The organism is Segetibacter koreensis DSM 18137 (assembly GCF_000374045.1).
GTDB classification, from domain to species: Bacteria; Bacteroidota; Bacteroidia; order Chitinophagales; family Chitinophagaceae; genus Segetibacter; species Segetibacter koreensis.
Map to the genome: position 1 here is coordinate 346,029 of NZ_KB893337.1, position 48,890 is coordinate 394,918.

The following is a 48,890-nucleotide window of genomic DNA, read 5'->3' on the forward strand; positions in this document are numbered from 1 at the left end:
TATCTGGTCAAGATTTTTTACACTTTCATCCAAGATGCCCGTATATACCCTTCCCATGTATTCAATTTCTTCTTTTGTAAAATGTTTATCCTGTTTGAGAAGTCCCCACGCATGTTTATATTCAGCCACGAGTTGGACTTGTTTATCAGTTATTTCCCTTACCCTATTGTAGTAGGAAATAATAGCTTTTACTTTCCATAACTCGTCGTAGTAATCTTTGTATAACTGCCTTTGTTTTTCTACCCAATCTGTAATTTCATTTAGCTTTGTTTCTGACATTGTATTTTCTGTTACCTTTTGCGCATTCTGTAGCCAGATAGTTTTATTCTGTAGTCTTTGAACCTTTAAATCAACTGCCCTAATCACTTTTTTAATTCCGGCCTTTATAATGTCTGCAATAGGCTCTTGTGCAGATGCTTTACTACCAGTTGCCATCAATGAAAGCATCATTATACTTATAACCACTCCTAGCCTCTTCATGAGAATGTCATTTACTTAATTACTTAACAAGACTGTTTAAACTTTTGATCCTTTTATAAGTTGCACCACTCAATAACAAGAGTAAACGTTCCGGAAAAAAGGAACACTTTCTCTCGCCGCCACCCACTTCCTCGAGTTGCTTTGTCGAATTATCATAACAAGCTATCCACTTGTCAACTTTCTGTTTATGAAGCAAAGTATTATCAAAACAATTGCCCTTCCATGTTACCTGGATGATCTTATATATATCCCCCAGATCACTGATTTTTTTTATCATAACCTTCTCAATAATCCTGCAATTACCTTCATTCCAATTTCTTCGATATATACCAGGCATACACATTAGCATTGCTTTCTCTTGGAGCGCGTTCTTATATGACAGAAATAATGACAGTTTCAGTCTGCGCAGATTGTCTTTCCATTTCATGGCTGTAAATTTTGATGATGATTGAATTATGAAATTTCTTATATCACTCGTGTATTTACTTTAGCAGCGAGTGCTGCAATACCTTTTTGTATGCTTCCATATTTGTGTGAGTATTGTAGCACTTTAACTTTCTCGGTTTCTTCTGTTGTGTATGCTAAATATTCTTCCAGGCTAACTTCCGTCCTATACACTTTTGATAACATTCCACCTAAGCTGATGAACACTTCTTTATATTTTTTTGATGGGTCGTTTGCTCTATTAACCGATAATATCAGCGCCTTTTCCTTTTCAGTTAAACCTAGTAATTCCTGTATTTGCCCAAACTTGTTTTGATACTTACTTTGGTCGAGCAAAATTTTACAATCGCTGTTGTTGATAATTGCTTCCTTTACTACTTTAGACGATATAATGTCCTCAACTTCTTGCGTAACGACTATGGCTTCCCCAAAAAACTTTCGAACTGTTTTGAACAAATACTTGATGTATTCTGCCATCCCTTCCTTTGCAATCGCTTTCCATGCTTCCTCAATAAGTATCATCTTACGAACGCCCTTTAACTTGCGCATTTTCGAGACAAATACTTCCATAACTATGATAGTTACTACAGGAAATAGTATTGGATGATCTTTTATATTGTCGAGTTCAAACACAATAAACCTTTCTTGTAGCAACTCAAGATTTGTAGTTGCATTTAATAAGTAATCAAATTCCCCTCCTTGGTAAAAAGGTCGCAGGACATACAGGAAGTTATCTACATCGAAGTCTTTTTCTTTCACCCGATCCTCAGCCAGTATCAGAACAAAGTCGTGGTTCAGGAAATTATAAAAGCTATTAAAACATGGGAAAATATGTTTATTCTTGGCAAGCTTCTCATAATAAAGTTGCAATGCATTAGATAACGCCACATATTCTGACCGGTTGAAGCTTTCGTCGTCCTTTTTCCATAATGCAAGTAATAGTGTTTTCAGGCTTTCTTTCTTTTCCGTATCTAGACTATCTCCTTCTCCAATGTAGAAGGGGTTGAACTTTATAGGATTTGTTTCATCATAAGTAAAATAATATCCGTTAACCATGTCACACAAACCCTTATAACTATGTCCAACGTCTACCAGCAAAATATGCGTTCCTTGTTCATAATAGCTCCTAACCATATGATTGGTAAAGAAAGATTTTCCGCTACCACTAGGACCTAAAATAAACTTGTTTCTATTGGTGCATATTCCTTTTCTCAATGGTTCGTCACTTATATCAACATGCAGAGGCTTACCTGTCAACCTGTCTCCTAGACGTATGCCCGTCGGGCTAAGGGAAGATCTATAATTCGTTTCGAGGTTAAAAAAACATGTAGCTTGTTCAGCGAACGTATCGAATGTGTCATTCATGGGAAAATCAGCTTCATTGCCTGGTATACCAGCCCAAAAGATTTGAGGTGCACCGATTGTCTCTTGTTTAACAGATGCATCCATCTGTGCGAGAGCAGAAGTCACTTTATTCTTTATTTCCTTTACCTCATCTTTATTGTCTGTCCATACAAATAAATTGAAGTGAGCTTTAACAGGCAACCTTTGTTGGCTGACCGCCTCATTTAAAAAATCATTAGTAGCATCTCGAGCCAGCGTATTTTCACGGGAATAAGCAGAAAGAGATTGAAGTTTTAATCGTTTACTTTCAAATTTGCGAATGGCCTGTCGGTAGTTTTCTATAAAAATGTACTGATTATAAATGTGATTACATGGCAAGAGCTGTCCCAGGGCACATGCAAAACCAACACTAAATTTTGTTTGATCTGTTGAATACTTATCGTAATTTATTCTTGATCCACATAATGCCGGCAAATCGTCAGCGCTTGCCAAGGTGTAAAACTGCGCATACTGGTCGCCTATTTTAATACCATTCTTAAAATCAATATCCTTTGTATGCAACCGAATATCGTTGTCAGAAAGAAAACAGTACTTCTCAATAACACCTACTCTTTTCGCTTGACTAATCAAATGTTCATCTGTCAGTCTTCTCAATGTAACAAATCCGCTGTCTTCCATGATACGTTTAAACTGTCCTGCGACTGTTACAAAATCTTCCAGCATTTGAGCATTTAGAACTTGTGGTGGTACAATTGAAGGACGAAGCAAATTTGAAAAAAGGGATGTAGAGAGTTTTCTTCCGACTGGTTTTTTCGTTAAAAAAATATAACAAGTATGATTTAGAAAAGGTCTCTCATTAAAGAAACGATCACTGCTACCAGAAAGAAAGCTGGTATTGCACTTTAGAAAATCGGGGGCATATTTCTTATCAATAAACCAGTCCTGCTTATGAAAAACTGATAGTTTAGGTAAAACTTTAATGGCTTTAACCCATGCCTGGTGAAATGCTTCATACTCCTGATTCGATAAAGTAAAAATCTCAGGCAGTTCAACTTCAAATACAATAGTTATATCTCCTTGTTTTGATAGGATACAATCGTGTTCTACACCCATTATCGGCAGAAGTTCATCTAGATATCTTTCCATTGTGTAAGCTTAATTTCATAAAGGTTTTTCTTGAATTTGACCTGATAGCGTTAGGAATTGACTTATGTGCGAGTTTTTTCATCATCCCGTGTTCTCCATATTTGTTACTGGCTGCGTATACTTTAAGTATAAGAATGATCCCCAAAATCAAAATAGTTCCAACGCAAATGAAGGGATTAATACCAATTATATAAAGGATAGCAAATAGTATTAATAGCCCCACCAGGCCTGTCGCCAGGTACCATATGTACTGTGCCTTTAGTCCTTTAAATTCAATTGGCCTGTTGATGCCCTTGTTTATTTGGTATACACTATTGCTCATTTTCCTTTTTTAAAATCAACAGTACAATTTTCAATACGACTTGTTGCAACATTCTTCAAACCTTCGAACTACTATACTCCGAAGAAGACCTTAATTACTGTCGCTACGACGACTAGAAAAATGCATCCTCCGAACCATGCGGAGACGGATTTGTTTGTGTTTTCGTCGCCAGAAACCCACCTCTGAGTCGAGTAGGCAAAAGCATTTCAGCTTAAGCCTCTCACAGCACCGTACGTGAGCGTCTCCGCTCATACGGCTCTTCTTATTCAGTCATTACTGGTCGTCTTCTATTCTTCGGACTTGCAGTAGGCTTAACTCCCCATTTCCAATGTGCGAACAAATTAGGATTGGCTAATGCCATATCTCCCAGCCTGTACACTGCTTTGGTCTTGTGTTTCCTAAACCCTTTGAACTTATCACGAACCCAACGAGACAATTTCATGTTTACCGGGAATAATACTTCCTTCAAATCCCTCACGTTATGCTTGCCATAGTAGTTGATCCACCCTTGAATGATGGGGTTAATCTCTTTAGCAATTTCTTCGAGTGTAAGCTGTACCCAATAATGACGGTTCCACTTCCTCACTGTTTCCCAAATCTCTTTCTTAGCTGCATTGCTGATTGCTGGAGAGAAATTTATAAAGACTTCCTTGTTTTGATCAACTGCCCGCCTCGGCCTAAAAGTGTAACCAAGAAAATCAAACTGGATACAATCATACTCGATGTCGCGATGGTTCTTTTTACAATAAACAATCTTTGTCTTGGTCTCGTTGAGTTCCAACTTGCACTCCACTAATCGCTGCTGAATTTGGCGTTTAATAAATTCCGCCTGTTTCAGACTTACACAGTGACAGATGATATCATCCGCATATCTTTCAAATGAGATGTTCGTATGATTACGTTTCATCCATTCATCGAATGCATAGTGAAGGAAAAGGTTTGACAATATCGGTCCTATTACAGAACCTTGAGGAACACCTTTGTTTCTCTCCACTTGTGTACCATCTGCCATCTGGCAGGGAGCTTTTAACCACCGTTGGATGTACATCATAGCCCATTTGCATCTAACATGCTTTTGTAAAGCTTTGATGAGAAGATCATGATCTATCGTATCGAAGAATTGACGAATGTCCAAATCAACTACCCAATGAAATACATAGCTGCGTTCTTTCGCTTTTGCTATTGCATCATGTGCAGATTTGTTCTTCCGGTACGCATACGAATCTTCATGAAAGTGTGGTTCAATAAACCCTTCAATGGTTAGAACTACAACCATCTGTGCCACACGATCTCCAACAGTTGGTATACCCAGAGGTCTTGTACCACCATTTGCTTTTGGTATCTCTACCAATTTCACGGCTGGAGGCACATAGCATCCTGAACTCATTCGGTTCCAGATTTTGTACAAATTGCTTTTGAGATTTTTCTCAAATTCAGTAATTGATACATCATCAATTCCCGCTGCGCCTTTGTTTGCTTTCACTCTTTGGTACGCTTCCATAACAAGTTGTTTGGAAATCTCAAATGACTTTGCTTGTTGCATTAAATCCTCCTAATTTCTTAGTTGTTCAATTCAATTCGCTGAATAAGCTGACCCCTTCGCTCCACCTCAATTACAGAGGCTTCGTCACTACTACAGGTCAGTCCGCCCCTGTGCTTAGCATTGGTACTCTCATCCTTGCAGGTTCTCTGCTTGAATTTCTCCCTTGGCATCTAAGCGACAGGTTCCCAAGTTCCTCGTAAAAGCCTCTATGCAACTCGTGCCATCTCAATACCGGATGCCACTTGAACAATAAACAGGTTTCCTTCAAGCTTGTCCCAAACTAAGTCTAGGAGTTCGGTTTTGACATCATCTAACAATATTTCGATACCTCATCGATGGTTCCCTTGCGGTCACCTTTTGCATAGTCACCTGCCGGTTTAATACCGACTTTTCACGTATCGCTCACGACCAGGGCTCTTAACCAAAGCCGCATACGTTGGTTTGAAAGCTGTTCCTGCAAACCGCTTTCAGCGGGCCTACCGCCATCTCTTACGAAGCATTCAATTGCTGTTATTCAAGCAGCAATCAATTCTTGGCACACTAGACCTTTACCGCTCCGACCAAACCAAGAATAGCACCAACCGCATACATAAGACTAGTCCCGCCGCGTAATAACTTCTTACCATCGTATTAGCTTGATTAATACCTGCAGCAGCATCTTGCGCATATACTTGTAAGTTTACTACAACCAAAATTGTTGTGACAACTACTGGCAATAGTGTTTTATAAAGGAGTGTATCCTTTAATTTACCTTTACCCATATACTTATTTTTAAGGTTTTTGTTGCAATTTTCAGATCCCTATCTAATGACAATTGAAATGAGAATTCGAAGACTCGCAGTCATTTTGAGCATATTTTTTTCATATCCTTCTCGCTTAATATGAAGGGACATTTTTCTTTGCACTGCACAAGTATAAAGTCATTTACGAATACCTGGAAAGAGGCAATGCCTATCACAGGATACAGGGATAACGTGGCATGCAGAATAGATACTAACCTTTCCTTTTTATAAAAACGCCTTGGTGCTGTCTCAAATACACCGGTTATGTCAGTAATAAGATCATGAACAATAGTGAAAGGATCTGATACACTATATGCTGCCGGAGAAGATTTTCCAACCATCTCATCTTGATTCTTGCCCTTTTGATCTATGCTCTCTTTCTTAGTGTTTTCCTGAATGATGTTATCTTCCGTTTCACTTTCAGTAATTATACCTCCTCCGATTGCATCTTCCGGATTTGTATTTTCTAAAAAAATATTCTCGGATTGTGTTGACGTATCGAAGGTGTAATCCTCATCCGTACTTGTCTCGTCAACTTCCGCTTCCCCGACACGGGAAGCCTTGTTATCGTCAGAATTAATTTCATGCTCGTTAGTGGCGTCAAAGTCGCCATCATCCACAAACTTTTGATCACGTTTTAGAAATAGGTAGATCTCCTGTCTGTAATAAAATAAGAAAAGAGCTACATAGTAAATTATCAGTATGATAAAAACCGTTTGTATATACATCTTCCAGGAAATTGTTGAGAACATATCATTTGTTTTATCTGTTGTTATCTCTTATTGCAAATAAACTATCAGAAAATGCACAAAAACAGTCCTAACGGTCATATGACCACCTGTAACTAATTGGAAATCAAATAGAAAAATTTTTAAAAAACTTAATACAATTAGGGACTAGTCGATAGTGTAAGTAAGTAAAGCTGAAGGATGAAGCTCTAAAGCAGAAGCGAGATCAAGAATTGTAGTGAAAGTAATATTGATTTTACCCTGCTCAATTTTTAAGATATTGCTATAGTCTATGTTACAGGCAGAAGAAAGCTCCCGAAGAGTTAATCCTTTATCTTCACGGAGCTTTCGCAGATGAGTCCCTAATTTTTTTAAAGCTATTTTATCACTTTCTTTGATCATTTCTACTTTGCTATTGCCAAAGAGAAAATTCAAAGATTTAGTTGTAATTATTGTTGGTTAATAACACCACAATGAAAAGTTTTGTACTTTTACCCTTCCATCTATCTGCAAAATTTATTTTCTAAGTTTCAATTCTTTCGCATGGAGAATCATTTATTACTAAAGAAACCTATAAACGAACTTCCTCTCACAGAAGAATTTAAAAGAACGGCAGAGATCAACGGATTCGAGAATTTGGAGGAAATTCTTTCCTTCTCTGCAGTTTCATGGTTGCAGAGGGAAGGGGTTACTTATCATTTATATAAGGAGCTCGCAGATTATTTACAAGAGAATAATCTTTTACATCTGTTACAGCATCAGTACTGAAATTATTCTTACATTTTGGTTGTGAGGGTCACTAGTTCAAGTAGAATACCTCTTACCCCTTTTATTGCCGAAGCTTCCGCTTTATAATACTTTCCATAAAGGCTACCGTAAGAGATATCTTCAGCTCTATAAGTTCTGAAATTAGAGGCAAAAATTTTTATGACCTCCATTTGGTTATTGTTAGTAATAACCTTTCCTAAAGTTAACACCCGAACAAGAACAGCTAGTTGGGCCACTGATAGAGCTACATTAATTTTTGTCTCTGCAACTTGCTCGACATTCTTTTCGGGACTGTATTCTTGAGGTTTGATCTGCCTCTCCATAAAAAAAATTTCTTCTTCAATCCAATGTAAGACCTGATCTTTCATGGGTATAAGATCAGAAAATAGTACATAGCTGAACTGATCCAACATTTGCCTGAATTGTTTTCGATGGTACTTCAATACATCAAGCTTAGCCTCGAGCGTTTCTAATATGTTGTATTCTTCCTGTAGCTGGTCTATCAGGTATTTGAAAAACCTTATATGATTAAAGTTTAGATAGAGTAAAAGTTGTTTTACAGATTTATGAATACTTGTATTCGTCGCTACATCATTTAGCTGCCTAAACAACTCTTTTTTATAGACCAAATCCCGGTAAGTGAAAGATTTTTTGTTTAATCCTTGTTCGAAGAACTGGTAGTGGGAACCGACGATCTCGATTAATTGCAGGTCTTCAGACCTTCCTTCAAACCGAACTTTCAATTCACTTAACTGTTGTTCAAATTCTTTAGTTAAATATGAATATTCATTGTCAGGAATTTTTGCATCAAGGTTAAAATGTGGAGAAAAATAAGTTTTTATGTAGCTAAGGAGATCGCCCACTGAATTAATGAGGGAGCTATATAGATGAATAAGTTCTCGGTTCTCGGTCTGTTGCTGATACGCAAAGAGGTCGTCAAGTAATTTTATTATGAGGGATTGATAGTTTTGAATTAAAGATGCGTATTCGCTCTTCCTACGAGGATTGAACAGGTAAACTATTAAATACTTTTTAATGAATTCGATTTCAGAAGAAGCGGAATCTAAAAGCATTTTAAGTCCCGGTTCAGATAAATCAAGACTTACTGCATTTTCGGGATGAACTGTAACGCCAACAATCTCTATTATTTTTGCTATTCCCTGTTCCACATGTGTTTGAATTTATCTCCACTTTGTACCTTAGGAAAGAGAGAACTAGTATTGGTAGATGCGTCATCTTCATTGTAAAATTATTGCTTGTATTATTCATTTCAAATTGATAAAAGTCATCAAATCAAATCTTACTTTTTATACGGCTAAGGGTTTCTTCGCTGATGCCTAAATAGGATGCTAAATACTTGGAAGGCACTCTCTGTATGAGTTCAGGATATTTCTCTCGCAAAAATGCATATCGTTCTGGCGCACTATGTTTGCGGAGGGAATAGAGACGTTCCTCGGCCAGTACATAATACTTTTCCGTCAAAACCCGGGCTACAAAATTCAACTCTAAAAAATTCCAATACATCTTTTGGAGTTCATCGTACCCCAAGCACAAAAGGCTGCAATCCTCTAAGGCCTGAATACTTTCATAGGAGGGTTTTTGTGGAAAAAAGCTGGGAACTGAGATAATTAGATCTCCCTCTTTCATAAACCACGAACATACTTCTTGAGAGTTAGTAGTATAAAAACATCGCAACAAGCCTTTCTCAATGTAATAAATGCTTTTGCATAGTTCGCCTTCCGTGAGCAAAAAACCTTTTCGCTCCAGGTCTTGCGTTTTTAGTGATTGTAACAAATTTTGTTGAAGGCCTAAAGATAACTCATGTATGGAGCTTAGTAGGTTGAAAAACTCTTTCATAGCTGTTGTTTTAGATAAAAATTAGATTGGATAGTTGCAGTCGTCGAATGGCTAATAAAAATAATACTTGTTTTTGCAAAATAAAATTGACAAATGTCAATAAATTTCATTGCGGTCACTTTTGTGATCCGTGAACATCTTGTCGCCTCACCTACTTACTTGTAATTACTACTATTTCATAACCGGCTGCTGCCATCAGCAGGTGTTTAAGAGAATGCCCGCTAACAATATTGTCGAGCAGACCGTAAACTTCTTTGTCAAAGGTTTCACAAAACTTAGCGAAACCAAAGAACAGAAAAATAAGAGTTATTTCCTTCCCGAATTTAATTCGCGGCTTGTATAATATCAGAATTAGAGGCATTGCTATTATGGGAAAAAACTGAACCATGCCATACCACCTCAAATCACCCTTACCCAACTTTTCACTAACGATCCAATAGATAACACTAATAACGCCAATCATATTAAATATCCAAAACGCATTGTATCCAATTGTTTCGTTTATGGAACTATAAATTATAAAAGCGAAAAAAGACATCAGAATAATAGTAATCGGTATCCTATCATAAACCAAAGTAGCATTTTTTGGCAACCAGTGGTAGTATCCGCTTCCTAGTGTTACAAGGATAAAGCCAATAAAAAGGGTATAAAAAATATGCCTTAGTTCCTTTACCTTGATGTCCTTTGCGCCTTTTAATCCAAAGAATCCAACTAAAGCGAAAGGAAGGTTTGTTACTACATTTAGGAAATTAGGAACGTTCCACAACTTTCTCTGATCTGCAAAATCATGATAATTCTGGTCCTGAGGCACCGGCCCTAAGATTATGAGGGCGACGACGCACAAAGAACCAAGTAGTAGTATTATATATTGTTTTCTAAACACCAATTTTTCAAGAGTTACTGATGTCCGAATTTCTTACTTCCAGATATTCAAACCATTAGAACTTTTTTTTCCGACAGTTTTATAAATTTTGATAATAGCTGCAACTATTGTTGTCAATGCAATTAGGAGAAACAGAATTAAGGTGATTTGGGGTACTAACTGGTAAAATGTTCCATAATTATAATGCTCATAGTCAGTATAAAAAAATGTAAATATTGAAGCGAGCATAAGTAAAACTCCCAGTAAATTTAATATGGGTTCAGATACGGAAACGGCAGTTTTTTTACTATGAAAAGTTATCAGAATAAGAACTATACCCGCTAAAGCTGTGATAGCATAAATACTAAAATGAGGTAATGCTAGTAGCAGGTAAGTAATATAAAAGTTCCCGACATGTTCACCGCTAATAATTATAATGAAAAAACTAATTATAATGGTATAAGGGTTAGTTAGGACATTTATTATTTTCATAAGATTTTAAGTTAATTGCAAGGACCGGTGGCATCACCAACGAAAGCTTTGCCACCAGGTATAGTTATATTATCGCTTTCAATTCCTTGTTGTTGCATACTCTTTAACTGGTTATATAATCCCTGAGGAGTATTTGTTCCACTTATAGCAGTTCCTCCCGGTATATCATATCGAGGTATTTCCAAGGCATTTGAAATCCTGGTAGCATTAAAAACATCTAATGCAAAATCAGTACAGTTAAATTCGTCTACATCATACTTTACAAATCTTGAGAGTTCGACCATTTTATCTAATGTTTTTTGCAATTGTGCCGCTGACAGATTCATCTTAAGGCTAGCGTTGTATTCATGTTCACTGTTATCGACAAATTTTCCTGCCACGGGCGCTGTTGTCAATAACGATTTCCAACCTTCGACCGGATAGAAGCCGATATTTTGCATCACCGAGAGACTGCCATTTGTTTTTTTAATCTGCAAAAAAGTATGACCGGGGGATTGAGTTCGCCAATTAAATAATTTATTGGAATTATCGTCCACGGGTATATCAGCAAAGATTTCAATAGAACAAGTTGATCCTTGATCAGGAATGGACGAGAAGCATTTAACATACTTGGTAACGTCAATTGCAGCTAAACTTTCAATAAATTCAAAGTCTACTAACATTTCGTCTTCTTCGTCTGCTCCTCTATCTGTTCTGGAGCCATAACTTTCCTCATCATATCTTCTGCCCTCAACAGGACTATAACCAACAGATCGTCCGCCCGAATTAAATCCAAAAAAACCGGATGAATTTGCATAAGGCATACCGCCATAATACCAGTCCACTATGATATCAGGATATTCTTGCTTTGCCTGGGGAACCACTAAAGCCCTTTGAGCTAAAGGCTGTTCATTAAGTGCATTTATATAACCGTCTTTAATGTCGGAAATCAGCTTGACTACTCTATTTAAATAACTTATTTGAATTTTTCCATTATATAAATATTTTGATCCACTGCTGGTTTCTGTTTGGTGTAGTTGAACTCTTAAGGCATTCAAAATTTTACCAGAAATGTCGGTATATAAAAGGAGAAAATCATCTGAAAATTTGCTTCCTTTAAAAGAAACCTTGAAGAAGAGAGTGCGAGTATCTTTTTTAGTTTTTACAGACCTCGTAAAATCAAGATTAGCATAATCACTGGCAGTTAAACTATCTTTTAAAGTTGCTTGTATGTTCTCTATATATCCTCGTTTAGAATTAGCAGGCGGAATATTCTTTTGGCATGAAAGAAAAAAAGCTGCTACAAATGATATAAGTAGAACACTTTTCAATTGTCTAACATTTCCTTAAAATTAAAACCGTTTTTCGTAAATTTCAAATTGATAAAAGTCAAGAAAATAAAGCATTCTACATAGTATTGGTAATGTTGGCTGGTTTAATACCATGCTTCGGTTACCAATAGGAGAAATGCACACAATGTGATTACCGCATACTATTTGCTGCCACAGCTACTGTTACTATTTTAAATAATTGAAAATTTTCGTTTTTTAAGTCGAATATATTCAATAACTTTAAGGTATAATAATATCGTCATGTCTATAGCCGTTTCAGCTAACAATAAATCTTTTATAAAAAATCGTTTTAAAGGTCTCGATTTAAGAAGCCTTCATGCAATAGTGTTCTCCGCCCGAAAAGGTCTAAAGACTAAAATTTTTTATGATTTTGCAGAAGCTATTAAGATGCCGGAAAAATCACTTGCAAACATTATAAATCTATCAGCCAGAACGATAAGCAATTATAAGGAGCAGCAAAAAGCTTTAGAACCTGTACATGCCGAACATCTTCTGAAACTTATAAGCCTTTATGAAAAAGGCGAAGAAATTTTTGGCAACATTGATGAGTTTAATTATTGGATGAAAAAGCCTTTCTGGAATTCACAGGAAACTCCTATCGATTGGGTTATCACTCCCGGAGGTGTTGATCTACTAATGGAAGAATTGGATAAGCTGGCACAGGGCTATCCTGTATAAAAAACCCTCATGGATGGTAGTATTCAGGATCACCCACAAAAATTATAGTAATCAGTTATTTGCTTCGGGCCTTAAAGGAAGATGGAACGGTGCCGGAAACAAGGTAATTTACTGCGCGGAGTCAATTCCTTTGGCCTTTTTAGAAAACATGATAAGAAGACAAGGCGTTGGCTTTAATCATGACTTTAAAATAATGGTGATTGAAATACCGGATGACCTGCCAGTAACGTCAATCTCGGTAAATGATCTAAAAGAGGGTTGGCGAGATTTTAAAGATTACTCTCTCTGTCAGCCGCTGGGAGATAAATGGTATGCGGAATGTAAAACATCGCTGCTTAAAGTACCATCGGCAGTCCTTCCTGAATGTTACAATTATGTAATCAATACTGAACATACTGATTTTAAAAAAATAAAATTAGTAGAAACTACAGACCTAATTCCTGACAAACGGATTGAAGATATTTTAAAGAGATACAGGGATAGGCAGTAAAAATATGTGCTTGCCATTCTAGACAGCAAATGAATCGTTCCTAAAAATAACACTTATAATCGCCATTTATTCCAAACTCAATTCGGGCAGCTTTTCCCATTCAAAATGTTCATCCTTTCCTTTCCCATCAGCTCTCATTTTTGATGACCGGATAGTATCAACCGTATGATAAGTCAATCCTTCAGAAGGCATTTCAAAATCAAGAATAGCTTTATAATCTTCAGGGGCTAAATCTCCTTCCACCCATTTTTTTGACAACTCCAACGGAAGAAATAAAGGCATACGCCATTTATTTTCACCACCATTATGAATCATCTTCATTACTTCATTTGCGGCTCTTGTAATTATTGTGAAACTCCAACGTTTAATAGCCTCACCCGTTTCCCTATCGGGTAGCTCTGCCACCGAATATAATCCCGGTATAAAAAACATGGGCTGTTCTTTTAATCCTACTAAATATGGCACTTTCTTTTTCCACCCCTTCACTTCCCTATGTTCGTAAATTCCGGTCACCGGCATTAAGCATCTCCGGTTCCTTATTTTATACCAATAGCTTCCCGTGTCCTCAAGTATTCTTTCACTACGCGCATTTAACATCGTAGGCCTGTTCTTTTTAAAGAGGCTCTCATCTTTTACGTAATAGGGAATACAGCCCCACTCCATTAGTCTGCAGTGCAACTTACCATCCTCACGGTTTTGATATATTATCGGGTGCTCACCATAGGCGTGACCAATGACATGAACAGACGCATCGAAATTTATAGTTATCTGATCATCAAAAATTAAATCAGGAAAATAATCCTCTAATTGGCTTATTTCCACTTTAAACGAAATATCATAACACATAGGTCAACTTTTTTCAATTTCGTCAAATCTAACACGTAAAGTTTGAGTTGACCGCTTCAAGATAATATAAAGTTCTCCAAAAGTTACCTGGAAAGATGGCCTAATAGTTTCGTCAGCTCCAATCCTCCAACCTGTATTCTTAATTATATATCTTCTCATATTCTCACTATACCGGTTATTCAGGCGCATTTCCATTTCCTTTACATCTTTTACAATGCTCCAGTACACAACATAGCGAGAAGATGGTTCTAACATCTCTCTAATTTTTTTTCTGTGTTTTTCTTTCGTCAAATCTATAATAGCCGCATACTTATCATGCGCCACTGCGTTTAAATGAATTTTAGCTAAACCCGGGTCATCATAATCAGTGACAAGTATATCCGTTTTGTATATTTCGTCGCAATGATCAAAAGCCCTTATGTAAGTTTGACTCACCAGAAAATATTTTTTTAGTTCGATCAATCTGTTTACGTAGTTATGCTTAAACTTTTCAAAAGGCTGAAACATGTTATATTCTCACTTTTAAAATATCGTTGATGTTTGTTGTATAGCAGGGAGATAAGTGTTCTGCTTTCAGCCTGTATCTCTTTTCAAACCCCTGCACTGCTAATCGGACAATTTCCTTACCTAATGCTCGGTTGACCTTATCCATCGTTTCCATTAACATTTTCCCCTTGTTTTTTTTGGTGGCAAATAAAGAGCCTTGCACCTGGTCTGCTGGTACAAGGTCCATCACGATCACCCCGCATTTTAAATAACTGTAGCCCTCTTTAAAAATGATATCAAAGCCTTTTGAAGCGTATTTAATTATTTCAGTTGTATTATTCGAGGGAGTTTCTAATTGAATGCTGATCGAACCCGAATATTGCTTGTCTTCCGTCTTGTGCGGGTTTGTCTGAACAAAGACATTTACCTTTTTACAGCAACTACTCTGTTGCCTCAACTTTAAAGCACAGGCTGCAGCATAATTACACAACGCTTCCTTAATCTCTGACTTTTCTGACTGCAACTTTCCAAATGATCGCGACGTGCAAATATTTTTTTTGGGTTGGGCTTCAAATTCCCATTCGATAGCCGGTATGCCTCTTAGTTCGTTTAGTAATCTTTGACCTTTTACCGTCATTTTCTTTCGTATCCATTCGTCCGGCGCATTTCTCAATTGCAGGGCAGTTTTAAATCCGTTTCGCTTTAGAAACAATGAATATTGATGGCCGATGCCCCATACATCTTCAACCTGGGTAGATTCAAGCATTTCTTCTGTCAGCCTTTCGTTTGCTGCCCAGTGAACGCCAAGTTCTTTTCTTTTTTTCTTAGCAAACCTGTTAGCCATTTTTGCCAACGTTTTTGTAGGTGCGATACCCACGCTTACCGGTATACCAATATTCTGCTTAATGCTGTTTCTAATCTTCATACCCAGCGTCAGGAGATCGGAGTGTAGCAGGTCGTGAATATCAAGAAAAGCCTCATCAATTGAATAAATTTCTAACCTTGGCACAAACCCCTCCAGCGTTTTCATAACCCTGTCACTTAAATCTCCATACAATGTATAATTTGAACTAAAAACAGCCACCTCATTTTTTTCAATGACTTCTTTAATCATGAAAGCAGGAGTACCCATATCAATTCCCAAAGCCTTCGCTTCTTCACTGCGGGCAATGGCACAGCCATCATTATTTGACAATACAATCACAGGTCTGCCTTCCAGCTTTGGATTAAAAAGCCTTTCACATGACACATAAAAGTTATTACAATCTACTAAGGCATACATTGTTTTAAATCATTTGCAGTGATTAAAATGGTTGTAACAACACCCCATATTTGCATATTCATTTCATCTGTAATCTCTATATCGTTCATGGCTTTGTTTGCCGGACACAGCCAGCATTTGTCTCCTATTTTCTTAAAATATTTAACCGTAAACTCACCTGCAAGAACGGCAAAAACGATATCTCCGTTTTTAGCAGTAAGCGACCTATCTATAATGAGTTTGCATTTCGGAGGAATAAATGCCTCAATCATTGAAGTTCCGGCACAATCGATAAGAAAAGTCGAAAGAGGATGTTTAATAAAAACTTTATTTAAGTCTATTCTTTCTTCGAGATAGTCCATTGCAGGCGACGGAAATCCGGCAGGAACGCGGAAATTATAATAAGGTATGCCCTTTTCCGTTTTGCTTGCCTCGTCTATCATTTTGCTAATATTTTTAGCAAAACTATCTTAAAAACTAATAGCTAGAACAAATGTTGAAAGATTTTATTTTTTTATCCCACATTCTGCACGCCTTTAGACTTCTTATTTTAATCCATTCCGATAATCGAATTGTTGCATTAGAAAGGAATGAGGAGATTGGCTTAATATTTCAATAAGGAAGGTATTCATAAGAAAAGTGTCATACATTATGACTATTTCGCCGAAAAATCACATAAATATGTGATTGGACAAATTGGGAAAAAGTCTACATTAGCAATTCTAAGTTTGACCATTGATTGCTAATCGAAACCCCGAACAACTTGTCCGCGACCAGATAGACAAGATGCTGCACGCATCGGGTTGGTTAGTACAATCAAAAAAGCAAATAAACCCGGCTGCAAATATTGGTGTTGCCGTTCGCGAATACCAAACGAACGTTGGTCCTGCTGATTATATTCTTTTTGTAAACAAAAATCCAGTTGGAGTAATAGAGGCTAAACGTGAAGAAGAAGGTGTACGACTTACAGTGCATAAAGACCAGACAGAAGGTTATGCAAAGGCGAAACTTCGGCTGATAGATAATGATCCTTTGGTTTTTGCTTATGAAAGTACCGGTGAAGTAACACGGTTAACTAATAAAAGCACTTCTCTTTCTCAAGACTTTTCTTCAAATGAAGGTTTTCCCGTACTTTCCGGCAATAATAATATGACCACTAATTTTTTTACAAACCATAACGGAAACTCCCTCTTAAAGAAGTTCAATGGCGCCTTTGAGCACATCGCCACTATATATGCTTTCCATGCTGTAGTTGGATATTTCAGGGCTTCAGGATATTACGCAATAAGGGAACATCTTATGAATGTACCCGAGGTAAAAATTCTTGTAGGCATCAATGTAGATTCTATAAGTGCTGAAGCGAAACGAAGAGGTCTGATGTTCTTCGGTGATCCAGAGAAAACCAGAGATGAGTTTATCCGATGGATGCGTCAAGACATTAAGGAGGCCGCTTATACCAAAGAAGTTGAAGATGGTATCCTTAAGTTCATGGAGGATATTATGGACAGGAAAATCCAGTTAAGGGTACATAAAACGAAGAAACTTCACGCGAAGATTTACATCTTCCTGCCTCAGAACTATAATGAATACTCAGGTGGTGAAGTAATAACGGGTTCGTCTAACCTTACTGCTGCAGGATTGGGAATAGAAGACGAAGGAAATTATGAGTTTAATGTATCGCTAAGGGACTATAATGATGTTGCTTTTGCCGAACAAGAGTTTAAAAAGTTGTGGGAAGACGGAGAGGAGATTTTGCCTATAGACGTTGACAGGATAAAACATAAGTCGCACATAGGCCAACTGTTTACACCGTTCGAGATTTATATCAAATTCCTGATTGAATACTTTGGTAAGAACATAGATTATGACCCCGATGCGGTCGGTGACCTGCCAAAGAATTTTAAAAAGCTGAGTTACCAGGTAGATGCAGTCAACCAGGGATACCAGATGATCTTAGATCATAACGGTTTTATACTCGCCGATGTGGTGGGTTTAGGAAAGACTGTTATTGCCAGCATGATTGCAAAGCGGTTCCTGATTGCTAATGGTAGTTTAAGTACCAAAATACTGGTTGTATATCCGCCACCATTAGAAAGAAACTGGAAGTCCACCTTCAGGCAGTTTGGTTTGGACAAGCATACCCGCTTTATTAGCAACGGAAGTCTTCATAAGATTTTGAAAGACGATGAAGATTATTGGCCCAAAGAAGATTATGACCTAATTTTGGTAGACGAAGCACACAAGTTTCGTAACCACAAATCATTGATGTTTGATAATCTTCAAACGATTTGTAAAGCACCCAGAAGCATTATCGGCAATGTATATGGACATCGTAAGAAGGTGATACTTATTTCAGCAACTCCGCTTAACAACAGGCCGGACGATATTTACTACCAGTTGCAATTGTTTCAGGATGCGAGAAAATCAACTTTATCTACTACCAACCTGCAAAGCTTTTTTGCTCCATTAATTAGGAGGTATAAGGAGGTGTTGGCTGCAGCTAAAGTGACCGGTAGGCCTGATTTAAATGCTTTACGCGGCATTTATGGAGACATAAGAGATAAGGTGCTTGAGCCGATAACCGTAAGAAGAACAAGAACCGATGTAAAAAATTACCCAGCGTATTTGCGGGACCTGGAATCACAGGGTATCAAGTTTCCGGATATTGCCCCTCCAAAGGCAGTTGAATATGAATTAGGCCCCGAACTAGAACAATTGTTTTACGATACGATTGCTCACTTGGTAGATGAGATAGGCTATTTCAGGTACCAAGCAATAGCGTATTTACTTCCTGAGGTACAAGACAAGTATTACTCGCAAGCTGAAAGAATTTCCAAGACACTAGCACAGATTATGATGACCCAAATGGTGAAACGTTTGGAGAGTTCTTTCTATGCTTTTAAAAATTCGCTTAATCGCTTTCGTATATCCACTCAGCGGATGATCACCATGTTCGAAAAAGGAAAGATTTATGTGGCACCGAGCACCAATATCAATTCCTTGATGGACCAGGACTGGAGTGATGAACAAATTGAAGAAAAGATATTGGAGCTGTCTGCAGAAGACCCCAAGAACCAGATTTTTTCACCTGCTGACTTCCAGGAAGAATTCCTCGACTTGCTACACGCAGACCTGCAGCATATAGAACATATATGCGACCAGTGGGAGGTTGTAACAGCAGATCCTAAACTGGATATGTTCAAGCAGCTGTTAAAAAATGAATTGTTCCGTCACGATATCAATAAAACAGGCAAGCTGGTCATCTTTACCGAATCGAAAGAAACTGCTATCTACCTTACTGAACAACTCAAATACCCGAAAACCTTGACGGTATCAGCTGAAAACAGGAAAGCGGTTTTTGATATCATTCAGAAGAATTTTGATGCGAATTATAGCGGCGAGTTTCATCACGACTATGACGTCATCATTTCAACCGAGGTATTGGCAGAAGGTGTAAACCTGCATCGCTCAAACATTATCGTCAACTACGATACCCCATGGAATGCTACCAAGCTGATGCAGCGTATAGGCAGGGTAAACAGGATAGGAAGTATTGCTGAAGTGATTTATAATTATGCCTTCTATCCTTCACGGCAAAGCGACCAGTTAATTAATCTGTACAACAATGCATTCATCAAACTCCAGGGTTTCCATACAGCCTTTGGTGAGGATAGCCGGATATACACCGTAGAAGAGGTATTGGAACAGGTAAAGCTCCACACCCAGGGCATTGGTGAAGACGAAGACAAGCGCCTTATTTACCTCCGCTTCATCCGTGAGTTTAAGGAAAAGAATGAGAAGGAGTTTAAACGCATTAGGCAGTTACCATTGAAAGCACGAACAGGACGCAAACCTGGTAAACAACACAAGGAGATAACTGGTGGAAGCCTCATATTTATGAAGTCGCCTTATAAACTGGAGTTTTATAAACTGCATAAAAAAGTAACCATTGAACCCTTGACATTTATCCAGGCGGCTGAGATGTTTGAAGCCAAAGTGAATGAAGTGTCTGAAGCACTGCCCGATTATCATCACAAGCATGTAGAAAAAGCGACTGCGCATTTTGAACAGGAATTATTTTCCAGTTCGATAGAAACTGTATCGGGCGAAACGGCAGATGCAAAAACCAACCAAGCTAAAAAGTTTATACGCGAACTGCGTGCCGATAGCAGGGATGAGAAGTTTAGAAATGCGGCTGAAACCATTCTGCTGATGCTGGATAAGGGCACCATTACCAATTTGTCAAGCGAACTCAACAAGCTACGGCTAAAGTACAACAAAGGCGATATAAAAGCACATGCCGTAGAAAACCTCATCATGCAGTATGCAGCCAAGTACGCCAGCATCAACAGCGAAATGGATGATGCAGATGCATTGGATGCACCACTCTTGCCATTAGAAATAACCCAGAAGCCGGATATTATTTTATCTGAAACATTTACCAGCTAAACCAATAGAACGATCGTCATGGACCAGCAGACCCTTAAACGGATATTTGAAAAAGCATACGACTCTAGCGAATGGATAGAAGTAGCAAAAGAAGTTTTTAAAGCAGATAATATTCTTACCAAACCAGCTAAAATTAACCTGCCTGCAAACGACTGGGAAGCCACAGGTGTAGAACTGGGAAGCTTTGAAACCACGGATAACAGGCAGATTGGCTTGTATGAATTAACCATAGGACCTAAGGCACAATTGCACCGCAACAAAAAAGGGATGCGCGAACTATTGGCCAAAGTGTACAAAGAAGATGTGGATGCTGCGCTGATTGTATTTGTACAAGGCAACAAATGGCGGTTTAGTTATGTAAGCGAAATATATACCCGCGACGATAAAGGCAGACGGCAAAAGAAATCAACCGACCCTAAGCGCTACACCTACCTTCTGGGTGAAGGTGAAAGAAGCAAAACCGCTGCGGACCGATTTGCCAAAGTAAGAACTACCGCCAGTCTCTTTAAAACAGGTGTGTCGCTCGAAACATTGGAAGAGGCGTTTAACGTAGAGAAGATGTCGAAAGACTTCTTCAATGCTTATCGTAAGCACTACGGTGCGTTTACGGCTTACCTCACCGGCGAAGATGAAAACAGCAAGGAAGTGTGCAAATCTGCTGCGGCCTTTACCTCTGTTTTTAAAAAAGACAAAAAATGTGCACGTGACTTTGTAAAAAAACTGCTGGGCCGTATTGTATTTATGTACTTCCTTGAAAAGAAAGGATGGCTTGGTGTAAAAGAGGGAGAAAAGTGGGGGGATGGTAACGAGAATTTTCTAAGGGATCTGTTTAGAGATACCAAACACAAGCAAAACTTTCATCCCAATGTATTGGTGCCGCTGTTCTATGAAACATTGAACACTGACCGAAAAGATGAATTGTTTAAAATAGATAAAAGCGAGTTTACCCACGGAGACTACCACAAACTGAAAATTCCTTTTCTGAATGGTGGCTTGTTTGAAAACGATATGCTCGAAGCAGACGGGCTGGTGTTGCCAGAAAAACTGTTTGCCGACCTGTTTACTTTTTTTGACCAGTACAACTTTACCGTGTACGAAGACAGTCCCGATGAACATACCGTAGCGGTTGACCCGGAAATGCTGGGACATATATTTGAAAACCTGCTGGAAGACAATAAGGACAAAGGCGCATTTTATACCCCGAAAGAAATTGTGCACTATATGTGCCAGGAAAGCCTGATAGAATATCTCTTTACTAAATTGAACGATCAGGGTGAAACGGTTAAAAGAGAATCAATAGAGAAATTGATTAAGCGTCAGGAAGCTGCAGAATTAATAGAATATGATGAAGCCATTTTAAAAGCTTTACGTGAAGTAAAAGTTTGCGACCCGGCTATTGGTTCAGGTGCGTTTCCCATGGGCTTACTAATGGAGATATACCACGCTGTTGAGGTCTTATATTTTGTAAGCCCTGATGTGACGGAGAAAGTTTGGAAGATGAAAGACTGGAACCCGGCGAAAGTAAAGTCAGACATTATTCAAAACTCTATTTATGGGGTTGATATAGAAAAAGGTGCTGTTGATATTGCCCGATTACGTTTTTGGTTGAGCTTGGTAGTAGATGAGACAAAGCCACAGCCATTACCTAACCTTGATTATAAAATTGTAGTGGGAGATAGCTTGTTGAGCAAGTTTGAGAATCATGTAATTGACATTGAGTGGAACTATACTACTAGTCATGGTACGGCAGATACCAAAAAGCTTATTACTGAGCAAGTAGGCTTATTGCAGAGGCTTTCGGCATGGCAAGGTGCCTATTATAACCACAAAATAAACAAGGAAAAATATCAAAGAGACATTAAAAATCTAAAGATCGATATACTTATCAATCAGCTTACTTTAAGCAGGAAAAGCTATAGAGACAAAAACAAAACCATTGTTCCTTTAGATGGGTTTCCTCTTACAGCTAAGCAGATTAAGACTAATCTTGAGAATGATTTAGTTATTGCAGAATTCGATCAGAATATTCAAAAGCTGCAAACCATAAAGAAAGATGCTGCTGCAAAGCTTGAATTCTTTGATTGGAGGCTTGACTTTCCTGCAGTAATGAATAGTAGTGATAAGAGTAAAGAAGGTTTTGACATTATAATTGCAAATCCTCCATATGTGGACATAAAAGGGCTACCTCCAGCACACGTCAAATCTTACTTTCTAACCTTTGCAACTTGCGAAAACAGAATAAATCTATACTCCATCTTTATTGAAAAATCTCTTCGCTTATTACGAAACGACGCTTCACTTTGTTTTATAGTCCCCAATTCCTTGTTATTAAATAGTTCTTACAAAAAGATTAGAAATAGGCTCGTAAATCATCTAACTCAATTAATTAAGTTACCTGACGCAATCTTCGAAAATGCAATAGTTGAAACCATAATTTTCCAAATTAAGACCTCAAACTTACTGGAGGAGATCAAAGGAAAGGTTTATCCTAATGATTTTAAAACTGACCTAAGAAATATTGTTTTTAATTCTTTTGAAAGATCGCAATGGCGAGAAGATCCCGAGAATAAATTTAATATTTTTTCGGATGGTATAGTATCAGCTTTATTGTTACATATGGAAAAGGACAGTGTTGCTTTAGAAACGTTGGCCGACTTTTCATTAGGAATTACACCGTACGATAAATACAAGGGACATACTGAAGAACAAATTCGAAATCGCGTTTTCCATTCAGATAAAAAAACTTCAAAATTTCACGTGCCAATGATTTCCGGTAAAAACATTCTTCCTTATGTTGTTACCGATCAAATTGAAGAATATTTGGAATACGGAAGCTGGTTAGGAGCTGCAAGAGAAAAACGGTTTTTTATACAACCGAGAATTATAGTTAGACAAATAATTTCTGGTAACCCTCCTCGAATTTATGCAGGGTATACCAGTATGGAACTTTATTTCACTCAAATCGGCTTTGCCATAACCACGAATAAAGAAGATGATTTAAAGTATATTCTATGTATACTTAACTCTAAACTAATGAACTTTTATCATAAATATAAGTATTTAGATATCGAGAAAAATACATTTCAGAAGATTCTGATAGCAAATTGCAAGAGATTTCCGATAAAGAAAGTAGATACAGAAACAAAGAAATCCCTAAGTAAATTAGTTGATAAAATTATTTCAAGAAAAACTGAAGAACAGATCGGTAACATAACAGAGGAAGCGACCATTGATAAATGGCTCTACAAGATATATGCCTTGAATTATACTGAAGCTTGCCTTATTGAAGGGAACAACGAGTGGATGACTAAAGAGGAGTACGAAGCGTTCACATTACCGGGAGAGAAAGAATAGAATGGATATAAACCAAATCTTATGGCAACCCTATTCACCCAACACCTTTACCAGCCTAAAAACAAGAGTGTAGTTCGGCTGGTAAGAAGCTTCCAACTAAACTATTCTCACACCTTTACTAAGGTTCGAAACCAGTGGTTGCCAGCAATAAGAGAGTTTCTTCGAGAAGAGACGGGTCTTAAAATGCACCAGAAGGTAATAGGGACTAAAATTCAAAAGGATAGTAACATCAGTTTTCATTTTGTAACGGACAGAGAAGAAACATTCCTCAAACTGATTGATCAGCATTACCTGAACCTCGATTTTGACGAATACACTGCATTTAACAAGCTGCGGTTACAAATGCAATCTTCTTCCAGGTTTTTTAAAAAGGAAGGTGAGGGGAGCGCTTTTTTACTGGATATCCTTGAAGAAAAGCCTCATGCGTCCTTTCATGAACTCGAGAATTACCTTGATGACTACTTTAAACAATACGATCTTAATAAGCTGATACAAACGCTTTTTAAGAATGCCGGCAGAACGGCAGATATCTGGGGCACTTATACCTATGCTTCCAGTAGAGTTGAAGTTTATTATGTTCCCCTCATCTTGTTTTGCCAGATCAACAACCTTCCATTAGAGCATTCTATTCTATCTACATTAGTTCACGAAATGGCACATGCCTATCACCACCTGGGTAAGGATAAAGACAACAGCCAATGGTCGGCCATGAATGTGACCGATAAACACATTGTAGAAGGGATGGCTGAATATTTTACGTGGCTATTTATTGAAGCCTACAAAGACAATCACCCGGGAATGGAAAAGACATACAGCTGCATGTTTAACTGCCTGGCTGATGAATACACTTGTTTTAAGAAGTGGACACCAACGTATAGCAAGGAGGCAATTAAGTCTGCGCTACTAAGTACACGTCGTAAAGGTGTGAAAGACTATAACGAGTTTTTGAAACTGTTGCAAAGTGTAAAGACGATAATGCATTAGAAATTGAGAACAACTAACCCTGATACCCTATGAGTGATGAAAAAATTACTTTTTTGCTTGTAAACCTGACATGGAATAGTAATAATTGGCAACAGCCAAGCGAAGACAAAAGCAATCATAAATGGGTCGACGCAGGTAATACTCCACATGAAAGCTGGAATTTTGACTTCAATAACGTAAGAAATACAAAAGAAGAAATAAGAGGTTATGCTCAATTTACGAAACCACCTAAAGTTACAGGTGCAAACAACCTCATTATTTTTCATTCACAAAACCAGATTGTCGGTTTTTACGGGAAAGCTGTGATACTTCCGAATGCTGTAGAAGTGAATGCCAAACAGAGCTTTAATCTTATAGCATCTAGAACTCTGGCTGTAGTATTAAGTAATAAGATTGTATCAGCAAAAGAGAAAGGATATTTTGATGGCAGAGAACGGATGGGGCAAGTTGGTTTTATATACCTCGAAACAGAAGAAGTTGTCGCATCGATGCTCAATGAAGCTTTGGAGTTAAATCCTCACCTGTCCTCGCAAATATTCGCAATCAAAGCATGGGTGGGTATCAATGGAGATAAATCAACTAAGTATTGGGTCTTTCAAGCTAGCCCTAAAGTTTACAGGATTGTGGATGCATTAAGAGATGGAATATTGAAAACGTGGACAGTCAGTCAGAATAAGTCTAAGATTGGTATAGGCGATAAAGTAATCCTGTGGGCAACAGGAGCAAATGCCGGGGTGTACGCACTTGCAACAATAACTTCTCCTGTTTATGAGACTAGCGACCCTGAGGAAGAATTGCCTTATTATACTGGGGTCGTTGACCAGCCGCAAATATCAGATAAAGTAGATCTCAAGTTAGATTACAATTTAGTAGATGATCCTATTTTGAAACCACGAGTTTTATCTCATGCTATACTCAAAGACTTAAAACATAGTGTGCAAGGGACAAACCTAGCAGCTACAGAAGACCAATACAACGCAATATTAAAATTGATAGAAGCTATGCCTGCAAACACAAACAACAACTCAATGCCTTTGAACCAGATTTTGTATGGGCCTCCAGGCACAGGTAAGACATATACTACTATTGAAACAGCCATTCGCATTGCCAATCCGCAATTCATTTTTATTGACAGAACTAGAAAGGAGATTAAAGATGAATATGAAAGGCTGCAGAAAAAGGGCCAGGTAGAGTTTGTAACCTTTCATCAAAGCATGACTTATGAAGATTTTATCGAAGGAATTAAACCGGTGGAGCCGAAGCCGGGTGATACTTTTTTGCAGTATGAAACGAAACCCGGGATTTTCAAAAGAATAGTAGCAAAAGCGTTGTTCACTCCTTCCTCAGAGAATAGTCGCTTCTCATTATCTGAAGATGATTTTACAAAAGCGACTTTTTATAAAATCTCGTTGGGGAATACAGCAAATCCGGACGATGACCAGATTTTCCAATATTGTATGGACAATAATTGCATTGCGTTGGGCTGGGGTGATGCAATAGACTTTACAGGAAAGTCAGAAGCGGAAATTCAAAAAATGGTACCTGATCAGTTGGATAAGTTTGCCGCACAGGAAGTGAATATGTTTATTCACTATTTGAAGCAGGGAGATTATGTAGTGGTGAGCTACGGAAATTTATCTTTCAGGGCAATCGGCATTGTCACCGGAGATTACGAATATCGAAAGGTTGATGGCCTGGGAGTAAATCAATTTAAAAGTGTAAGGTGGTTGCTCAAAAATCAAAATATCCCTGTTGAAGAGCTCTATTATAAACGATTTCAGCAGCAGACTTTGTACAAGCTGAATAAGGGAGAAATAAAGAAGGAGTTTTTCGTCAAAGGTGAAGCCAGTAACATACAGCCGCAAGTTTCCAAAGAGAATTATGTTCTTGTAATCGATGAAATTAATAGGGGCAATATTTCGCAGATTTTCGGTGAGCTGATTACGCTTATAGAAGATGATAAACGAAAAGGGAGGGAAGAAGAGTTGGAGGTGTTGCTCCCTTACTCTGGTGAAAGGTTTTCTGTACCTGATAACTTATACATCATAGGCACTATGAATACCGCTGATAGAAGCGTCGAGGCTTTGGATTCTGCTTTAAGACGTAGATTTTCCTTTATAGAAATGCAGGCAAATCCGAAACATGAAGACATTGGCACAGATGTAACTATTGCAGGTAATTCTTTTGATTTTTCTGAAGTGCTAGCAACCGTAAACAAGCGTTTGGAAAAGCTTATAAGCCGTGATCACCAGATTGGGCATAGTTACTTTTTACCAAAAACCGGCTGGACATGGAATAACTATTTGCTTGCATTTAATAATAAGATCATTCCATTGCTGCAGGAGTATTTCTATGGCGATTACGCCAAAATGTGCCTGGTAGTAGGCAGAGGCTTTGTTGAGCTGCAACAGGAGCAAGATGATAGTAATACTAAGTTTTTTGCTGACGCTGAACATGACGCACTTGATAGTCTATTGGAAAAACAGGTGTGGCGTATCAAGCCAATAAATACAGAAGCTGATTTTGCTAACGCACTTAATCTACTGCTGAATAAATAATGCCGGCCAAACAATACATACGTGTATTTGAGCACGCTACACTTCGTGAGAATGACGTAGTGGACGATGTCAAGTTTGAAGAGCATCACTTAAAGGCGATGCAAGTATACTATGGAGCAAAGGGCAATCCCTATTACAACCTTACACACAAAGGTGTAAAGTTTACCTCTTATGTAGGCGTGCTACAGGTTGCGGGATTAACGATTGAAGTATTGCCTAAAGCGGATAAGCAAGAGACAGATAAAACTGTATGGCACGGCTTCCTGGTAGATATGTTACGAACAGTTGGGTTGTTAGATACTTATGAGACCGGCACAGCATCCCTCAGGCTCAAGAGCCATTCCATATTAGACCTGTATATGAAGATGTTCGTAAAAGAAGTGCGTTACCTGCTGCAAACAGGATTGGTAAAGAAATACCGGAAGACAGAAAGCAACAGTTTCGCTTTAAAAGGTTCTTTACTGTTCTCAAAAAACCTTCAACACAACCTGGTGCACGCAGAGCGCCTTTATGTTCGGCATAGCACGTATGATCGGGAAAACATTTTCAATCAGGTGTTATACAAAACGCTTTTGTTGCTCCGGCATATCAACACATCATCCAATCTGGCGGGGAAAATAGAAAGCCTGCTGCTGGATTTTCCTGAATGTAACAACCTACAGGTAAATGATGTTTTTTTTGAAAAGTTGGTATTTGATAGAAAGACGGAAGCATACAAAAAGGCTATCCAGATAGCACGGTTACTACTGCTCCATTATCACCCTGATATACGAAAGGGAGGAAATGAAGTCATCGCCTTAATGTTCGACATGAACAAACTCTGGGAAGCTTATGTATACAAGAAACTCCGTAAACAACTATTGGGTCGGTACACAGTAAGAGGACAGGTAGGTACAGGATTTTGGCAGCCACAAACAGGTAGAACAGTTAGGGTGTATCCAGACATCGTTGTGTATGACTTGTCTGGAAATGTTGTTTGTATACTCGATACCAAGTGGAAGAACGTGTCCGGCAACAGCCCTTCTGATGATGATCTGAAACAGATGCTGGTGTATAACTTGTACTTCGGTTCGGTAAAGTCAGCATTGTTGTATCCATCTACCAATGAATATTCCTTTGAAGGGACTTTTGCCAAAGATGGGCACGGAGAATGCCGGTTGAGCTTTATGCCATTGGTGCGGGAGAATGGGAGTGTGAAGTTGTCGTTAGGAGAGGTGGAGGGGTATATTCGTTAATTACAAATTATGATGCTTTCACACGATTGCAGGACTGCGGTGGCAATAGAAATAGGAAGAACATGACTAATTAATCCGCTACAGAAGATATCTACCGTGTTCACAGGCCTGTATCTAAAAAATTCTAAGGCTATGCTTTGCTAAAATCAAACCAACAATTTAAGCTCTCCGTGGCGTTTTCGCTTTTGTCCGTGTTTCCCCTCCGAACATAATTGAACAAAGGGCTGTTGGTGCAGACAGACAACAGCCCCGTTAAGGAAGTTAGTTCAAGGATAACCTTACTTATTCTGTTGTTATAATTAGATGCGACGCAAAGATGATCAGTCGGGCTACATGAGCTTGTACCAAAATTCTAATTACAAAAATGTCAACCAATCAAATAGTTTCTAAAATCTGGTCGTTTTGCAATACCCTTCGTGATGATGGTGTGGGTTATGGCAATTACTTAGAACAACTTACTTACCTGCTGTTTTTTAAAATGGCGGATGAATATAGCAAACCTCCTTACAGTCGTAAGATTGCCTATTCGTTTAAAATAAGATTTTTAGATTTTTGATTTTGTAAGGTCCATACCAATAGTCACCAGCTACTTCATCCCTAATGACTTGCAGTGAAGTAAGTGATGTTTTGAATGGGTTAGAAAGAAATGTATGAAAGTTTATGTCATTAATCATTCAAGCAAAGTTAGGCTTAGGGCGCTGTAGCGCAAAGAAAGACTACGGCATAAACACAGCTCCTACCCTGCTTAATCCCGCATTTATTCCGTTTCCTTTTTTGCTTAATTGCCCTAAGGCGGAGAATGCTCCATAATTAATTTTTTAAACTTTTAAATCTTGAGTTATGGAAAGCAAACTGAGTGTATCAGCATTGTACCAGGTAGCTGAAATAGAGCTAAAATACAAATCAAAAGTGAAAGCTTCTGACCGCCTCCAAATCGGATCTTCGAAAGACGCTTACCACATTCTACTGCAGTTATGGGATCATAATAAAATCGAATTTATAGAACAATTTAAAGTGTTGCTTCTTAACAGAGCGCAGAAAGTGTTGGGTATTTACGAAGTATCAACTGGAGGTATTTCCGGAACTATTGCTGACCCAAGAATAATATTCGTAGCTGCACTTAAGGCTAACGCGTCTGGAATCGTCATTTCTCACAACCATCCGTCAGGGAGTCTTAAGCCAAGCAGGCAGGATGAAGAACTTACTCAAAAGTTAAAACACGCTGGTCAATTTCTTGAGATCAAATTACTTGATCACATAATCATCACTAGCGAAAGTTACTTGTCATTTGCTGATGAAGGGCTGCTATAAGCCCTTTTTTTAACTTTTGACGATCAGATGCCGAATACTATTAGGCGGCATACCATTTTCTGCTCTCTTGTTTTTTATTTCGCTTGGATTGCATTGCCATCACTATCCACGGTAATAATTTCGTCGAAGCCAATTTCCTTCAATCCTTTCAATATTTTATCTGCATCGCCCACTACAATCCATGAGAGATTATCCGGGTTAATCATTTGCTTGCTAAGTTTTTGGACATCTTCCAAGGTCATGGCTTTGACGTTTTTAGAATATAACTTAAAATAGTCTTGAGGTAATTCATACTTCACCAGTTCTACTAATGATTGCAATATAGACCCGTTCGTTTCCCACTTTCCTGGAAGTTGCATACTTACATTGCTTTTCGTTCTTTGAAATTCTTCATTTGTTATGGGTCTTTCATTAATAACCGCCTTATATTCTTTCTTTATTTCCTGTAAAGACTCTTTTGTTTTATCCGTTTGAACAGACGTATAAACAAGCATTGGCCGTTGACCTTTGGCATCCGGTATATAAGTTCCCGCCCCGTAGGACCAATGTTTATCTTCCCTCAGGTTCATGTTTATCCGGGAGGTAAAATCACCGCCAAAAACATTCATTAAAGCCTCCCTTGGTATTTCAGGTAATTTGCCATATGGTTCTGTAAGGTATCCTGCAATAATTACTGATTGCTGCGATTCAGGACGATCAATCAGGTACAAACGATTACCCTTAATACCAGTGACTGACGAAAGGTTTTTCTTAGGAACTTCTCCCGGCTGCCAGCTGCCAAAACTACTTTCTAATTTAGACAACAAAGTTGGCATCTCGATATCACCCACTATCAATATTGTCGCATTATTAGGTTTAATCCATGTATCGTAAAATTTAACCACTTCCGCACGGGTTAAAGTAGAAACACTTTTTTCGTATCCAGAGCCAGAAAATGGCAAACTGTACGCATGACCTTCACCATAAAAAAACCTAGGAAACACCCTTAACGCCATTGAAAAAGGTTCAGTTTTCTCCCGTCGAATATTATTGAGCTGCTCTTGCTGCAGACGTGAAAACTGAGATTGAGCAAAAGATGGGTTCAATACAATATCGGCAAAAAGATCAAGAGACGCATTGAATGTTGATTTCAATGCGTCCATCCTGACATAGGAAGCATCCAGGTCAGAAAAAGTATAAATAGAACTACCTAATAACTGAGCTTTGGAACTAATTTGCAGAGCATTTAAAGTTTTGGTTCCTTCATCTAGTAAATTCATAGTCAGGCTAGCAGCACCGGGTTTAGTAAATTGGTCCGCAGCATAGCCAGCTGAAAATAATAGGCCTACAGAAACTGTAGGCACCTCTTTTCTACGAGCTAAAACAACGTTAAGCCCGTTTTTTAATTTTGCTGTTTGAATATCAGGAAAACTTGACTCGGGCTGAGTGGTCAGAGCAGGCAATTTACTTCTGTCAGCATCGGTTGCTGCAGTTTTATAGTTTGGGAAAGGCGTACAAATAAGGGTGTGTCTTCCATTTGATAGCCAGTCTTTAGCAGCCTTCTGAACATCTTCAACCGTTGCTTCCGCAATCCATTTAAGATTGTTCTTATAATATTCCGGATTGTTTCCATACACTTCTGATTCGGCAAGTATGTCTGATTTCCCACCAAAACCGCCAATTCGCTCCATTCCTTTTATGAATTGACTATATCTATCAGATTTTACCCGCATCAACTCTTCAGTCGTTGGACCTTTAACAATTAAATCCTGTAATAGTTGGTTAACACTTTGTTCTACTTTAGCATGGTCACCGCCCGGTTTTACGTTCACTGTCACATTAAACGTGCCACCAATTTCCTTAGAATCATTGTATGTGTACACAACGCTTGCTACCTGGTCTTCAAAAACTAATTTCTTGTATAACCGAGAATTTTTCCCACGGCTAAGAACGTCTGACACAAGGTCCAAAATAACAGCTTCTTTCGATCCCCATTGGGGCACATTCCAATACATACTAATTCTTGTCTCGTTTACCCTGTCCTGGTAAGCCTGCCTTGTATTCTCTGTTCTTTTGGCTATATTCTTTTCAAACTTTGCTAATGTGGAACCAGCTGGAATATTGCCAAAGTATTTTTTTACTTTTTCATATACTTCATCTGCCTTTACATCACCAGCTATAACCAGTACAGCATTAGCTGCTCCGTAATAGGTACGAAACCAATTTTTAACATCTTCAAGCGATGCAGCATTAAGATCTTCCATTGAGCCAATGACAGTCCAGGAATAAGGATGACCCACATTGTAAGATGCTTTAGTAGATAATTCCCATTCCAAACCATAGGCCTGATTTTCTCCTTGTCTTTTTTCATTTTGTACTACCCCTCTTTGCTCGTTCAATCTGGCAGAATCTATCACACCCAACAAATGGCCCATCCGGTCGGATTCCAACCATAAGACTTGATCGAGAGCTGCTATAGGAACATTTTGAAAATAATTAGTACGGTCGTTGTTGGTGGTACCATTTAGATCAGTAGCGCCAATGTTCTCTAATGCTTTAAAGTAATCCATATTAAAATGCTCGCTGCCGTTGAACATCAGATGTTCGAACAGGTGTGCAAAGCCACTTTTACCAGGCTTCTCATTTTTCGAACCAACATGATACCAAACATTAACGGCCACAATAGGAGCTTTGTGATCTTCATGGACAATTAACCTTAGGCCGTTTTCAAGCACATACTTCTTATACGGAATATTTATCTTCGACGGATCTACAAGATTAACTTGTTGGCAAATAGCAGAAAAAGTAATCACAAGCGACAATGACAAGAACAATACTATCTTCTTCATAAATAAAAAAATTATTAATGAGCAGTAACTGAATCTAATCTATGAGTTAGAAAAATCTTTTTTGTAGGGGGATGTTCTGAACCTTTTTACTTAGATTAAATCTAAGGTTTTATATTTAAAACTCCAACTTTAGAACAGTATAATATTAGAATAGTAAGCCTGGCATATCTCGTTTACAGCTGATCGATCTTCCGTCTCCCCAGCTTTTGCAAATGGTTTTTAGTCGTGGACGTTTTCCTGTTCGTCAATGTCTTTTTGCATTTTTAATTGTTCTTCCGTCCATTCGATATAGCGTTTACTTTTAAAGGCAAACCAACATTGGCGTTGTTCACCAGCATTGTCAATTACAAACTTAAATTCCCGAAATGGTCTATTTCTGCTTAATGCTTTTATAAGTTCGTCTTTAAGTTTTGTATCGGTGAGTTGCTTTACAAAGTCAGCCATAACTCGAAATGAATCGCTTGCTTCCATCGCGTCAATTTCATGATAGTCCAAAAAGTTTTCGTCAAGTTTGTCGAGTTCATCTTGCCAGGCATCCGTGTCCATACCGATATGCCTGTTAGTGTCTGGCACAAAAATAAGTTCGCCTGTTTGTTTGTGATAAAAGGCCCTGAATCCACAGTCCAATTGTTCGGAAATTTCCTTTATTTGTTCTTTTGTAAAAGTCGGCATGCTGTGAATATTCTGTCTTTCTCAAAATAAAAACTTTCCTTCAAAATGCAAACTCTGCACATGAAAATTTAATAGAATGTTACTCATTAGGACTGTCACGCTTCGCTCCTGTCAGCGCGATAAATTAAATGCCCCTATTAGCCGTAAGCTTTTCTTCTGGCTTTATTAGTTTACATTTGATAATCTATAAAATTATTGCAATGAAAAATGATATAATTTTCCTTGCACTTGCATTAATCACTGGCGCTTTAATTCCTATCCAAGCTGCGACTAATGCGGAGTTTAGTAAAAGTATTGGAAATCCATTTATTACTGGCCTAATGGTTTTTATAGTTGGATTGATAGGAATGATACTTTTTCTGCTGATATCAAGAATATCCTTCCCTATGCGACAACAGTTAGCTTCTGCTCCCGTACATGGTTACCTTGGAGGAATAATTGTTGCGACTTATGTTGTAATGATAACTGTTTTGGTTCCAAGGATTGGAGTTGGAACAGCTATTGGGCTTATCGTCACGGGACAAATTATCTGCGCTGTTACAATAGATCACTTCGGTCTTTTTAATGTTGCTGTTCGCTCTATAAGTCTTACACGGATCGTAGGAATGCTTTTGATGATTGCAGGAGTCTATCTGGTAATGAAAAAATAGGTCCTGCTCAAGTTCAAACTAAATCAAACTACAATCCTTAGCAAGGCTTGCAGCTAACATCAAGGGACTTGCCAAGTACCAAATTGTTACAATGTTTTATTACAACTAATTAGTTTTCCTCTAACCATTTTGCATAATATAATTATTCTTCAGGTAATCAAAATCGAAAAGACGGTCTCTGTGGGGCAATAATCCAGGGACATAACGATTGCTGTCACTATAAACTTTTCCTATTGGCCCGCTCCCTTGAAAAAAAAGCGGATTAGCTGTCGTTTTTGTTTAGGATCTATCCTTCATCAATTGCAGATTATTTAAGTAAGGAGCTCTATCGCTGCAGTTATCTTCAACAACTGTCATCAGCAAAGATTTCGCCTTGATTTTATATTTATACTTACCGATAGTAGAACTTTCACAACCACTCTGCCCGGAAATTTTCTTTAAAGTAAACGTTGAAGAGGTTGCAGTATAAATCATTGTTTCAAGAATAGTATTTTCATCGAGATTGAAGACAGTAAGGGTATCTTTCCCAAAATTAAAAGTAACATTAACGGGATTGTCTAATTTCAACACTCCTTTCCATTTGCTGTGTCCAAGTTGCGCTTTTACTGAACCTGATATAAGCGTTATTGTTAAGAGGCAAAAGAGACCATTTTTCATGACTTTTTAATTTTTCCTGAAAATTATATTAAATAATTTTTAAGCAGCATAAAACTTTAAAATAGTCCAAAGGGAATTTTTCTATTACTCAAACTCCTTAATATCCCGCCGTCTGGCATGTTGCTCATAGTTATACCTATCTTTTAAGGACTTCTGTACTTATTGTTTTTCTTGACAAATGTCAATTACATTTCCCTAAACGTTTTAGTAATTTTATAGAACTCATTAAACCCTCATTATCATGAACAAATCACCCTTAATCCTGATTATATTTTGTATTATAACAGGAAGTTGTCATCGTACAGAGTTAAGTCATGACGAAGCTTTGAAACAACTCAAACAGGAAAAAGATCTTTCGGGAGTACTAGGTTATGATATATATTGTAGTGATCCTATATATGCAAGAAAAGTACTGGAAGCGGGACTTGAATCTGCAGGCTTAGTAACAGTTCAACGAACCCAAAAATTAGTTGACGCTGGTAAGCCATTAATAGTTTTTACACCGAAGAGTCAATCCTTCTTACTTCCGACACCAGACATTGATAAAGCGACTCATATACAGAAAGTTAAGTTAGCTGACGAAGATGTTATAGAAGTGGACAATGTAAGAACAAATAGTAGTGGAGATAAAGCCCTGGTGGAATATTCTACCGCCTTTAAAAATGTTACACCTTTTGCTAAACTTACCACTGTTGATTTCAATAGAACGAAAACAAATAAAGCTTACTTCGTATTAAGTGATGAAGGATGGAAACTTCAAAAAAAACCGGATGTAAGTTATATGGATCCAAAATAGTTGGATGGGTTTTTAGTAGTCCAAAGGTTATTTTTAATCATCTCCATAAGGTTCATAGTAAGAAAACTTATTCCTATTTGTTATGCTGCTAAGCGGAATATAATTGCTCCAATTATATTCCGCATTTTATTGTTTAGGTTTGCAGCGTTACACCTGTTACTAAGCATACTGACCCACTGGCGCAGCAAATATTGCTACTATTTACTTGTCCTCAACACACTAAGTTTTTCACTAAGCTCTATTAATCCTGCTTTTTTTAAACAATCATCAGATAGATTACTTAGTTCCTGCAATGTTTCTTTGGGTACAATATCCAAAAGATTTGATACTTTGTCGTCAGGATCTTTTAGTGTTAGACCTCGTTCAATAACATTTTTTAGCAGTAGTACATTTCTACGGGAAATTTTAAGATCAATCTTTACCGTTTCGTTCATACCTGGGATACTTAAGATAGTGTCATAGACTTTAGACACATCATTTGTAGTAAGCATAATGGAAAAATTTGTTGATTACATAATAAGTCAAAATTATTCTTAACTACCTTCTCGATCCTGTTCAAAATATAGTCATGATTGTTCAGCCTACGAGCGCTTTCTAATTTCGTAACTGTAAACGAAATGCGCGGGTATGAATACTTCAAGACACAGAGTTTCCGTAAACGAAGCCAGGCAAATTGATATGGTAGAGTACCTTTTAAAACTAGGTCACTCACCTGCAAAAATCAGAAACTTCGACTACTGGTACTTGTCTCCATTACGTGAAGAAAAAACCCCTTCCTTTAAGGTAAACAGGAAGTTGAACTGCTGGTATGATCACGGCATTGGCAAGGGAGGAAATGTGGTTGATTTTGCCATCCTTTACCACAACTGTACAGTAAGTGAATTTCTCCAAGAAGTAAATGGCTATTTTTCATTTCACCCGCCTGCTACTTTGCTAGCAAAATTGAGTGGAGAAAAGACTGAAGGCAAAATAGCAATTTTAAGTGAAAAAACTCTTTCTTCTTACGCTCTTGAGCGTTACTTAATGCATCGAAGAATTTCAATTACAGTTGCAAAAGAATATTGCAAAGAAGTATGCTATGAATTGAATGATAAAAAATATTTCGGCATAGGGTTTAAAAACGATGCTGGAGGTTACGAATTACGCAACCAATATTCTAAATTAAGTAGTGCTCCCAAAGACATAAAAACATTTGACCTCGGAGCAAAAGAAGGTATTGCTTTTGAAGGTTTTTTCGACTTCCTTTCTTTCATTTCAATTCAAAAAAACTTTGCACCTATCAAGGCAAATTACGTCGTCTTAAACTCCCTGTCATTGTTTGAAAAAGGTCGTGCGTTTATGGAGAAACACGAGCATATCAAATTGTATTTAGATCATGATAAAACCGGACAAAAATTCACACGATATGCATTATCCCTATCCAAAAAATACAAAGATGAAAGCGGACTGTATAAAAATTATAAAGACTTAAATGATTGGATAATGAACATTGGAAAGGACCAGAAGAAAAGGCTTAAGCTATAGTGTTAATAACCTTTGCCTTCTTAACCTCTACCCTATTATCTCAGTCACCCCGAAGCAATATAGCCCTTCTAAAGAAAATATAGGTAAATGATAAAAAACCAAAAAGACACGCTTAAAAATAGAAGATTGCCACCTTCCTGCAATCGGCAAGATGTCCGGTTGTGCCACAACCGACTCTTGCCCCCCATTACTCCCAAGTCGTAGGTGGAGTGCTTTTAGAAAAAAAATTAGAAAACCACATAAATAAAACGTTATGAGTGAACAAGGTACCAATCGGACCAAATGGCTGCATGTAAGGTTAAAGCCCGAAGAATATATAAAAATTAATAAGCTGTATAGTACATCTACCTGTCGAAAATTGAGTGATTACGCCAGAAAGATATTGCTTGAGAAACCCGTTACTACCACATATCGCAACCAATCTTTAGACGACTTAATGGCAGAGACTATAAAGCTTAGAAACGAATTAAACAGCATCGGAAATAACTTTAATCAGGCTGTAAAAAGACTTCATACGCTGCAACAAATCCCCGAATTCAGGCACTGGATTTTAGCCTATGAACTGGACAAAAAACTTCTTTTGAACAAGGTGGATGAAATAAAAAATAACATTCAAAAAATAGCTGAAAAATGGTTGCAGTAATTAAAACAGGGCACTCTATCAACCGCATCTTAAACTACAATGAAAACAAGGTTAAAGAAGGCAAAGCAGAATGTATTTCAGCTGTAAATTATCCTATAGATATCGAAAAAATTTCTTTTAATCAAAAGCTAAATCGCCTCCTGAAACTAGCTTCCTTAAATGAAAATGTAACGCGAAACAGTGTTCATATATCACTCAATTTCGACCCTTCTGAAAAACTTTCTAATGAGCAATTGAAAGAAATTTCGAATAGGTATATGGAAAAAATAGGCTTTGGAGAACAACCTTATCTAGTATACCACCATACTGATGCAGCACATCCTCATATTCATATTGTATCTCTAAAAGTACGTGCCGATGGCTCTCGCATAGATACTAATAATATCGGCCGTAACCAGTCGGAAAAAGCCCGCAAAGAAATCGAGAATGATTATGGGCTGGTGAAGGCCGAAGGTATGAAAGCGAAGCCTTACGAACTCAAGTCAGCATATGGTCAGAAAGTACAGTACGGCCGGTCAGAGTCAAGGCGAGCGATTGTAAACGTTCTCGATAATGTACTTAATACTTATAGATACACTTCCCTTGCTGAATTAAATGCAGTACTTCAACAGTATAATGTATTAGCAGACAGGGGTAGTGAAGGTTCAAGAGTATATAAAAATGAAGGTTTGCTTTACCGGATTCTTGATGAAAAGGGAAATTCTGTCGGAGTTCCGATTAAAGCAAGTTCTTTCCACAATAAACCTACTTTAAAATACATTGAGGAAAGATTTAACCTTAATGAAGCTGCCCGCCAAAGTCATAAAGCAAGGGTTAAAAATGCAATTGATTTGGCAGTATTAAAACAACCGAAAAAATCCTTGAAGACTTTGCAAGGATCACTTCAAAAAGAAGGAATACATACGGTTGTAAGGCAAAATAAGGAAGGAACTATTTACGGCCTAACCTATGTCGACCACAAAACAAAATGTGTATTTAATGGCAGTGATTTAGGAAAACAATACTCCGCAAAAGGCATCCAGGAAAGATGTGGTCAAAACGATCATTTAAAACAAAATGATGGCGTAAAAAATCAAGTAACATTACCTCATCTGAAAAACGAAACTAATTCTGCCCACAAAGAACAATTTTCCATCGAGGAGCATCTTATAACGAATGATATTGGAAGGACAGCAGAGGAATTTCTGCAACCTATACAAGGAAACAATTATCTCCCTTACCAACTAAGAAAGACTAAAAAGAAAAAGCGTAGAAATATATCAAACAACCAATAAATTTTAAAAAATGCGTATCGGTGAAGACGAACAGGGACTAAGGAAAATACTTGATATGACAAGGCTAGTAAGCATGGCATTATTAGGATTACATTTTTATTATTATTGCTATTTAGCTTTTCAAATGTGGCAACTAACAGCACCATTAACAGATAAAATTCTAACAAATATTGCCAACGCAGGCATCTTCAACAACTTTCACAAATCTAAATTAATAGCACTTGGGTTTTTATTTATCTCCTTATTGGGATCCAGCGGAAGGAAGGACCAAAAGATAAACTATAAAAAAGGTTTATATTTTATCATAGTCGGTCTGATTATTTACTTCTTAAGTTGCCTGTTATTACTGATGAAAATGGAGATGGAAATAGTAGCTGTCCTTTACATCAGTATTACCATCGCAGGTTTCATATTAATGCTTACCGGTGGCTCTTTGCTATCGCGTGTCATTCAATTTCAATTACAAAATAAAGACATCTTCAATAAAGAAAACGAAACTTTTCCACAAGAAGAAAGGCGGATAAAAAATGATTATTCTATCAACCTTCCAGCGATCTACAATATGAGAGGGAAGACGCGTAAAAGCTGGATAAATATTACTAATCCCTTTAGAGGTTTACTTGTCCTGGGATCTCCCGGATCAGGTAAATCCTACTTCGTAATTCGTCATGTTATTACCCAACATATTGTCAAGGGCTTCGCCATGTTTGTTTATGATTTCAAGTACGACGATTTATCCTGCATCGCTTACAATACTTATCTTAAACATAGGCACTCCTACCCTATTCCGCCTCAATTTTTTGTTATCAATTTTGATGATTTATCACGAAGCCACAGATGCAACCCGTTAGGACATGAAACAATGGAAGACATTACTGATGCGGCAGAATCTGCACGCACTATTTTATTGGGATTAAACCGGGAGTGGATTAAAAAACAAGGTGATTTTTTTGTTGAATCATCCATCAACTTTCTTACCGCCATAATATGGTTTTTACGTAATTACAAGGGCGGTGAATACTGCTCTTTACCTCACGTAATGGAACTAATGCAAGTGGATTATGAGCCGTTATTTTCAGTATTAGGTACAGAGAAGGAAATTGAAGTGTTAGTCAATCCTTTTATTACTGCTTATGTAAACAATGTAATGGAACAGTTAGAAGGTCAAATTGCAACAACGAAGACGGCAATGGCAAGACTTTCATCACCTCAATTGTACTATGTGTTATCAGCAAATGATTTTACACTTGACATTAATAATCCAGAGCAGCCAAAAATTGTTTGCATGGGAAACAACCCGCAAAAAATACAAATTTATGGAGCAGTTTTATCGCTTTTTGTCACACGTTTAGTAAAGCTGGTAAACAAAAAAGGAAAGCTGAAAAGCAGTCTGATATTTGACGAATTTCCAACCATTTATTTAAACAACATCGATAGCCTCATCGCAACAGCGCGAAGCAATAAAGTGGCAACCACTTTAGGAGTTCAAGACTTTAGTCAGCTAAGAAAAGATTATGGTAGAGAGCAAGCAGATGTTATCATGAATATAACAGGGAACCTAATAAGTGGACAGGTAATGGGAGAAACAGCCAAACAGCTTTCTGAAAGATTTGGGAAGATCATGCAGGATAGAGCAAGTTATTCTATTAACAGCACTGATACTTCTGTAAGCCTTTCAACACAGTTGGAATCCGCTATTCCGCCATCGAAAATCTCATCATTAAGTTCCGGTGAATTTGTCGGGATGGTTGCTGATGACCCTTTGGAAAAAATAGACTTAAAAGCTTTCCATTGCCAGATTTTAAATGACCATGAGGCTTTGAAAAATGAACAGAATAAATATAAGCAAATACCGGCTGTAAGAAAGGTTGACAATACAATAGTCCAAAAAAATTATCTGCAAATCAAACAAGATGTGCAGGATATAATTAATTCAGAAATGGAGAGGATTTTGAATGATCCAGGATTGGAACATTTGGTGGTTAAAAAAAATTTGTAAGGCAAACATCTTTAACCTGCGGAGCATCTTTAAAGCAAGGGTACTTGATTTAGAACTAGAAGTAAAGAGGATAGCATTGTGGGTTGAATTAGTGTCGGGAGCAGTATGGACTTTAATCTCTTTGAATCTTGACATGATAACCTTATAGCAAATGCGTAATGTTCTTCATTTCATGTAGGACATACCCCAACATATCTGCAGTGTCAATCAATGCGTTCTTAAACCTTCTTTCGGAGTATTTCTTTTTGTACAGCTCTGCCTCGTTTCAAAATGCCAGCACACAAGAAGCACTGTTACACCCTGAGTTATGGTTGAAAATTTTTAAAGTTCTTATTTGGGTTTACTTAGTTTTCCTAAAAAGTAACTTCCCGCTAACGTAGCAAGGACTAAAGTGCAACAAGAATAAGTGAACCAGTTATTGAAATACTTCAATATCCAAAACTAGCCAAATTTAGCTCCTACAACAAGATTAATTATTGACCAATAATGCAACAAACATTATCCAAGCGAAGCAGCAATAAAAAATTATTTTAAGGACTCTTTCCATAAAGCGATAAATTTATTGAGATTTTAATTTAATAATGTAGCCACATGCAGTAGGACCTATATCAATTTAAATCACTTTCACATCAGCAACAGTCAAAATTGTATAGAACGAGGGCGACTTTGTGGTCGATATAAGATTAAGTTCATCTATTATCATGCTTTACCAGGTACAATACCCTATGCGGTAATTATTTCTTTTAAAACTACAGCTTTTTTTTGTTCATCGTTTTCGAACACTTTCCAACCTTTACTTTCCGGGTCATATTTCTTTATGAAGCGGTCAAACATAAGTTGAAGCCAAGAGTCTTTTTGGGTTTGGATGTACTCTTTTGTCTGTTCAAATGAACCGTTATTTTCTTTTATATACTTATCATTGTAACCACTTTCATCTATTTTAAGAATTGCACTGAATAAACTAAAGTCTCTTTCTCTTTCCTTTTCAGGTAATGTTGAAAACAAAAAGCGATAAAATTCATATTCAGGATTAAGGTCAAAGTTTTTATAATCCTTATCTACATGTTCAATTGCAATTGATAATGCTTTTTTACATTCCTGATAGTTTTGATTTTCTATGGGATCGGCTAAATGTGTAAATAATTCTGAAGCTACCAAATAGGTTAAATGAACCTGAATGCCGTTTTCCTTTTCCTTCTGTTTCATTTTAGCAAGATTGCTTTTCATCGAGGAAGCATCAGTCCTTGTTAAAAACCGGTAGCAATTAGTGTCAAAAAAGATTATTTTATTAGCTAAATGTTCTGGTGTCATAAGAGAAAAATTTAAGTGAATATACCACCAAGCTTGTGGAATGAATTAATACATCGATCGACCTGCTCACGTCGACTAAGAATTGCATACGTCGATATTTCAATTGCGCGTCGAGATTCTATCTTATCCTGCACGGAACCAGGAAGAGCAGGAGGGCTGAAGGTACTACTGTTAAATATTGTTGTATCACTCACTTATTCCGTTGCTGGGCAATTTCAGCCACCAGAGCCATTACTTCGTCTTTCGAATATCACGATGGATTACTTCAACTATTAACCTCTAATGCTTAAGAACATCAGTCGGGGTTGGAAGCCGTTATTAATACTCGCTTATCAATTGGAAAAGACGTATTAGAGTTGTACAATTCGTATTTAAAGGGAAGTAAAGTACCTTTGAGCCTATTATTTTAAAATATAACAGTATGACATTTACTTCTGGGTTTTGGTATGAAATTATCTATCATGGTGGTTTAAAAGTCCAGTTTCAGTTCTTAGACACTAATGAAGCAGGACAATTAAGATGCAGGCTTTGTAATGGTGATTTAAGAACTGACTTGTTTCGGACTACCTTCCAAGAAGTTAAAGTGATAGGAGAAAAATCCCCTTGTATTTAATTAACATAAAACGGGAGCGACCCATCTCCTAAAAAAACTCCTCCACTTCCCTTTTTTCTTCTGTTTGTAGTATCGAATTTTATCCTTCTTCTCAGCTTGCCTTCCAGATTCTACTTCCCCTATTGTCCACTTCGGCGCATGTCTTATAGCGCTGTTAGTAATCCAATAATGACTTCGGCACTTGAAGTTCCAATTGCCAATTGAAGGGTAGAGTGTAATGGTGTCACCGTCGAAAGTAAGCTTCCAATCTGTTGGCGATATTGGTGTAACAACTTCATTACCACAGCCACACACACATTTGTGTATAGCTGTGCAGTATCGAAGTGAGATATACAAAAAACCTTCTCCTACATTTTCAGGAATTACTTCCACAAATTTATGCTGTAGTGTCTTCATTCTGTAATTGTGCTACATTGATTGAATAAGATGAATGGTGCTCTTCCCGCAAATCCTGATAAAAGCCACTCAATTTTTTCCACTTCATTACAGCCATTACTGCATTTAAGCAGTTGAGGTCGGCAATCTGAACATTAGTGGAATACTCATTATTTTCATCTTCCTCAAAAGATATCCGATTTGAAAGATGGTCGTTTTTGTGAACAGTGCCCGTTGTAACCCTGATGGTTCCAACAAGCTGCTCATTTGCAATATTTACTCCAAGTCCTACATCGATGAATGGGATCTTAACCTTCAATAAATGCTGAATAATCATTCTCCTTGCTACATCGTTATCGACGCAAATGAAAACGTAGGACATCGCGTCAAGCTCTGTTAGGTTGGTATCGGTGATGTAGTAAGCGTGTTCCTTAATTCCTTTGTGGAGCTTTAAGTACATTTCAGCATAGTAGCTTACCTTTTTCATCTTCTTGTTGAGGTGCTCGAGGGACGCTGCCCCCGGTGACCTAAAGGCATTGTGCTGTAAGAACTCATCGCCGTCGTAGGTATGTATATCCTTAACCGGCGCCTTTGCCACCAAATCGAGAATATAAGCACCTGTACCACCCATACCTATGATAGCTATTCTTTGTTCAAGGAACTTGGAATTAATGTGAGCAACATTGGCTCTACTTGAATTAGTGTCTACATAGCTAAACACAGTTTCTGCGTCATCATCTGCTATGACATCGAACGTTTTTTCCGTAAGTGATGCGTCCAAAGATTTAGCAGGTGCAGTGATTATCCGGGCATAGGTAGTTACCTTTTCATAAAAGTCGGCATATCCATTTGCAGGTTTATTAGAGAACGAGCGATTGACTGTGAACCCATCTAACAGCTTCTGCTCTCCGACACCATGCTGAATTGCAGTAATGATGTTTCCATCTTTGTCGCAAGGCTGGTCGCCGATAAAAAACATCACATGAGTATTAGGCTTTGCTGTCGTTGAATTATTCACCAAATTCAATTGGCTTACCAAAATGCCTCGCTTGACTTCCTTCTGAGTGTTTACATAAGGTATATGGTGGATAACTAAGTATCCACCTTTTACCTGTATTGCAAAACCTTCATCCCTCAATTTTTTGAGGTCTTTACTATGATTTATTAGTTGCTGTGACATTGAATACCATTTTATGTTTAACAATAATTTTGTCACCTTTTACCATGCTGCCTTCCGGATTTTCCTTTGGTCCCTTGGCATAGGTTACTGTATAAATGGTATTCGGATTGCTGTTTTGAACACCAAATGCGAGTGATGCTACTTGGTCAAAAGTTATAGTCTTTTCTACCCAAGACTTCTCTCTGCCGTTAACAATTAGAACAACTTGCACAAGTTTTTCCTTAGAGAAGAAATTTTCAATTCCGGGTCTGGCAAGGTCGACGAACTGTTCATCTTTAATTAATTCATCCTCCCATGGGCCTTTAATAGAGAGAAAGATTTCATCGTCAGCAGAAATTGCGCCTTGCCGCCGTATATCACCACCTTTGATGTACTGCTTGTTTGTTTCGAACTCCTGGCAGTTGATCGTGTACTTAAGCTTCTGCTTAATAAAGAACTGCTCGAGTCCTGGACGAGCTAAGTCAACCAAATCCCCATCGTTAACGGGCTCATCTTTCCACGGTTCTGATATCGAAAGATATAATTCTCCATCAAGGGGAAGATTTGCAGCTTGTTTTACTTGCAAACCTGTAATGTACTGATCATTCCATTCGAATTGCTTTCCTTCAGCAGAGAATGGTAATGTTTTGTGACCTTTGGCCACTGAGCTTATATTTTCCATTTTTTATTGTTTTTGGAAAATGATAAAATGCCTCAACTTTTTTTCGGGCAGCGAGAGGTTGCATCAGCCCAGACAGGAAGCGCTCAATGACATTTGTAAGTTCTAATAAAAATCACTTACTTTGTTATTGAACAAGGGGGAATTTCAAGGTGATAAGCCTTGAACGAAGTCCGCGAAAACTTTAATCCCTGTATACCCCAGTCGACTGCGTCAACAGTTTGATTGGGTTTTTTATTTTTTATCGGCTATTATGCTGCTTTTATTAGGTTATATAATTGAATTATCCTTTGATCTTTTATTAATGTCAGAAATAGTTGATCGAATGGAACCGACGTGACAAAGCATTTCTTAGCCTCTTCTACTAAAAAATGATCTTCTTCGGAAGAAGCTAAAATGGCGCCTTGTTTAGAGAGCGCCACGTATAAAGAGCTTAAATCGGTCAATGATAGGATTTTCTTTTTGCCTTTCGCCCAATCGTCAAAATCGTTCATTTCAAAGTGAACAATTTCCACATGATCTGAAGCCTCAATAATTTGACGAACTCTTGAACTGTAGTGATGTAGTCTAAGTCCCGATACCGTTATCGAACAACATTGAATAAGATGGACAAGTATCTTATGCTTGTGGAGTCGCTCTAACAGTTCGATATCGTTTACTACATACATCTTAATTGACGCTAAATTTTAGTTCTTCAATCTCTCTTCTAAACAGGTCAATTTTTCGGTCACCCAACTCTGCTGCCTTGCCAATAGAAAGTCTTTTCTCCACAACAGCCTTAACCAAGAGCTTTTGAAATCGGCTGGCCTTCTCATTTGACCTATATTGGCCGAACTCCTTAGAGGGTTCTTTACCGTTCCATTCCTTATATGATGTCCACCAACATTTATAAGTTTCTTGGTTGATGAAGTTGGAATTAAAAGCCCTCATTATTATTGCTTGAATAGATATTCCGTATAATTCTTTGATACTTTTCAATTCCGCAAGTGTAATTATCGTACGGTTTTTACCTAACTCATTATATAATACATCATCTACAAGTAAAACTGCACCAGCGAAAGAATCACAGAACCATTCAATTTTTGTATCAGTGGTATCAGGAGGAAGTTCTAATACGATGTGCCCAAGCTCATGCAATGCAGTAAACCTTTTCCTTTCAATTGTAAGACAGTTCTCATTGAGAACGACTACTGGTAACGCATCGTTTGCCATTGCGCTTAGGCCCGTAAAGTCTTCGTACCTCGTGACCTCTACAACAAAGACACCTTGACTCTCTAACGTTTCTACGACGTCTGTGATTGGCGCGTTTCCAATTTTCCACTTTTTCCGAACTAATTTAGCGGCCTTTTCTACGTCCTTTTGGCCATGAATCTTAAGGTCTTTTACCGGATTATCGAACACTTGTCGTTCCTCGACAATCTCAGAAACTTCCAAAAATTTGGACAGGTACCGACTTACTTCCTCCTTTAATTCTTTTTCAAATTCTGGATTTACTATCTTATGCTTCTCCCGGAACTTAATGTTTTGGAACTTGATTGAAAACTTTTCATCGTTTTCGTAAAAGAAGGAAAAAGGAACATTTAATACGTCAGCAAGCTTAAGTAAGGTTTCACTGCTTGGTGAAACGACACCGTTTTCGAACTTATGAATCGATTGTTTTGCAACCCCTACTTCTTCAGCAAGCTCCTGTAACGAGAAATTCTTTTTCTCTCTGAGTTGTTTAAGTTTCTGTGCAAATGAATTCTTCATATTTCTTTTTGATACAACAAATATAGAAAAGTAACCTGGAAAAACAAAATTTATTTTTTCAGGTTACGGATACGAGCAAAGGCACGGTGACTAAATATAAAAGCATGGAGAAGGAACTATTGTCCTTTCTGTTGATGTTACTATCTACAAGTACAAGGGAGTGACACAACGATGTTTAATAGCAGCACAAATGCCGGCTACAAAAAAAGTCCTACTTAAGCCTCCTTTATATCATACTTCCTTTCACAATCATCGTAGATCCAAGTCGTCATCAATCCATTTCCTCGCTAATAATTAATATTGCTTTATAATTAGAAATAAGATGATAGAGGCGCCGCCTGCAATTAAAATACAAAAGCCTAAGTTCAAACCGGAAATCGACTTCAGGGTTCAGGCAGAAGTTTCATTGGAAAAATCTACTATCGTGCATTGTCGTCTTTCGGGAGATTATGAATTTCCCACTGCTATCAGGATCTGGCCAACTACTTTCCTTGTTCAGGACAACAGCGACAGGAAGAAATTACTACACGCTTACAATATTGCTCCTTATCCAAAATGGAAAATAGTAGATGAAGGGCATGTTTTCACCCTAGTTTTTGAAGGGCTCGATAAGAATTGCCTTTTATTTGACCTGGTAGAAGATATACCTGAATTAGGAGGTTTTAAATTTGAAAATATCAAACGCAACGATACAGATGTGTATTGGGTTGACGTAGATTAACCAGGGAAACTTTGTCTCGTCCTGAAATAGGTTGTCTGTAAAACGACCTAAAAATGGAGCTGAAAGATCAGATTATTCAGGAGTATTTAAACACCCGTTGTGGCTACCGAAAGCTGCAGGAAAAGTATGGTGTAAGCAGAACAACGATTTGTAATTGGGTACAGGTATATCAAGGCGTTCACAATTTGCCTAAGACCAATTTGCAGCAGAAGCATTACATTAGTCCGATGAAGAGAAAGCAGAGAGAAGCCGATGCAAATCATGCAGCCTTGCTTGATAAAATAGCTTCTCTTGAAAAGCAACTAAAACACCAGGAACTGCGCGCCGAAGTATTAGATAAGCTCATAGATGTGGCAGAAAAACAGCTTGAAATTTCAATCAGAAAAAAGCCTGGTACCCAGCAGTCCTCGAAGTAAAAAAGGTAAAGCCAAATTATAGTCTGCAAGCAATTTGCCGACTGTTGGGATTTTCTGTTCAGGCATATCATAAGAAACAAAAAAGAACATTACAGCACCTATCTGAGGAGCAGATAATAATTGCTCAAATTGATGTTATAAGAAAGCATCAGCCGCGTTGTGGAGGTCGCAAGTTGTATATAATGCTGCAGCCGTTTTTAAAGCAGCATTGCATAGTTATGGGAAGAGATAAATTCTTCTTATTGCTACAAAAAAACAAGCTGCTGGTACGTAAGACAAAACGCAGTGTATACACCACCGACAGCAAGCACTTCTTTTACCGATATCCCAATATGGTAAAGGATTTCACGCCATTAAAGGCACATGAACTTTGGGTAGCCGACATCACTTATATACCTCTTAAAAACCGCTTTGCTTACCTCTTTCTTATTACCGATGCCTACTCAAGAAAAATAGTAGGTCATTATGTAAGCGATGATATGAAAGTAAGCAGCGCAATCATTGCTTTAAAAAAAGCTTTAGATCAAAAACCTGCAGACAGAATAGTAATACATCACAGCGATAGGGGCATGCAATATTGCAGTAAAGCTTATGTACAATTACTGCACGATCATTATGCACATATAAGCATGACACAAAACGGAGACCCATATGAAAATGCGATAGCAGAAAGAGTAAATGGCATCTTAAAATCTGAACTTCTAAGCCCCTGTTACGACACCATTGATCAGGCCGCGGCTCATATTAACCGATCCATCCTTATCTATAATTATAAACGAAGACATAGCAGTCTTAACTGGCAAATACCAGGCAATGTGCACAAGCAACAAGGCCCACAAATAAAGCGATGGAAAAACTATTATCAACCCCTAAAAAAGAAGGAGGTAAGTATGCAGGAACCATAACAGGCCAACGCAAAAAAACATTAGCTATAGCTTTGGGAGCAACCGCAAATGTTTTTTGCCACCGCACAACAGTCACCAAAAACTAAACCTATTTCAGGATGTATTATCTTAGACAACCAATAGCAGGATTTACACCCTAAAAGAGACAACTTTTTTCAGGACGGGTCA

At 37.8% G+C, this 48,890-nt stretch carries 47 protein-coding genes and 1 pseudogene (1 of these 48 only partly in view); 20 read left to right on the forward strand and 28 right to left on the reverse strand.

From position 1 onward, the window contains the following. The 6 genes and pseudogenes from B154_RS0118020 to ltrA all read right to left on the reverse strand — a co-directional run. Positions 1–480: the 5' portion of a hypothetical protein gene (locus tag B154_RS0118020; protein WP_018615695.1), read on the reverse strand. 201 nt of this gene lie to the left of the window's left edge; the window shows 480 of its 681 coding nt (coding positions 1–480); the start codon lies at positions 478–480; its stop codon lies beyond the left edge, outside the window. Between the two features lie 19 nt (positions 481–499). Further along, a complete protein-coding gene (locus B154_RS0118025) occupies positions 500–907 on the reverse strand; it encodes a hypothetical protein (protein WP_018615696.1) in 408 nt (135 codons plus the stop codon). Between the two features lie 38 nt (positions 908–945). Next, complete coding sequence (locus B154_RS0118030; protein ID WP_018615697.1) at positions 946–3,414, reverse strand: TraG family conjugative transposon ATPase; 2,469 nt, start codon at positions 3,412–3,414, stop codon at positions 946–948. Beyond that, on the reverse strand, positions 3,395–3,736 hold the full coding sequence (locus B154_RS0118035; protein ID WP_018615698.1) for a DUF4133 domain-containing protein: 342 nt from the start codon (positions 3,734–3,736) through the stop codon (positions 3,395–3,397). The genes B154_RS0118030 and B154_RS0118035 overlap by 20 nt, the downstream gene beginning before the upstream one ends. 71 nt (positions 3,737–3,807) lie before the next feature. Beyond that, positions 3,808–3,909, reverse strand: a pseudogene (locus B154_RS33940) (DUF4134 family protein); the annotation flags it as partial. Between the two features lie 89 nt (positions 3,910–3,998). Continuing rightward, positions 3,999–5,237 carry a group II intron reverse transcriptase/maturase gene (gene ltrA, locus B154_RS0118040; RefSeq protein ID WP_245542619.1) on the reverse strand — a complete coding sequence of 413 codons (1,239 nt, stop codon included), beginning with the start codon at positions 5,235–5,237 and terminating at the stop codon, positions 3,999–4,001. Positions 5,238–5,260: 23 nt separating this feature from the next. On the opposite strand from ltrA, the gene B154_RS33130 reads away from it, so the two are divergent. Beyond that, entirely contained in the window at positions 5,261–5,479 is a 219-nt protein-coding gene (locus B154_RS33130; RefSeq protein ID WP_211217515.1) for a hypothetical protein, read from the forward strand. Positions 5,480–5,819: 340 nt separating this feature from the next. Here B154_RS33130 and B154_RS33945 read toward each other — a convergent pair whose 3' ends face one another. The 3 genes from B154_RS33945 to B154_RS0118055 all read right to left on the reverse strand — a co-directional run bounded on the left by B154_RS33945 (position 5,820) and on the right by B154_RS0118055 (position 7,191). Continuing rightward, entirely contained in the window at positions 5,820–5,870 is a 51-nt protein-coding gene (locus B154_RS33945; protein WP_071595309.1) for a hypothetical protein, read from the reverse strand. A gap of 250 nt (positions 5,871–6,120) precedes the next feature. Further along, positions 6,121–6,813, reverse strand: coding sequence for a hypothetical protein (locus tag B154_RS0118050; protein WP_157580859.1), 693 nt, complete (start codon positions 6,811–6,813; stop codon positions 6,121–6,123). 144 nt (positions 6,814–6,957) lie between these two features. Continuing rightward, positions 6,958–7,191, reverse strand: coding sequence for a helix-turn-helix domain-containing protein (locus B154_RS0118055; RefSeq protein WP_018615705.1), 234 nt, complete (start codon positions 7,189–7,191; stop codon positions 6,958–6,960). Between the two features lie 141 nt (positions 7,192–7,332). On the opposite strand from B154_RS0118055, the gene B154_RS0118060 reads away from it, so the two are divergent. Next, the gene (locus tag B154_RS0118060; RefSeq protein ID WP_018615706.1) at positions 7,333–7,557 is read left to right on the forward strand and encodes a hypothetical protein; all 225 of its coding nucleotides are present in this window, start codon (positions 7,333–7,335) and stop codon (positions 7,555–7,557) included. Positions 7,558–7,565: 8 nt separating this feature from the next. Here B154_RS0118060 and B154_RS0118065 read toward each other — a convergent pair whose 3' ends face one another. The 5 genes from B154_RS0118065 to B154_RS0118085 form a co-directional block, all read right to left on the reverse strand. Beyond that, positions 7,566–8,726: a hypothetical protein gene (locus tag B154_RS0118065; protein WP_018615707.1), complete on the reverse strand. Its 1,161-nt coding sequence runs from the start codon at positions 8,724–8,726 to the stop codon at positions 7,566–7,568. 124 nt (positions 8,727–8,850) lie between these two features. Then, positions 8,851–9,414 carry a Crp/Fnr family transcriptional regulator gene (locus tag B154_RS0118070; protein ID WP_018615709.1) on the reverse strand — a complete coding sequence of 188 codons (564 nt, stop codon included), beginning with the start codon at positions 9,412–9,414 and terminating at the stop codon, positions 8,851–8,853. Between the two features lie 151 nt (positions 9,415–9,565). Further along, positions 9,566–10,297 carry a ceramidase domain-containing protein gene (locus B154_RS28970; RefSeq protein WP_018615711.1) on the reverse strand — a complete coding sequence of 244 codons (732 nt, stop codon included), beginning with the start codon at positions 10,295–10,297 and terminating at the stop codon, positions 9,566–9,568. 33 nt (positions 10,298–10,330) lie between these two features. Continuing rightward, positions 10,331–10,768 (reverse strand): hypothetical protein, encoded by a 438-nt coding sequence (locus B154_RS0118080; RefSeq protein WP_018615712.1) that lies wholly within the window; start codon positions 10,766–10,768, stop codon positions 10,331–10,333. Positions 10,769–10,779: 11 nt separating this feature from the next. Further along, entirely contained in the window at positions 10,780–12,078 is a 1,299-nt protein-coding gene (locus B154_RS0118085; protein ID WP_018615713.1) for a hypothetical protein, read from the reverse strand. Positions 12,079–12,339: 261 nt separating this feature from the next. Between B154_RS0118085 and B154_RS0118090 the strand changes: the two genes are divergently transcribed. Next, positions 12,340–12,777 carry an antitoxin Xre-like helix-turn-helix domain-containing protein gene (locus tag B154_RS0118090; RefSeq protein WP_018615715.1) on the forward strand — a complete coding sequence of 146 codons (438 nt, stop codon included), beginning with the start codon at positions 12,340–12,342 and terminating at the stop codon, positions 12,775–12,777. Positions 12,778–12,790: 13 nt separating this feature from the next. Beyond that, entirely contained in the window at positions 12,791–13,267 is a 477-nt protein-coding gene (locus tag B154_RS0118095; protein WP_018615717.1) for an RES family NAD+ phosphorylase, read from the forward strand. A gap of 66 nt (positions 13,268–13,333) precedes the next feature. Here B154_RS0118095 and B154_RS0118100 read toward each other — a convergent pair whose 3' ends face one another. From B154_RS0118100 to B154_RS28975, 4 genes are all read right to left on the reverse strand, one after another. Then, positions 13,334–14,113 carry an SOS response-associated peptidase gene (locus B154_RS0118100; protein ID WP_018615719.1) on the reverse strand — a complete coding sequence of 260 codons (780 nt, stop codon included), beginning with the start codon at positions 14,111–14,113 and terminating at the stop codon, positions 13,334–13,336. Between the two features lie 3 nt (positions 14,114–14,116). Then, positions 14,117–14,548 carry a hypothetical protein gene (locus tag B154_RS0118105; protein ID WP_157580861.1) on the reverse strand — a complete coding sequence of 144 codons (432 nt, stop codon included), beginning with the start codon at positions 14,546–14,548 and terminating at the stop codon, positions 14,117–14,119. A gap of 73 nt (positions 14,549–14,621) precedes the next feature. Then, positions 14,622–15,881: a Y-family DNA polymerase gene (locus tag B154_RS0118110; RefSeq protein ID WP_018615722.1), complete on the reverse strand. Its 1,260-nt coding sequence runs from the start codon at positions 15,879–15,881 to the stop codon at positions 14,622–14,624. Continuing rightward, entirely contained in the window at positions 15,869–16,303 is a 435-nt protein-coding gene (locus tag B154_RS28975) for a LexA family protein (RefSeq protein WP_018615724.1), read from the reverse strand. The genes B154_RS0118110 and B154_RS28975 overlap by 13 nt, the downstream gene beginning before the upstream one ends. A 292-nt stretch (positions 16,304–16,595) precedes the next feature. Here B154_RS28975 and B154_RS0118120 point away from each other — a divergent pair, with 292 nt between their 5' ends. The 7 genes from B154_RS0118120 (at position 16,596) to B154_RS0118160 (ending at position 29,751) form a co-directional block, all read left to right on the forward strand. Further along, the gene (locus tag B154_RS0118120) at positions 16,596–20,309 is read left to right on the forward strand and encodes a helicase-related protein (protein ID WP_018615726.1); all 3,714 of its coding nucleotides are present in this window, start codon (positions 16,596–16,598) and stop codon (positions 20,307–20,309) included. Between the two features lie 18 nt (positions 20,310–20,327). After that, positions 20,328–23,663, forward strand: a complete 3,336-nt coding sequence (locus B154_RS28980; RefSeq protein WP_018615728.1) for an Eco57I restriction-modification methylase domain-containing protein — start codon at positions 20,328–20,330, stop codon at positions 23,661–23,663. Between the two features lie 21 nt (positions 23,664–23,684). Continuing rightward, entirely contained in the window at positions 23,685–24,647 is a 963-nt protein-coding gene (locus tag B154_RS30860) for a hypothetical protein (protein ID WP_018615730.1), read from the forward strand. A gap of 29 nt (positions 24,648–24,676) precedes the next feature. Continuing rightward, positions 24,677–27,205 (forward strand): AAA family ATPase, encoded by a 2,529-nt coding sequence (locus tag B154_RS30865; RefSeq protein WP_018615732.1) that lies wholly within the window; start codon positions 24,677–24,679, stop codon positions 27,203–27,205. Continuing rightward, positions 27,205–28,440: an McrC family protein gene (locus B154_RS28990; RefSeq protein WP_018615733.1), complete on the forward strand. Its 1,236-nt coding sequence runs from the start codon at positions 27,205–27,207 to the stop codon at positions 28,438–28,440. The genes B154_RS30865 and B154_RS28990 overlap by 1 nt, the downstream gene beginning before the upstream one ends. Before the next feature lie 364 nt (positions 28,441–28,804). Then, a complete protein-coding gene (locus tag B154_RS0118150; protein ID WP_018615734.1) occupies positions 28,805–28,996 on the forward strand; it encodes a type I restriction-modification system subunit M N-terminal domain-containing protein in 192 nt (63 codons plus the stop codon). A 284-nt stretch (positions 28,997–29,280) separates the two neighbouring features. Further along, positions 29,281–29,751, forward strand: coding sequence for a JAB domain-containing protein (locus B154_RS0118160; protein ID WP_018615736.1), 471 nt, complete (start codon positions 29,281–29,283; stop codon positions 29,749–29,751). A gap of 74 nt (positions 29,752–29,825) precedes the next feature. On the opposite strand, the gene B154_RS0118165 is transcribed toward B154_RS0118160, so the two are convergent. Together B154_RS0118165 and B154_RS0118170 are read right to left on the reverse strand one after the other, a co-directional pair. Further along, positions 29,826–32,579: a M16 family metallopeptidase gene (locus tag B154_RS0118165; RefSeq protein ID WP_018615737.1), complete on the reverse strand. Its 2,754-nt coding sequence runs from the start codon at positions 32,577–32,579 to the stop codon at positions 29,826–29,828. Positions 32,580–32,798: 219 nt separating this feature from the next. Then, entirely contained in the window at positions 32,799–33,251 is a 453-nt protein-coding gene (locus B154_RS0118170) for a UPF0158 family protein (RefSeq protein ID WP_018615738.1), read from the reverse strand. Between the two features lie 200 nt (positions 33,252–33,451). Here B154_RS0118170 and B154_RS0118175 point away from each other — a divergent pair, with 200 nt between their 5' ends. Beyond that, entirely contained in the window at positions 33,452–33,901 is a 450-nt protein-coding gene (locus tag B154_RS0118175; RefSeq protein ID WP_018615739.1) for a DMT family transporter, read from the forward strand. 279 nt (positions 33,902–34,180) lie between these two features. Here the strand turns inward: B154_RS0118175 and B154_RS0118180 are convergent, their stop codons facing one another. Beyond that, the gene (locus B154_RS0118180; RefSeq protein ID WP_018615740.1) at positions 34,181–34,558 is read right to left on the reverse strand and encodes a hypothetical protein; all 378 of its coding nucleotides are present in this window, start codon (positions 34,556–34,558) and stop codon (positions 34,181–34,183) included. Positions 34,559–34,799: 241 nt separating this feature from the next. Between B154_RS0118180 and B154_RS0118185 the strand changes: the two genes are divergently transcribed. Further along, on the forward strand, positions 34,800–35,354 hold the full coding sequence (locus tag B154_RS0118185; protein ID WP_018615741.1) for a hypothetical protein: 555 nt from the start codon (positions 34,800–34,802) through the stop codon (positions 35,352–35,354). 197 nt (positions 35,355–35,551) lie between these two features. Here the strand turns inward: B154_RS0118185 and B154_RS0118190 are convergent, their stop codons facing one another. Continuing rightward, a complete protein-coding gene (locus B154_RS0118190) occupies positions 35,552–35,845 on the reverse strand; it encodes a hypothetical protein (RefSeq protein ID WP_018615742.1) in 294 nt (97 codons plus the stop codon). 136 nt (positions 35,846–35,981) lie between these two features. On the opposite strand from B154_RS0118190, the gene B154_RS0118195 reads away from it, so the two are divergent. The 4 genes from B154_RS0118195 (at position 35,982) to mobC (ending at position 40,794) form a co-directional block, all read left to right on the forward strand. Beyond that, positions 35,982–36,878 carry a toprim domain-containing protein gene (locus B154_RS0118195; RefSeq protein WP_018615743.1) on the forward strand — a complete coding sequence of 299 codons (897 nt, stop codon included), beginning with the start codon at positions 35,982–35,984 and terminating at the stop codon, positions 36,876–36,878. A gap of 253 nt (positions 36,879–37,131) precedes the next feature. Continuing rightward, on the forward strand, positions 37,132–37,521 hold the full coding sequence (locus tag B154_RS0118200; RefSeq protein WP_018615745.1) for a plasmid mobilization protein: 390 nt from the start codon (positions 37,132–37,134) through the stop codon (positions 37,519–37,521). Continuing rightward, positions 37,509–38,795, forward strand: a complete 1,287-nt coding sequence (locus B154_RS0118205; RefSeq protein WP_018615746.1) for a relaxase/mobilization nuclease domain-containing protein — start codon at positions 37,509–37,511, stop codon at positions 38,793–38,795. Before B154_RS0118200 ends, B154_RS0118205 begins: the two co-directional genes overlap by 13 nt. Before the next feature lie 10 nt (positions 38,796–38,805). Then, on the forward strand, positions 38,806–40,794 hold the full coding sequence (gene mobC / locus B154_RS0118210) for a conjugal transfer protein MobC (RefSeq protein WP_018615747.1): 1,989 nt from the start codon (positions 38,806–38,808) through the stop codon (positions 40,792–40,794). Between the two features lie 723 nt (positions 40,795–41,517). Here the strand turns inward: mobC and B154_RS0118215 are convergent. The 6 genes from B154_RS0118215 to B154_RS30870 all read right to left on the reverse strand — a co-directional run bounded on the left by B154_RS0118215 (position 41,518) and on the right by B154_RS30870 (position 46,680). Further along, positions 41,518–42,105, reverse strand: a complete 588-nt coding sequence (locus tag B154_RS0118215; RefSeq protein WP_018615748.1) for a hypothetical protein — start codon at positions 42,103–42,105, stop codon at positions 41,518–41,520. A 613-nt stretch (positions 42,106–42,718) separates the two neighbouring features. Next, entirely contained in the window at positions 42,719–43,114 is a 396-nt protein-coding gene (locus B154_RS0118225; protein ID WP_018615751.1) for a ubiquitination-like system serine protease family protein, read from the reverse strand. Beyond that, a complete protein-coding gene (locus B154_RS0118230; protein ID WP_018615753.1) occupies positions 43,095–44,273 on the reverse strand; it encodes a ThiF family adenylyltransferase in 1,179 nt (392 codons plus the stop codon). The genes B154_RS0118225 and B154_RS0118230 overlap by 20 nt, the downstream gene beginning before the upstream one ends. Further along, positions 44,248–44,934 carry a multiubiquitin domain-containing protein gene (locus B154_RS0118235; protein WP_018615754.1) on the reverse strand — a complete coding sequence of 229 codons (687 nt, stop codon included), beginning with the start codon at positions 44,932–44,934 and terminating at the stop codon, positions 44,248–44,250. Before B154_RS0118235 ends, B154_RS0118230 begins: the two co-directional genes overlap by 26 nt. A gap of 248 nt (positions 44,935–45,182) precedes the next feature. Beyond that, positions 45,183–45,599: a hypothetical protein gene (locus tag B154_RS0118240; protein ID WP_018615755.1), complete on the reverse strand. Its 417-nt coding sequence runs from the start codon at positions 45,597–45,599 to the stop codon at positions 45,183–45,185. Position 45,600: 1 nt separating this feature from the next. Then, entirely contained in the window at positions 45,601–46,680 is a 1,080-nt protein-coding gene (locus B154_RS30870; protein ID WP_018615756.1) for an XRE family transcriptional regulator, read from the reverse strand. A 322-nt stretch (positions 46,681–47,002) separates the two neighbouring features. On the opposite strand from B154_RS30870, the gene B154_RS0118250 reads away from it, so the two are divergent. Genes B154_RS0118250 through B154_RS0118260 form a run of 3 tightly spaced genes read left to right on the forward strand, consistent with a single transcriptional unit; the run spans position 47,003 to position 48,722 of the window. Next, positions 47,003–47,401 (forward strand): hypothetical protein, encoded by a 399-nt coding sequence (locus tag B154_RS0118250; protein WP_018615757.1) that lies wholly within the window; start codon positions 47,003–47,005, stop codon positions 47,399–47,401. A gap of 53 nt (positions 47,402–47,454) precedes the next feature. Further along, entirely contained in the window at positions 47,455–47,817 is a 363-nt protein-coding gene (locus B154_RS29000) for a hypothetical protein (RefSeq protein WP_018615758.1), read from the forward strand. 44 nt (positions 47,818–47,861) lie between these two features. Beyond that, positions 47,862–48,722, forward strand: a complete 861-nt coding sequence (locus tag B154_RS0118260; RefSeq protein ID WP_018615759.1) for an IS3 family transposase — start codon at positions 47,862–47,864, stop codon at positions 48,720–48,722. Positions 48,723–48,890: the final 168 nt, after the last annotated feature.

Excerpts from the sequence above, each read along its gene's own strand:
- B154_RS0118175 (WP_018615739.1), top strand. The coding sequence starts at position 33,452 with ATGAAAAATGATATAATTTTCCTTGCACTTGCATTAATCACTGGCGCT.
- B154_RS0118050 (WP_157580859.1), bottom strand. The coding sequence starts at position 6,813 with ATGTTCTCAACAATTTCCTGGAAGATGTATATACAAACGGTTTTTATC.
- B154_RS0118205 (WP_018615746.1), top strand. The coding sequence starts at position 37,509 with ATGGTTGCAGTAATTAAAACAGGGCACTCTATCAACCGCATCTTAAAC.
- B154_RS30865 (WP_018615732.1), top strand. The coding sequence starts at position 24,677 with ATGAGTGATGAAAAAATTACTTTTTTGCTTGTAAACCTGACATGGAAT.
- B154_RS0118225 (WP_018615751.1), bottom strand. The coding sequence starts at position 43,114 with ATGAAGACACTACAGCATAAATTTGTGGAAGTAATTCCTGAAAATGTA.
- B154_RS0118160 (WP_018615736.1), top strand. The coding sequence starts at position 29,281 with ATGGAAAGCAAACTGAGTGTATCAGCATTGTACCAGGTAGCTGAAATA.
- B154_RS0118200 (WP_018615745.1), top strand. The coding sequence starts at position 37,132 with ATGAGTGAACAAGGTACCAATCGGACCAAATGGCTGCATGTAAGGTTA.
- B154_RS0118060 (WP_018615706.1), top strand. The coding sequence starts at position 7,333 with ATGGAGAATCATTTATTACTAAAGAAACCTATAAACGAACTTCCTCTC.
- B154_RS0118215 (WP_018615748.1), bottom strand. The coding sequence starts at position 42,105 with ATGACACCAGAACATTTAGCTAATAAAATAATCTTTTTTGACACTAAT.
- B154_RS0118095 (WP_018615717.1), top strand. The coding sequence starts at position 12,791 with ATGGTAGTATTCAGGATCACCCACAAAAATTATAGTAATCAGTTATTT.
- B154_RS0118185 (WP_018615741.1), top strand. The coding sequence starts at position 34,800 with ATGAACAAATCACCCTTAATCCTGATTATATTTTGTATTATAACAGGA.
- B154_RS0118150 (WP_018615734.1), top strand. The coding sequence starts at position 28,805 with ATGTCAACCAATCAAATAGTTTCTAAAATCTGGTCGTTTTGCAATACC.
- ltrA (WP_245542619.1), bottom strand. The coding sequence starts at position 5,237 with ATGGAAGCGTACCAAAGAGTGAAAGCAAACAAAGGCGCAGCGGGAATT.
- B154_RS28990 (WP_018615733.1), top strand. The coding sequence starts at position 27,205 with ATGCCGGCCAAACAATACATACGTGTATTTGAGCACGCTACACTTCGT.
- B154_RS0118100 (WP_018615719.1), bottom strand. The coding sequence starts at position 14,113 with ATGTGTTATGATATTTCGTTTAAAGTGGAAATAAGCCAATTAGAGGAT.
- B154_RS0118070 (WP_018615709.1), bottom strand. The coding sequence starts at position 9,414 with ATGAAAGAGTTTTTCAACCTACTAAGCTCCATACATGAGTTATCTTTA.
- B154_RS0118035 (WP_018615698.1), bottom strand. The coding sequence starts at position 3,736 with ATGAGCAATAGTGTATACCAAATAAACAAGGGCATCAACAGGCCAATT.
- B154_RS0118025 (WP_018615696.1), bottom strand. The coding sequence starts at position 907 with ATGAAATGGAAAGACAATCTGCGCAGACTGAAACTGTCATTATTTCTG.
- B154_RS0118230 (WP_018615753.1), bottom strand. The coding sequence starts at position 44,273 with ATGTCACAGCAACTAATAAATCATAGTAAAGACCTCAAAAAATTGAGG.
- B154_RS0118030 (WP_018615697.1), bottom strand. The coding sequence starts at position 3,414 with ATGGAAAGATATCTAGATGAACTTCTGCCGATAATGGGTGTAGAACAC.
- B154_RS0118165 (WP_018615737.1), bottom strand. The coding sequence starts at position 32,579 with ATGAAGAAGATAGTATTGTTCTTGTCATTGTCGCTTGTGATTACTTTT.
- B154_RS30860 (WP_018615730.1), top strand. The coding sequence starts at position 23,685 with ATGGCAACCCTATTCACCCAACACCTTTACCAGCCTAAAAACAAGAGT.
- B154_RS0118110 (WP_018615722.1), bottom strand. The coding sequence starts at position 15,881 with ATGTATGCCTTAGTAGATTGTAATAACTTTTATGTGTCATGTGAAAGG.
- B154_RS28980 (WP_018615728.1), top strand. The coding sequence starts at position 20,328 with ATGGACCAGCAGACCCTTAAACGGATATTTGAAAAAGCATACGACTCT.
- B154_RS0118250 (WP_018615757.1), top strand. The coding sequence starts at position 47,003 with ATGATAGAGGCGCCGCCTGCAATTAAAATACAAAAGCCTAAGTTCAAA.
- B154_RS29000 (WP_018615758.1), top strand. The coding sequence starts at position 47,455 with ATGGAGCTGAAAGATCAGATTATTCAGGAGTATTTAAACACCCGTTGT.
- B154_RS0118240 (WP_018615755.1), bottom strand. The coding sequence starts at position 45,599 with ATGTATGTAGTAAACGATATCGAACTGTTAGAGCGACTCCACAAGCAT.
- B154_RS33130 (WP_211217515.1), top strand. The coding sequence starts at position 5,261 with ATGACTTTGCTTGTTGCATTAAATCCTCCTAATTTCTTAGTTGTTCAA.
- B154_RS30870 (WP_018615756.1), bottom strand. The coding sequence starts at position 46,680 with ATGAAGAATTCATTTGCACAGAAACTTAAACAACTCAGAGAGAAAAAG.
- B154_RS0118090 (WP_018615715.1), top strand. The coding sequence starts at position 12,340 with ATGTCTATAGCCGTTTCAGCTAACAATAAATCTTTTATAAAAAATCGT.
- B154_RS0118190 (WP_018615742.1), bottom strand. The coding sequence starts at position 35,845 with ATGCTTACTACAAATGATGTGTCTAAAGTCTATGACACTATCTTAAGT.
- B154_RS0118235 (WP_018615754.1), bottom strand. The coding sequence starts at position 44,934 with ATGGAAAATATAAGCTCAGTGGCCAAAGGTCACAAAACATTACCATTC.
- B154_RS28975 (WP_018615724.1), bottom strand. The coding sequence starts at position 16,303 with ATGATAGACGAGGCAAGCAAAACGGAAAAGGGCATACCTTATTATAAT.
- B154_RS0118080 (WP_018615712.1), bottom strand. The coding sequence starts at position 10,768 with ATGAAAATAATAAATGTCCTAACTAACCCTTATACCATTATAATTAGT.
- B154_RS0118195 (WP_018615743.1), top strand. The coding sequence starts at position 35,982 with ATGAATACTTCAAGACACAGAGTTTCCGTAAACGAAGCCAGGCAAATT.
- B154_RS0118170 (WP_018615738.1), bottom strand. The coding sequence starts at position 33,251 with ATGCCGACTTTTACAAAAGAACAAATAAAGGAAATTTCCGAACAATTG.
- mobC (WP_018615747.1), top strand. The coding sequence starts at position 38,806 with ATGCGTATCGGTGAAGACGAACAGGGACTAAGGAAAATACTTGATATG.
- B154_RS0118180 (WP_018615740.1), bottom strand. The coding sequence starts at position 34,558 with ATGAAAAATGGTCTCTTTTGCCTCTTAACAATAACGCTTATATCAGGT.
- B154_RS0118055 (WP_018615705.1), bottom strand. The coding sequence starts at position 7,191 with ATGATCAAAGAAAGTGATAAAATAGCTTTAAAAAAATTAGGGACTCAT.